Below are 53777 nucleotides of genomic sequence, written 5' to 3' on the forward strand. Positions count from 1 at the left end.
GGTCAAGCGCCTGCGGCGGGAAATCGAACCGGTCAGCCTGCAGGACTTCATGCGTTTCCTGTTCGACTGGCAGCACCTCTCCAGCGCCAGCCAGGCCCGCGGCAATGCCGCCCTGCCAGCGATCGTCAGCCAGCTCGAAGGTTATGCCGCAGCCGCCGGCGCCTGGGACAGCGAACTGCTCAATGCCCGCCTGAAGGATTATTCATCGAGCTGGCTGGATGAGTTGTGCCGCTCGGGCAAGCTGGTGTGGATGCGGCTCAACGCCCGCGGCAAGGGTGCGGCGATGACGCTGCGCAGCACCCCGGTCGTGTTGCTGCCGCGGCCCCAGGTGACGCGGTGGAGCAGCCTGGCGCAACAGACCGCGATCGAGGAGCTGTCACCGCGCACCCTCAAGGTCCATGCCGCACTGAGCCAGCACGGCGCGTTATTCTTCGACGAACTGCTGCACGAGGCCCATCTGCTGCCGACCGAACTGGAGGCCGCGCTGCAGGAACTGGTCGGCGCCGGGCTGGTGAACGCCGACAGCTTCGCCGGGCTGCGGGCGCTGATCACACCGGCCAGCAAACGCCAGGCTCGGGGCGCGCGGCGCGGGCGTGGTCCGCTGGTCGGCGGGATGGAGGACGCCGGACGCTGGGCCTTGTTGCGCCGCTCCCCGGCCGAGGCAACTGATCGCTTGCCGGAAGAAACCCTCGAGCATATCGCCAGGACCCTGCTGCGCCGCTATGGCGTGGTGTTCTGGCGGCTGCTGGAACGGGAAGCGGAATGGCTGCCGAGCTGGCGCGAGCTGCTGCGCACCCTCCATCGCCTGGAAGCCCGTGGCGAGATTCGGGGCGGGCGCTTCGTCAGTGGCCTGGCCGGAGAACAGTTCGCCTTGCCCGAGGCCATTCCCTTGTTGCGCGAGGTTCGTCGTCGACCCCTGGATGGCAGCCTGGTCGCGGTATGTGGCGCCGACCCGCTGAACCTGGCCGGCACCTTGTTGCCGGGCAGCAAGGTGCCGGCGTTGGCAGGTAATCGGCTGGTGTATCGCGATGGGATACCCGCAGCCGCCGAAATCGCCGGCAAACAGCTGTTCTGGCTGGAACTCGAGCAGCCGGCAGCGGATGAGGTCAAACAAAAGCTGATCCGGCATTAGAAAAGACTGAAGGGCCTCTTCGCGGATGAATCCGGCTCCCACAGTGTCAGCGTGGTTCGCAGGATTCATGCACGAGCGAGCACTTGTGGGGCCGGATTCATCTGCCAAAGGGCCAGGACAGGCACCCCGAATCACTGAGTCTGCACCCGTTCCCCAGGCAGCAGCACCGCCCCGCCTTCCGGTTTTGGCGCCACCTCTTCCTGCGGCGGTGTGCGGTTCGGCAACATCACCGTCTGTGGATAAGTCTGCGCGAAGTGCACCCAGGGGCTCTGATCCACCAGCTTCTTCAAGCGCTCGTTGAATGCCCGGCTCACCGCGTACTGCCCACCGGATACCGTGCGGAACTGTGCCGTCAGCACCACGCCATTCAAATCCATCCGGTCCACCCCGAATACCTCCAGCGGCCCCTGCAGGTTGAACTTGAGGAAGCTGTCCTCGCTGATCATCCGCCCGGCCTCGCGAATCAGCGCGGTGGCCTTGTCGACATCGGTGTCGTAGGTGAACTGCACCGAGAAGAAGGCAAAGGCGAATTGCCGCGACTGGTTGGTGACCGCCTTGATCTGGCCGAACGGCACCGAATGGACGAAACCCTTGCCGTCACGCAGGCGCAGGGTGCGGATGGTCAACCCCTCCACCGTGCCGGCGTGGCCGGAGTCGAGCACCACCCAGTCGCCGATCGACAGGGTGTCCTCGATGATGATGAACAGGCCGGTGATCACATCCTGCACCAGTTGCTGGGAACCGAAGCCGATCGCCAGCCCGACCACCCCGGCCCCCGCCAGCAGTGGCGCAACGTTGATCCCCAGGTTGGCCATGGTGGTGATGGTGCAGATCACCACGAGGATGATCTTCACCGCATTGCGCAGCAACGGCAGGATGGTTTTCACCCGCATGCTCGGCTGGCGCGAGGAGCGCGGGTTGATCGGCGGCTTCAGCGCTTCCTGGATCGCCGTGTCGAGCACCACCCACAGCAACCAGGTGGCCAGCAGGATCAGGCCGATGCGACTCAGAGCATCGCTGATCGCCCGCCCCACGGAGTTCTGGGCGGCGAACTCGTAGAGCGACAGCCCCCAGATCCGCCCGAGCAATTCGATGAAGGTCACCGCCAGGGCAATCCGCAACAGCGCATGCAACAGGCTCAGCAGACGCTCCTTGTACACGCTGCTGCGCTGGATCGCCTCGGCGCTGCGGCCCTTGAACAGGTGCTGGATGATGGTGCTGAGAAACACCGTGCCGATCAGCAGCACGGTGGTCAGCAAGGCACAGCGCAAGGCCTTCTGGCTGTCTTCGCCGGCACCGATCAGGTTCACCACCGAGACCAGCACCATCAGCAGGATCGGCCAGTACCACAGGCCGGAGAAGATCCGCAGCGACTCCTGCAGTGCCGGCTGGCGCAGGCGCTGGGCCAGGGGCCGATTGCGGATCAGGTGGGCCACCGGGCGACGCAGGCGGAACACCAGCACACCGAAACACAGCGAGGCGAACAGCCCGGTGAACACGGCGACGCTGCTGGTGATATTGCCGCCCAGTTGCCGGGCGATCTGCGGGCTGGTGAGCGCATCGCTGAGGGCCGCCAGGAAACCGATCAGGAACAGCGGGCGCGGGCTGTAGCTGCGGATGACCCGCACCGCCTGGCGCTTGTGGCCAAGATCGAACAGCACGCTCAGGCACAGCAACAGCCCGGTGGAGAACACCCCGCTGCTGGTGGCATAGGCCAGGCACAGCGCCAGGGCGCGGCCTACCGAGACCGGCAGCAGATGACTGGCATAGAGGGTCAGCGGCAGGCTGGCCAGGGCTGGCAACATGTAGGGCAGGAGGTAGCCCACCAGTGAGCGGCCGCGTTCGCGATTGAGCAACAGTGGCTGGCGGTTAAGCCGGCGGGCGGCGAACCGGCCGAGCAGACTCAGCCCGGCGAAACTGCCGATCCACACCAGCGACAGCAGCAGGAAGTCGGCGGCCACGCTCCAGGGCGAACGCTCGACGGTCTGGCTGACCAGCCGATCCATTTCATCAGCCGCCCGGTCGGCTCGCAGGCGCCAGGCGTCCAGCAGGTTGTCGTTGAGGTCGAGCTTGTCCTGGACCTCCTCGATACTGGAACTGAGGGCGCCCAGCAGGCCACCCTGCACCAGCGGCTCGGGCGGAGCCTGGGGCGTGGCGGCGGGAGCGGCGCCAACCCCGCAACTGACGGCTAGCAGGAAGGTCGACAAGACGATGGCCAGCTTGAATCCGGGCACGGCGCAATTCCTCTTCGGCGGTCACTGTAAGGAACTGAGTCCCGCAAGACCGGCAAAGTTCGCTTGGGGTTCACCCGAGCGTTCCACCTGCGCGGACTCCATGGTTTTGCGCAAGGCTTGAGGGCGTGTTCGCGGGCAAGCCACCCTCCTACAGGTAGGGGGATACCCTCGTTTTGCGTTCGGCGCGGCCCCTGTGGGAGACGAAAGATTGCGCCAGCGGGCCAGTCGCGGTATTTCACTAGCCATTCCCCCTTGGGTCCCGGGTGCCATCCAGCATGCGAAGACAATTCGACGACATCCTGCTCGGCAGTATCGAGCTGTTCTGCCTGGCCGCCGAAGCCGGCAGTTTCACCGGTGCGGCCGCGGTGGCCGGCGTCACGCCGGCGGCCGTGAGCCGGTCGATCTCGCGCATGGAGCAGCGCCTGGGCGTGCGCCTGTTTACCCGCACCACCCGCAGCATTCGCCTGACCGAAGGCGGTCGGGCCTACTTCGAGCAGTGTCGACAGGCGCTGACGCAACTGTCCGAGGCCCAGCGCGAGGTCATGGGCAAACAGCAGGAGCCGGCCGGCACCCTGCGCATCAGCATTCCCACCACCTACGCCCACCATCGCCTGCTGCCCCTGCTGCCGGCCTTTCGCGCGCGCTACCCGGCAGTACAGGTCGAGACGCATATCAGCAACCGCAACATCGATTTCGTCGAGGAAGGCTACGACCTGGCGATCCGGGTACGGGTGCTGCCCGACTCCGGGCTGATCGCCCGGCATCTGGAGGATGCGGCACTGGTGGTGGTCGCCAGCCCCGACTATCTGCGCCGGGCCGGGACGCCGCGACAGCTGGAGGACTTGCAGGACCATGAGTGCATCCAGTTCGAACTGCCCAGCAACGGGCGGCGCATCACCTGGCTGTTCAGGGAAGATGGCAAGGACCGCGAGGTGCTGGCCGACAGCGGCTACTGCTGTTCGGAAGACGTGCTGGGCGGTGTGACGCTGGCCCGACATGGTGCCGGCCTGTTCCAGACCTACCGCTTCATCGTCGAGAAGGAACTGGCCGAGGGTTCGCTGGTGGAGGTGCTGCAGCCTTTCGCCGGCCGCTCGCGCCCTTTCACCCTGCTCTATCCCCATGGCCGGCACGTGCCGCTGCGGCTCAGGGCGTTCGTCGATTTTCTGCTGGAGCAGCGGTTTGGCTGAGGCAACACCGGAACGAAGGTGTCAGCTCACTGCTAGCTGAGAGCCAGCTCAGAACGTTGTACAGTACCCGACTGGATATGCACGCGTCCTGATAGGAGGGCACAGTGCCTGAGCCCAGTATCTCCGCCAACTTCAATGACAGGTACGCCATGATCGTCAAAACCATTCATGTTGATGGTTTCAAGTCCATCCATTCGGAAACGGTTGAACTAGGTCGTGTCAACTGTTTCATTGGCGCCAACGGCGTGGGCAAAAGCAATATCCTGGAAGCGATAGGAGTGCTGGGCTCCGCTGCCAACGGGGTTGTCGATGATGAGGCATTGTTGCGTCGTGGCGTACGGGCAGGGGTACCACGGCTGTTCAAAAGTTCGTTTACCACCAAACGGACCCCGGCGCATATCGGTATCAGTGCAGAAGGCTGCTGCGAACAACTTTACCGTGTCTCTCTGCTCAATCCTCTGGAATCGCCGGAGCCGGCGTGGACCTACAAGACCGAAGTCCTGAAAGATGGGGTTCAGGACATTGTTTCCGACGGTGTACGCAACAAGAAGAACCTCAATCCGCAAGCTGGCCTGGCGGCGTTGCGACTGGTCGAGATAGAACAGGCAAACCCGGCAGCGCAGTTGATGAAGTGCCTGCAGGAATATGCGATCTACTGCCCGAATACTCCGACTCTGCGCGGGACGGTACCGGACATGCAGCCACGGGCACCGGTAGGCCTTAGTGGTGGTCAGTTGGCTGAGGGTTTTTCAGAGCTGAGCAAGCTGCTTGATGACAGCGAGGTACTGGATGAAGTTCTTGAGTTGATCGACTGGGTTTCAGACGTCCAGGCCACGACACGGGGTTCAGCATTACTCTCCCCCAAGGTTCCGCGAACCAAATGGATGCTGAAATTCACCGATCGCCATATGCACAAAAGCCGCAACGAGTTGACAGCCTATGACGCCAGTGAGGGTGCCCTCTATGTCATATTCTGCGCACTTCTTTGTCTATTGCCGTCTGCCCCCAGACTTTTTGCCATCGACAACCTGGATCAGGCGCTCAACCCAAGACTGGTCGCACGCCTGACAGCACGCCTGGCCGGCTGGCTGAAGCACAACGGGCCAGAACGGCAAATGCTCTTTACCGCACATAACCCAGCGGTGCTTGATGGGCTGGACTTGTCGGATCCTGATGTTCGGCTGTTTGTCGTGGAACGTAATAGCGAAGGACTGACCCGGGTACGCAGGCTGGAGCTGTCAGACAAACTTCGGGCAATGAATGAGGAGTACCCGTTATCGCGCCTTTGGTTGATGGGGCACCTGGGAGGTGTGCCGAATGTCTGAGCTGCACATCGCTCTGATTGCCGAAGGGCCAACGGACTATGAGCTGATCAGCGCAGCATTGCGGGCCATTCTTCCGGATCCATTCCAAATGACACTGCTTCAGCCCGAGCCGAAACCGGGCTTGCGAGGAAATGGTTGGCCGGGTGTACTTAAATGGTGCAAGGACGCTGGTGAAAGGCATTGCGGCCCCCTGAGTTCGGACCCGACGCTGGAAGGTTACGACCTGTTCATCATTCATCTGGATACCGACGTGGCGCTCAAACGCTATGCCGACTGTGGCCCGGCGATAGAAGAGATGGCACGTCAGAAAAACTGGCGGCCGTTACCCTGCAACCAGCCTTGCCCACCGGTCGCGGATACCTGTGCACAACTCGAAGCAATGATGAGGAGTTGGTTGTCGCCAACGACACCAGACGCCAAAACCCTCTGGTGCCTACCGGCACAATCGACAGGAAGTTGGCTGGCAACCGCCATACTTCCCGAGGAGCATCCGCTTTGCGCTGACGCAGAATGCAACCCTGCGTTGGAGGATGCGCTGGAGCGACTGCCGAAAGCGAACCGCATCAGGAAAAGCGTTCGAGCCTATAGGGAGAACGCCGATAGTGTCCGCACGAACTGGGCACAAGTAAAAACACTGTGCGGCCAGGCTGTTGTTTTTGAAAATTCTCTACGCGAATATCTGAATCGTCCTTGAATTTACTCAGCGGACAAGTCTGACTGTCGGGATGAAGCATTCAAACTACTGATCAGAAGAGGCATGGTCGCCACGAAACCGAGTGCTTCGGCGTCGCGGCGGATTGCCCGCAACGCCTGGGCACTGACCTGATCGGTGTGTTGCAGCCACTGTGCCGCCGCACCGATCAGCCGCACATGGTGACGCACCCAGGCACAGGACGCGGACTCGGGCAGCAGCGCCATCTGCTGCCCGTGCCCGACGGCCTGCTCGAAATCGCCCGCGAGCAGGCAGACCTCGGCCGCGCTCACCCGAAAGCGCAGGGTGTTATGGGCCAGGCACGCCTGGTCCAGTAACGCCTCTCCCCGCTGCAGGGCCTGGCGCTTGAGGGCTGCATCATCCAGCATCAGGGCCTGGCTGCCATAGACCCAGGGGCCGATGTAGCGCTGCAGGTCGAAGCGCTCGACCCGCTCCACCGCTGCCAGGATCAGTGCCTGGGCCTGTTCGCGCTCACCCTGGCACAGCGCCACCCGCGCCAGCCCCTCCAGCACAAGCACCTCGAAACGGCTGGCGCCCAGGTTGCGCGCCAACTCCAGGGCTTCGGACAGTTCCTGCTGCGCCCTCACCTCCTCACCCGACGCCAGCAGGACCCAGGCCGCCGTCAGCCGGGAGAACACTTCGGCGCGGTGGTTGCCGATCCGGCGGCTGCCGGCGACAGCCTGCATGGCGTCCTGCAGGGCCAGCTCCGGCTGTCCTAGATAAAAACGCGCCGAACCACGGGCACTGCGATTGGCCGCTTCCACCTGCACCAGCTCATGGCGCTCGCACAGGCGCACGCATTGGTCGAACACTTCGCAGGCCGTCTGCATGCTGCCTTGGGCATAGTAGGAATCGCCAATGCCGCTGAGGGCCTTGGCCTGGGTTTCCAGGTGCTTGCCGATCCGCGCAAAGGACAGCGACTCTTCGTGCAGGCGCCGACACTCGGCATAGTCGCCACGGGGGAAATAGATATTGCCGCGCAGGTGATACAGCCGGGCGAGCGCCGTGTGCGCCCGCAGGCTGTGCGCCACCGGCAGGATCTGTTCGATCAGGCGCTCTTCTTCCTCCAGGCAGTCGAGGGTGTTCAATACCGAGGCCAGCCCCAGTGCCGCCTCGATGCGCTCCTCCCCCCGGGCCGCCAGCATCAGCGCCTGTTGAAAGTGCGTGCGGGCCTGCAACGTCCGCCCCAGCCCCGAACACGCCTGGGCGCAACGGTGCACCAGGTCGAAGCTGGCCTCGCCGCGCTTGCCCAGGCCCACCGCCTGCTGGCCGAGGGCGAGGACCGATTCGTACTGGCAGTTCTGCAGTTTTTCCGCCATGGCCAGCAGCAGCGCGTCGAACGCCTCCGGTGCGTTGGCCCGCAGCAGATGCTGGGCACACAGCGCCTGGTCGCGCTGGCGGTAGAGCGAGGCCACCTCGCGGTGCAATTGGTCGCGCAATACCTGCGGCATCGCATCGTAGAGGCAGTGCATGACCAGATCGTGGACGAACCTGTAGCTGCCCGGCTCGACCTCCCGCAGCAGGCTCTGGCGCCATTGCGCCTCGGGCACGTAGTCGGGCTGGGCCAGCGCCTCGCGCCACAGCGCCAGCTCGAAACGGTTGCCGAACACCGCGGCGTAATGCAGGGCCCGGCGTTGCGACGGCGTGAAACGTTCCACCCGCGTCTGGATCAGGTGCCGCAGGCTGTCGGGAACAATCCGCTCCTGGCTCGACAACAACTGCGTCAGGTACAGCGGGTTGCCCTGGGCCCGCACCACGCAGTCGTCGCGATAGGCCGGGTCGACGTCGACGAACTGCTCGGCCAGTACCGTCGCCTCACGCGGGCGGATCGGCGCGAGTTCCAGAAGGCTCATGGGGCTGGCGCAACGCGGGCGCAGTTCGCTTTCCAGCGGGTCGCCTTCGGGGCGCGAGGTGAGCAGCCAGACAATCGGCGCTTCGCGGCTGGCATCGAGCAGCCGACCGAGCATCGCCAACAGGCCGCTGTCGCCCCAATGCAGGTCTTCGACGATGATCAGCAAAGGCTGCTGCACGGCGACACGCAACAGCAGTTGCAACAGCGCGTTGAACAATCCCTGCGAGCGCGCCTCGCCGCCCATCGCCGCGTACAGCGCCTGCTGTGCCTTGAACGCGCGATCGACGTACTGAACACCCGTGAGCATCTGCAGAAACATCAGCGACGGCTCGGCCAGTTTCAACCGGCTCACCGCCACCTCCAGGGCCTGTGCCTGAACCGGCTCCGCAGTCCCCAGGCCCAGCAGGCTGAGGGCCAGTTGGCCGAGGGGCCAGAGGCCATGGTCCATGCCGAAATCCAGCACATCGCCACGATGACAGACGAACCCGCCCTGCCGGGCCATTTCGCAGAACTCGCTGACCAGCCGGGTCTTGCCGATACCGGCCATGCCACGCAGGTAAACCACATGACCGTCCTGGCATTCCTCGGCGGCCTCGATCACGCCCTTGAACTGCAACAGCTCGATCGCCCGGCCCACCAACGGCAGCGGCGCATTGTCGTCGAGGCTGCGCAGGCGCAGGCATTTGCGATAGCTGGGCAACACCGGGTCGGCCGCGGCGAATTCGAAGCGCAGGGCCAGTTGTTCGATCAGGTCCTGCGCGACATGCACCGGCGCGTTGCCATACAGGGAGGGAAACACATGGTGGACCTGGGCCAGGACCTCGAGCGGCATCGCCTCGTGCTCGCGCACCAGCCGCAGCACGATCCCGTGCCCGACCCGGACAAACTGCTCGCGGCTCAACGCCAGGGCACACAGCAGGCCCCGCTCGCTGTCACTGCGGTAGGCCTGGGGCGAACCGAACCGGGCAATGACCAGGCCCTGGGCATTGCCGATGCAGACGCCACCAAACTGCTGGATCAACCGCTCGATGCCTTCGGTCAACGGCGCCGAACGCGCGCCTTCATCGGTGACAAAGCACAACTCCAGGACGTAGCGCGTCATCGCGTATTCCGGTGCCTGGAACAGACGCTCGTGCAGTTCGGCCATGGTGCTTTCGACTTCGGCCAAGGCCTCGGTGGCCGATTGCCCCAGCAGGGTGCTGACGTCGACATCGAAGGCTGTCGCCAGGTGGCGGGCCGTTCGATACAGCACCGGCTTGCCGGTTTCGGCCCGCTTGATGGAGGCGATGGAGACGCACAGATGACGATTGAGGCAGGCTTCGGCGAGGGTTTCCTGGCTCAGGCCATGCTGCTTGCGCAGGGCCTTGAGCAGGCCGCTGTCGAGCAGGACCCGACCATCGGAAAGGATCGGCTCGACCCTCGGCACGACGGAAAGCGGAAGATCTCTGGAGTCCATGTCGATAGCCCCGAGCGCCCCCTCACCCTGGGCGGGCTCGCCAATGAAAGCGCCGGGGATATCGGTGTAGGGCAATACCAAGTTGCTATCAGCCGGCTGTCGCGGGAGTGTACTCCAGCACCGCGACCACGTTAACCCACTGGTGCGGCAGTTTGGTCAGCTCGCTGATACCAAACTGATACTGCACTGAGACCGCTCTGGACTGTCTGGCATTGGCCCCTCTCCCGATACTGGGCCCTATCAATTGGCCCCAATTGATACAACCTGGACGAAAGGAGCCTGCAATGAGCAGCGAGTTGACAGACATCAGTGGTTCGCAGTTGTTGGGACTGGGCCTGAACAAACTGGACTGGGCCGGCGACAGCAAGGAATGCCAGAAGGTTGGCGATACCGAGTTCGGCAAGCACCCGATCAAATGCCTGGAGCGCACCTACAACATCGGCAAGCACGTCACCCTCGACCTGGTGACCCAGGAAGACTATTTCACCGAGAGCTTTTCCTCCCATGAGGAATATGAGCGGCACAGTCAATCGAGCGTCGAGGCCAAGGGCAGCTATGGCGCCTTCTCGGCCGGCTTCAAGGCCACCTTCGGCAGCGATATTTCACAACTCCAGGAACACGATGCCGCGCTCTACAGCCACACGGTACGTTTGTGGAGGCTGAGCCTGGCGGTCAACCCCGACAATGCCACCGATGTGTTCAAGAGCCGGGTCACGGAACTGCCCGAGGTCTTCGATCCGGCTGACGCCCGGAAATTCTTCAATTTCTTCGTCGACTTCGGCGTCGACATCGTCAAGGAAGTCGTGGTCGGCGGGTCGCTGAACTACGCCATGACCGCCTCCAAGAAATACCTGAGCAACAAGACCAGCCTCAAGGCGATGCTCGAAGCCGAATACGGGGCGTTTGTCAGCGCCACAGCCTCGACCGCAACCACCGAGGAGGTCAAAAGCCGCATCGCCAACCGTCAAAGCCGGCTGACCACCTGTGGGGGCACACACTCCATCGACTTCAGTTCGATCAACCCTCAGAACTATCAGCCGGAATTCATCAAGTGGCGCCATTCCCTGATCGATAGTCCACGGGTGGTGGAGCTCAAGCTCTCCCCGATCTATCTCTTCGTCAAGGATGGCCCGCGCCGCACGGCCCTGGAAGATGCCTACCAGTGGTATACCAGCTACAAGGCCGAGATCGATGCGACCTGGTCCGAGTCGGTGATTGTCATCGGCCGCGACAGTCGTCGCAGTTCGCCCAATGCGGCTGCCAACGGCCCGGCATTGCGTGCGGTGTTCATCGACAACAAGAGCAAGCAGACCAGCGAAGCCGTGCACTACCCACCGGCGGCCGATGCCGCGCCACAAGCCTTCGAGAAGTTCTGGGACGCCATGGCACTGCTGCTGAACGGGAAATCCGAGCACAAATTGCTGCTGACCACCGAACGCTGGCCGCGCGACAGCCGCTACTACCCGAACGCCGCCATGCGTGAAGCGCTGCTGGTCCACGGCGCCACGCAAGCCACCCTGACGCGCTGGGAGATCCTGGTCAGGAGCATGCAGCCCAACTTCCTGGCTGGCCTGACCTACGCGCTGGCCGGCAACAACCTGGAAGATGCCGGTGTGGACGGCGTGATTGCCGGCTTCGGCGACGCGGGAAAAGACCTCAGGCCACGAGTGAAGATCAGCGCACGGCTGTCCCACGATTCCTTCGGCCGGGTGAAACTGGTACAGACCGCCAAGGTGCTCGAAGACACGCAAACCGTCCTCTACCGGTTGCACAACAACACCGGTGACCATCCGGTACTGGTCGCCGACCCGCAGAACAAGAGCCGGATCGCCATGCAGAAAACGGATGCCAGCAATCCAGGGCAGCTCTGGTACATGAGGGAACTGGAGAAGCCCTACCCGGAGATCAACCATCCGATCCTGCTGATCAACTACGAGACCGGCAGCCTCCTGCAAGGCATGCAGGACCAGAGCGATTGCCGCCTGCACCCGATAAAACCGGGGCGCCAGGAGGACGACGTGATCTGGGACCGGCGTGGCGACGACATCTTCCACCTGCTGATGGTCTACCACCATGGGGCCGGCCTGTGCCTGACCCAGGTTGAAAAACGCGCAGCCGTTCGCCGCTGGCGCGAACCCCATGGCATGGACTGGTTCCGCGTGCAGCAACAGCCGCAACGTTAAAGAGGTAAGCTCACCGATCCGGCACGACCGCCGGATCGGTCCCTCGATCAACCGGCCTGTTCCCAGCCCCCGACCTGGATGGTCCCTGTCATGATGCAGTTCTTCAACAGCATTTCCTTCATCGAGGACGGCGCCCAGCAGCCGCTCGATACCAACAAGTTCCCGTTCCTGTACAACGATCAGGGCCTGGCAGTCCCCTGCAGCGAACCTCGTGGTCACCTGATCGAGCTGGCGCCGACCAGACCCGAGCTGGAGCTTGGCCATAAATACACAGGCATCGGCAGCAAGCCACGCCGGGTGCCTACGGCCTGCGGTTCCTATGAAATCACCGAGTTCGACTTCCATGCCAGGGAGGTCTGCTACAAACCGCTATGGGCCACGGAGGAAACGGCCCAGGCCTTTGGCATGACCCTACTGCGCAGGGGCGAATGCATCCGCTTCGAATACGAGCAACTGATGATCGCGCAGTACACCTACGGCAAGTGGGCAGGTCATCAATCGCCCTATCTCGGGCCGGAGCGCCAGCGCGAGTTGCTCAACTACAACCCGACCGACCTCGAGTACCACAACTTCGCCCACGTGTTCCTGGCCCGCTATACCCGGCTGCCGCTGGTCATCAGCGTGGCGCGCTGGCGGCCCTACGTGAACCAGATCGAACTGGCCGACCTGTGGGTCAAGCCGGGCGACGCGCTGGTGCTGCCGCCCAAGACGTTTCCTGCCCCGCCGCCGCCCGGGACGAACACGTACCTGAGCGTCGTCGACATGCACGGCAACCGCAACTCGGCCTTGGCCTGCTGGTTCCAGGGCAACGAGGATTGCCTGCCGACCGAAACCATCCTCGCCACCCCGGCACTGATGGATTCCGATACGGGCCGCCCGCACTACCACGAAGAGAAGACGCCGACGCGCCACGAATCGCTGCTGTAGACGTCCTGCAAGCCCGGGCCTGGGCTTGTGCGAAAGTTCAGGACGGGCATGTGGGCCGATCAATGGCTTTGCAGCCGGCAATAAAAAAGCGAAGCCAGGTTGCTGGCTTCGCTTTTCAGGTTCTCAGTGCTGGATAAGCAGCGGCTTAGAACGGAATATCGTCATCAAAGCTGTCGAAGTCCGGAGCCGGCTGCGGAGCGGCCTGCTGAGGGGCTGGACGCTGGGGTGCCTGCTGTGGACGCGGTGCCTGCTGGCGCGGAGCCTGCTGGCGTGGCGCGGACTGATCGTAGCCGCCCTGGTCGCCCTGTTGTGGACGGCCGCCCAGCAACTGCATGGTGCCCTGCATGTCGACGATGATCTCGGTGGTGTAGCGCTTGATCCCGTCCTTTTCCCACTCGCGGGTCTGCAGCTTGCCCTCGATGTAGACCTGCGAACCCTTGCGCAGGTATTCGCCGGCGATCTCGGCGACCTTGCCGAACATCGCCACACGGTGCCACTCGGTCTTCTCGACCTTCTGGCCGGTCTGCTTGTCGGTCCACTGCTCGCTGGTCGCCAGACTCAGGTTGGTCACGGCGTTGCCGTTGGGCAGGTAGCGAACTTCGGGATCCTGGCCGCAAGTGCCGACCAATATGACTTTGTTAACCCCACGGGCCATAACGTTCTCCTAGGCTTCGCACGCTTGCGAGGCCGGTTCATTGACCAGGCGCTCAAGGGTGGTGCGATCCAACAATTCGGTGTCCAGTTTGATGTAGATGGCGGCCTCTTCGGCGACGACGACTGCATCGGTTACCCCTACGACGGCTTTCAGGCGCTCGACCAGACCCGCTTCGCGGATCGCCTCGGGCGATAACGGCAAGCGCAGGCTCGTCACATAGGGAGGTTCACGCATGGTAACAGCAAAGGCCAGCCAGAGGGCAGCCAGTGCGGCGCATCCGAGGAAGACTGCCGACAGACCACCATGCTGAAACATCCAGCCGCCCAGAATACCGCCGAGAGCCGAGCCGAGGAACTGACTGGTGGAATACACCCCCATCGCCGTGCCCTTGCCTCCGGCCGGTGAAACCTTGCTGATCAGCGACGGCAGCGAGGCCTCCAGCAGGTTGAAGGCGGTGAAGAACACCACCGTACCGATCACCAGGGCCCGCAAACCATCACCGAACTCCCAGAAGAATAGCTCAGTGAGCATCAACGTCGTCACCGCGCCGAGCAAAACTCGTTTCATTTTGCGTTTCTTCTCGCCGTAGATGATGAACGGGATCATGGCGAAGAAGGAGATCAGCAAGGCGGTCAGGTACACCCACCAGTGCTGCTCCTTGGGCAGGTGGGCCTTTTCCACGAAGGCCAGCGGCAGGGCGACGAAGCTCGACATCAGCATCGCGTGCAACACGAAGATGCCCAGGTCCAGGCGCAGCAGGTCCGGGTGCCTGAGCGTCGGCAACAGGGCCTGGCGCGCCACGCCGGACTCGCGGTGCTGCAGCGGGCTGGTGGCCCTGGGCACCATCAGGGCGATGATCAGGATGCCGACCAGCGCCATGCCGCCCGTCGCCAGGAACAGCCCGGAAAGGCCGAAGGCCCGGGTCAGCAGCGGCCCGACCACCATCGCCACGGCGAACGACAGGCCGATGGTCATGCCGATCATGGCCATGGCCTTGGTACGGTGCTGTTCGCGGGTCAGGTCCGAGAGCAGCGCCATGACCGCCGCGGAAATCGCCCCGGCGCCCTGCAGGATGCGCCCGGCGATCACGCCCCAGATCGAGTCGGCGTTGGCCGCCAGCAGGCTGCCGAGGGCGAAGACCACCAGGCCCAGGTAGATCACCGGGCGGCGGCCGATACGGTCGGAAATGATCCCGAAGGGGATCTGGAACAGGGCCTGGGTCAGGCCGTAGGCACCGATGGCCAGGCCGATCAGCGCCGGTGTCGCGCCCGCCAGATCCATCCCGTAGGTCGCCAGGACCGGCAACACCATGAACATGCCAAGCATACGGAACGCGAACACCAGGGCCAGGCCGCTTGCCGCGCGGGTCTCGCCGCCACTCATGCGTTCGCTGTGGGGATCGTGCATGGAAAAACCTCGTGTGAACCGGCGGCGATTCTATCAGTCCCATCGTTTGAGCGGGTATAGGGTGACGCTTTGTCGCTCACTCGTTCAGCATCCTGTCATGCAAGGCTGCAATGCTGTGTCGCGATAGTGTGCATCCATCCAGTATTTAGCCTTATACTCCTGCCTTTACCGCCCGCCGTGCGAGGCCACTTTGGACAAGATCCTGATTCGTGGGGCTCGAACCCACAACCTGAAGAACATCGACCTGACCCTGCCCCGGGACAAGCTGATCGTCATCACCGGCCTGTCCGGGTCCGGCAAGTCGTCCCTGGCGTTCGACACGCTGTATGCCGAAGGCCAGCGCCGCTATGTCGAGTCGCTGTCCGCCTACGCCCGGCAGTTCCTGTCGATGATGGAAAAGCCCGATGTCGACACCATCGAAGGCCTGTCGCCGGCGATCTCCATCGAACAGAAATCGACCTCGCACAACCCGCGCTCGACGGTCGGCACCATTACCGAGATCTACGACTACCTGCGCCTGCTGTATGCCCGCGTGGGGACGCCGCGCTGTCCGGACCACGACATCCCGCTGGAAGCGCAGACCGTCAGCCAGATGGTCGACCTGGTGCTGGCCCAGCCCGAAGGCGCCAAGCTGATGCTGCTGGCACCGGTGATCCGCGAGCGCAAGGGCGAGCACCTGTCGGTGTTCGAGGAACTGCGGGCTCAAGGCTTCGTCCGCGCGCGGGTCGACGGCAAGCTGTACGAGCTGGACGAAGTGCCCAAACTCGACAAGCAGAAGAAACACACGATCGATGTGGTGGTCGACCGCTTCAAGGTCCGCGCCGACCTTCAGCAGCGCCTGGCCGAATCCTTCGAGACCGCCTTGAAGCTGGCCGACGGCATTGCCCTGGTCGCACCGATGGACGACGAGCCGGGCGAGGAAATGATCTTCTCCGCGCGTTTCGCCTGCCCGGTCTGCGGCCACGCCATCAGCGAGCTGGAACCCAAGCTGTTCTCCTTCAACAACCCGGCCGGTGCCTGCCCGACCTGTGACGGCCTGGGGGTGAAGCAGTTCTTCGACGTCAAGCGCCTGGTCAATGGCGAACTGACCTTGGCCGAGGGTGCGATACGCGGCTGGGACCGGCGCAACGTCTACTACTTCCAGATGCTCGGCTCGCTGGCCGCGCACTATGGTTTCAGCCTGGAAGTGCCGTTCAACAGCCTGCCGGCGGACCAGCAGAAGGTCATCCTCAACGGCAGCGGCAACCAGAACGTCGACTTCAGGTACCTCAACGACCGCGGCGATATCGTCAAGCGCTCGCACCCGTTCGAAGGCATCGTGCCCAACCTGGAGCGGCGCTACCGCGAGACCGAGTCGGCTACCGTGCGCGAGGAGCTGGCCAAGTTCCTCAGTACCCAACCCTGCCCGGATTGCCGCGGGACACGCCTGCGTCGCGAGGCCCGGCATGTGTGGGTCGGCGAGAAAACCCTGCCGGCGGTCACCAACCTGCCGATCGGCGATGCAGCCGGTTACTTCTCGGGGCTGAAGCTGACCGGGCGCCGCGGCGAGATCGCCGACAAGATCCTCAAGGAGATCTGCGAGCGCCTGCAGTTCCTGGTCAACGTCGGCCTCGACTACCTGACCCTGGACCGCAGCGCCGACACCCTGTCCGGCGGTGAAGCCCAGCGCATTCGCCTGGCCAGCCAGATCGGCGCCGGCCTGGTGGGCGTGATGTACATCCTCGACGAACCGTCCATCGGCCTGCACCAGCGCGATAACGACCGCCTGCTCGGCACCCTCAAGCACCTGCGGGACATCGGCAACACGGTGATCGTGGTCGAGCACGACGAGGACGCGATCCGCCTGGCCGACTATGTGGTGGATATCGGCCCCGGTGCCGGCGTGCATGGCGGCAGCATTGTCGCCCAGGGCACCGCGGCCGAGGTCATGGCGCACCCGGACTCGCTGACCGGCAAGTACCTGTCGGGGCGGGTGAAGATCGAGGTGCCGGCCAAGCGCACGCCGCGCAACAAGAAGCTGTCGCTGACCCTCAAGGGCGCCCGCGGCAACAACCTGCGCAATGTCGACCTTGAAATCCCGATCGGCCTGCTGACCTGCGTGACCGGTGTGTCCGGCTCGGGCAAGTCGACCCTGATCAACAACACCCTGTTCCCCCTCAGTGCGACCGCGCTCAACGGCGCCACGACCCTGGAAGCGGCGGCCCACGACAGCATCAACGGCCTGCAGCACCTGGACAAGGTGGTGGATATCGACCAGAGCCCGATCGGCCGTACCCCGCGTTCGAACCCGGCGACCTATACAGGCCTGTTCACGCCGATCCGTGAACTGTTCTCCGGTGTGCCGGAGGCCCGTTCCCGGGGCTATGGTCCGGGGCGCTTCTCGTTCAACGTGAAGGGCGGCCGTTGCGAAGCCTGCCAGGGCGATGGCCTGATCAAGGTGGAGATGCACTTCCTGCCGGATATCTATGTGCCGTGCGACGTGTGCAAGAGCAAGCGCTACAACCGCGAAACCCTGGAGATCAAGTACAAGGGCAAGAGCATCCACGAAGTGCTGGAGATGACCATCGAGGAAGCGCGGGAGTTCTTCGATGCCGTACCGGCACTGGCGCGCAAGCTGCAGACACTGATGGATGTGGGGCTTTCCTACATCAAGCTGGGGCAGTCGGCGACCACCCTGTCCGGTGGCGAGGCGCAACGGGTCAAGTTGTCCCGCGAGCTGTCCAAGCGCGATACCGGCAAGACCCTGTATATCCTCGACGAGCCGACTACCGGCCTGCACTTCGCGGATATCCAGCAGTTGCTGGACGTACTGCACCGCCTGCGTGACCACGGCAACACCGTGGTGGTGATCGAGCACAACCTGGATGTGATCAAGACCGCCGACTGGCTGGTGGACCTGGGACCCGAGGGCGGCTCCAAGGGCGGCCAGATCATCGCGGTGGGTACGCCGGAGCAGGTAGCCGAGATGCCGCAGTCGCATACCGGGCATTACCTGAAGCCGTTGCTGATTCGCGATCGGGCGTAATCAACGGGAATGAAAAGCCCCTGTCATCGTGTGATGGCAGGGGCTTTTTGGTGAGCGTTGAGGACGCTTTCGCCGGCAAGCCTGGCTCCTACAGGGGGCGGTGTATCCGATATCGCGGCACGACGCGATCCTGCAGGAGCCTGGCTGGCCGGCGAACCGCTGCATGGCACCGGCCATTCACCTCAGCACTGCGACTGCAGGTAATTCTCCAGGCCAATGGACTTGATCAACCCCAGCTGTTTCTCCAGCCAGTAGGTGTGATCTTCCTCGGTATCGGCCAGTTGCTGACGCAGGATATCGCGGGAGACGTAGTCCTTGTGCTGCTCGCAGAGCTCGATGCCCTTGCACAGCGCGGCACGCACCTTGTACTCCAGGCGCAGGTCGGCCTCGAACATCTCGGGCACAGTGGTACCAATGTCGAGATCATCCGGCCGCATGCGCGGTGTGCCTTCGAGCATCAGGATCCGGCGGATCAGTGCATCGGCGTGCTGAGCCTCTTCCTCACTTTCGTGATTCATGCGCTCGTAGAGCTTGCTGAAGCCCCAGTCCTCATACATCCGCGAATGGATCAGATATTGGTCACGGGCTGCCAGTTCGCCGGTCAGCAACGTGTTGAGGTAATCGATTACGTCCGGGTGACCTTGCATCGCCCTACATCTCCCTGCCTGAAAGTCTGTATTTTGAACCAAGCTGACCGGAAGGTCACGGCAAAAACAGCAGAAAAGTGAGAAATAGCAGAGAAAAACCATCGATTTGAAGCGAAAAACCGCCCAATTGAGGGCGGTTCTGCTTCTCGTTTAGACTTACTTCAGCACTACTCCCAACGCTTTCGCGACACCTTCACCATAAGCCGGGTCGGCCTTGAAGAAATACTGCAGTTGGCGCTGCACCACGTCATCGGACACACCGGCCATCGCACCGGCGATGTTGCTGATCAACAGCGCCTTCTGTTCGTCGTTCATCAACCGGAACAGCGCACCGGCATGGCTGAAGTAGTCGGTATCTTCGCGATGATCGTAGCGATCTGCGGCACCACTCAGGGCCAGTGCCGGCTCAGCGTAGCGAGGAGCCTGTTTCGGCGCATCGGCGTAGCTGTTGGGCTCGTAGTTCGGCGCGGCACCGCCGTTGCTGCCAAAGGCCATGGCACCGTCGCGCTGGTAGCTGTTGACCGGACTGCGTGGCGCGTTCACCGGCAGTTGCTGGTGGTTGGTACCGACGCGATAGCGGTGGGCATCGGCGTAGGCGAATACGCGGCCTTGCAGCATGCGGTCTGGCGACAGGCCGACACCCGGGACCATATTGCTTGGACCGAAGGCCGCCTGCTCGACTTCAGCGAAGTAGTTCAGCGGGTTGCGGTTCAGTTCCAGCTCACCGACTTCGATCAACGGGAACTCCTTCTGCGACCAGGTCTTGGTCACGTCGAACGGGTTCTCGTAGTGTGCCGCCGCCTGGGCCTCGGTCATGACCTGGATGCACACGCGCCATTTCGGGAAATCGCCACGCTCGATGGCGTTGAACAGGTCACGCTGGGCATAATCCGGATCGGTACCTGCCAGGCGTGCCGCCTCGGCCGGCGCCAGGTTCTTGATGCCCTGCTTGGTCTTGTAGTGCCATTTCACCCAGTGACGCTCGCCCTTGGCGTTGATCAGGCTGTAGGTGTGGCTGCCAAAACCGTGCATGTGGCGGTAGCCATCCGGAATCCCGCGATCGGAGAACAGGATGGTGATCTGGTGCAATGCCTCAGGCGAGTGCGACCAGAAGTCCCACATCATCTGCGCGCTTTTCAGGTTGCTTTGCGGCAGGCGTTTCTGGGTGTGGATGAAATCTGGAAACTTCAGCGGGTCGCGAATGAAGAACACCGGCGTGTTGTTGCCGACGATGTCCCAGTTGCCTTCCTCGGTGTAGAACTTCAGGGCGAAACCCCGTGGATCGCGCTCGGTATCGGCCGAGCCACGCTCGCCACCGACGGTGGAGAAACGCAGGAAGGTCTCGGTCTTCTTGCCGATCGCCTCGAACAGCTTGGCGCTGGTGTACTGGGTGATGTCCCTGGTAACGGTGAAGGTACCGTAGGCACCCGAACCCTTGGCGTGTACGCGACGCTCAGGGATGTTCTCACGGTTGAAGTGGGCAAGCTTCTCGATCAGGTGAAAGTCGTCGAGCAGCAGCGGGCCACGCGGGCCGGCGGAACGGGAATTCTGGTTATCTGCGACGGGAGCGCCGCTGGCGGTCGTCAGCGTTTTGTTCTGGCTCATACTCATCCTTCCTCTCTGGGTCTTGGTGCTGCCGGCTAATCGGCTGAGGGGAAGTATTGACCATGAAGGTTACAGGAACAAATGCATTAATCCATCAAAGGCAATAGTTAACAACTATTAACAACCTGTGCCTTTATAGCAGGCACAAAAAACCGGGCACTGGGCCCGGTTTTCTGTTTCAGACTGACGTCTTACTCGGCAGATACAGCATCGCCAGCAGTAGCACGATCAACCAACTCGACGTACGCCATAGGAGCGTTGTCGCCAGCGCGGAAACCGCACTTCAGGATGCGCAGGTAGCCACCCTGACGGGTAGCGTAACGCTTGCCCAGGTCGTTGAAGAGCTTACCAACGATAGCTTTCGAACGAGTACGGTCGAAAGCCAGACGGCGGTTAGCAACGCTGTCTACTTTAGCCAGGGTGATCAGCGGCTCGGCAACGCGGCGCAGTTCCTTGGCTTTTGGCAGAGTGGTTTTGATCAGCTCGTGCTCGAACAGCGACACAGCCATGTTTTGGAACATGGCTTTGCGGTGCGAGCTGGTGCGGCTCAGGTGACGTCCACTTTTACGATGACGCATGGTTCATTCCTTACCAAACACTACGTTCGGTGATTACGACGATCAGGCAGTCGCCTTGTCGTCCTTCTTAAGACTTGCAGGCGGCCAGTTATCGAGGCGCATGCCGAGGGACAGACCGCGGGAGGCCAGAACATCCTTGATTTCGGTCAAGGATTTCTTGCCCAGGTTCGGAGTCTTCAACAGCTCTACTTCGGTACGCTGAATCAGGTCGCCGATGTAGTAGATGTTTTCCGCCTTAAGGCAGTTAGCCGAACGTACAGTCAGTTCCAGATCGTCAACCGGGCGAAGCAGGATCGGATCGATCTCGTCTTCCTGCTCGACAACCACTGGCTCACTGTCACCCTTGAGGTCGACGAACGCAGCCAACTGCTGTTGCAGGATGGTTGCAGCACGACGGATAGCCTCTTCAGGATCCAGGGTACCGTTGGTTTCCAGATCAATAACCAGTTTGTCCAGGTTGGTACGCTGTTCGACACGGGCGTTTTCCACCACGTAGGCGATACGGCGAACCGGGCTGAACGAAGAGTCGAGCTGCAAGCGACCGATGCTGCGGCTTTCGTCTTCATCGCTCTGACGCGAGTCTGCTGGTTCATAGCCACGGCCACGAGCTACGGTGAGCTTCATGTTCAAGGCGCCATTGGACGCCAGGTTGGCGATTACGTGATCGGGGTTAACGATCTCGACATCATGATCCAGCTGAATATCGGCAGCGGTAACCACCCCCGAACCCTTCTTCGACAAGGTCAGCGTAACTTCGTCACGGCCGTGCAGCTTGATAGCCAGACCTTTAAGGTTCAACAGGATTTCAATGACATCTTCCTGTACACCTTCGATGGCGCTGTACTCGTGGAGCACACCGTCAATCTCGGCCTCGACTACTGCACAGCCTGGCATTGAGGACAACAGGATGCGGCGCAGCGCGTTGCCCAGGGTGTGGCCAAAACCACGCTCGAGAGGCTCGAGAGTGATCTTAGCGCGGGTTGGACTGACAACCTGCACGTCGATGTGACGGGGTGTCAGGAACTCATTTACCGAAATCTGCATGGATGCACCTATTTTCTAGCCCTTACTTGGAGTAGAGCTCGACAATCAGGCTTTCGTTGATGTCGGCGGAGAGGTCACTGCGAGCAGGAACGCTTTTGAAAACGCCCGACTTCTTGTCAGTGTCCACATCTACCCATTCTACGCGGCCACGCTGAGCACACAGTTCCAGGGCCTGGACGATACGCAGTTGGTTCTTCGCCTTTTCGCGAACAGCAACCACGTCACCAGCACGAACCTGGTAGGACGGAACGTTTACGGTCTTGCCGTTAACGCTGATGGACTTGTGCGATACCAGCTGACGCGATTCGGCACGAGTCGAGCCGAAGCCCATGCGGTATACGACGTTGTCCAGACGGCACTCGAGCAGTTGCAGCAGGTTTTCACCGGTTGCACCTTTCTTGCCAGCAGCTTGCTTATAGTAGCCGCTGAACTGACGCTCGAGTACGCCGTAGATACGACGAACTTTTTGCTTCTCACGCAGCTGGGTGCCGTAGTCGGACTGACGACCGCGACGCTGGCCGTGGATACCAGGAGCTGCTTCGATGTTGCACTTGGATTCGATAGCGCGCACGCCGCTCTTCAGGAAGAGGTCGGTGCCTTCGCGACGAGCCAATTTGCATTTTGGACCAATGTAACGAGCCATTCTTTACAATCTCCTGGATTACACGCGGCGCTTCTTCGGCGGACGGCACCCGTTGTGCGGGATTGGCGTCACGTCGGTGATGCTGGCGATCTTATAGCCACAGCCGTTCAGAGCACGGACAGCGGACTCACGACCTGGACCTGGGCCCTTGACGTTGACGTCGAGGTTCTTCAGGCCATATTCCAGCGCAGCTTGGCCAGCACGTTCAGCGGCAACCTGGGCAGCGAACGGGGTGGACTTACGGGAACCGCGGAAACCCGAACCGCCGGAGGTAGCCCAGGACAGAGCATTACCTTGACGATCGGTGATGGTCACGATGGTGTTGTTGAAAGACGCGTGGATGTGGGCGATGCCATCAACCACTGTCTTTTTAATTTTCTTACGAGGACGAGCAGCAGGTTTTGCCATGACTAAATTCCTGTCGATTCGCTGGTGCGATTACTTGCGGATCGGCTTACGCGGACCTTTGCGAGTACGCGCGTTGGTCTTGGTACGCTGACCGCGCACTGGCAGACCTTTACGATGACGCAGACCGCGGTAGCAGCCCAGGTCCATCAAGCGCTTGATTTTCATGTTGATTTCGCGACGCAGGTCACCTTCAGTGGTGAACTTCGCCACTTCGCCACGCAGCTGTTCAATCTGCTCGTCGCTCAGATCCTTGATCTTCGCGGCTGGGTTGACCCCAGTCACTGCACAGATCTGCTGTGCAGTAGTGCGACCAACACCATAGATGTAGGTCAGCGAGATAACAGTGTGCTTGTTATCTGGAATGTTAACGCCTGCAATACGGGCCATTCAGTGGGACTCCAATTGACAGCTACCTACGCCCCGGAAGCCAAGAAATAGGGCGCGAGATAATATCGCTGTAATAACAAATAATCAACCCAGCAGCGCACTAGCTGCTGGGCTTCAAGCAGATCACACTCAGCCTTGGCGCTGTTTGTGACGCGGTTCCGCGCTGCAAATTACTCGAACCACACCTTCGCGGCGAATAATCTTGCAGTTACGGCACAGCTTTTTCACCGATGCACGAACTTTCATCACCAACTCCTCGAACCTTATGGGTGCTTCAGCGCAGCATGCCGCTGCCGTAGCCCTTCAGGTTGGCTTTCTTCATCAGGGATTCGTACTGGTGCGAAACGAGGTGAGATTGCACTTGGGACATGAAGTCCATCACAACCACGACCACGATCAGCAACGAGGTCCCGCCAAGGTAGAACGGAACGTTTGCTGCAACCACCAGAAACTGGGGCAACAGGCACACGGCCGTCATATATAGAGCACCGAACATGGTCAAACGGGTCAGAACGCCATCAATGTAGCGTGCCGACTGCTCGCCTGGACGGATACCCGGAATAAAGGCACCGGACTTCTTCAGGTTTTCCGCTACGTCTTTCGGATTGAACATCAACGCCGTATAGAAGAAGCAGAAGAAAATAATCCCTGCACTAAACAGCAGAATATTCAACGGCTGACCAGGAGCGATCGACTGCGAGATGTCCTGCAACCAGCCCATACCTTCAGACTGACCGAACCAGGCACCCAACGAAGCCGGAAACAGCAAGATGCTGCTCGCGAAGATAGCTGGAATCACACCGGCCATATTCACTTTCAGCGGCAAGTGGCTGGTCTGCGCAGCGAAGACCTTGCGGCCCTGCTGACGCTTGGCGTAGTGAACAGCAATACGACGCTGGCCACGCTCAATGAACACCACGAAACCGATAATCGCTACTGCCAGCAAACCGATGGCAACCAGGGCGAAAATGTTGATATCACCCTGACGCGCAGACTCGAAAGACTGCCCGATCGCTCTCGGAAGACCGGCGACGATACCCGAAAAAATCAGCATCGAGATACCGTTGCCAACACCGCGCTCCGTAATCTGCTCACCCAGCCACATCATGAACATCGCGCCAGCCACGAACGTGGACACCGCGACGAAATGGAAGCCGAAATCAGCAGAAAAAGCTACGCCCTGACCAGCCAGGCCAATGGACATGCCAATGGCTTGAACAAGGGCCAGGACGACGGTGCCATAGCGGGTGTACTGGCTGATCTTGCGACGACCAGCCTCACCTTCCTTCTTCAACTGCTCCAGCTGCGGGCTGATAGCGGTCATCAGTTGCATGATGATCGATGCCGAAATGTACGGCATGATCCCCAGTGCAAAGATACTCATCCGCTCCAGCGCGCCGCCGGAAAACATGTTGAACAAGCTAAGAATGGTCCCCTCATTCTGTCGAAACAGGTCCGCCAGCCGGTCCGGGTTGATACCTGGAACTGGGATGTGCGCACCTATCCGGTAGACGATAATCGCCAGGAACAGGAAACGCAGACGAGCCCAGAGCTCGGATAACCCGCCTTTGCTGAGCGCTGAGAGAGCACCTTGCTTAGCCATTTATTCCTCGAACTTGCCGCCAGCTGCTTCGATAGCCGCACGCGCACCCTTGGTGGCGGCGATACCCTTGATAGTTACAGCGCGAGTCACTTCGCCCGACAGCATGATTTTCACACGCTGTACGTTCTGGTTGATCACGTTGGCATCTTTCAGGGACTGCACGGTTACGACGTCGCCTTCCACCTTGGCCAGCTCGGACAGACGCACTTCTGCGCGGTCCATGGCTTTCAGGGAAACGAAGCCGAACTTCGGCAGGCGACGATGCAGCGGCTGCTGACCGCCTTCAAAGCCTGGAGCGATGGTGCCACCGGAACGGGAGGTCTGACCTTTGTGGCCACGGCCACCAGTCTTACCCAAACCGCTACCGATACCACGGCCCGGACGATGCTTTTCGCGACGGGAACCCGGCGCTGGACTCAGATCATTGAGTTTCATCGATTAACCCTCGACACGCAGCATGTAGTAAGCCTTGTTGATCATCCCGCGGTTCTCGGGAGTATCCTGGACTTCTACAGTGTGACCGATGCGACGCAGACCCAGACCCTTCACGCACAGTTTGTGGCTAGGGATGCGGCCGTTGGTGCTTTTGATCAGCGTTACTTTTACGGTTGCCATGATCACAGGATCTCCGCTGCAGTTTTGCCGCGCTTGGCAGCAATGGACTCAGGGGACTGCATGGCTTTCAGACCTTTGAAAGTGGCGTGAACCACGTTTACCGGGTTGGTCGAGCCGTAGCACTTGGCCAGAACGTTCTGAACGCCAGCAACTTCGAGGACAGCACGCATAGCGCCGCCAGCGATGATACCGGTACCTTCAGATGCAGGCTGCATGTAGACCTTCGAAGCGCCGTGGGCGGACTTCGTGGCGTACTGCAGAGTGGTGCCGTTCAGGTCCACCTGGATCATGTTGCGGCGAGCCGCTTCCATGGCCTTCTGGATCGCAGCAGGCACTTCACGGGACTTGCCACGGCCGAAGCCTACACGGCCCTTACCATCACCTACCACGGTCAACGCGGTGAAAGTAAAGATACGGCCACCTTTTACGGTTTTGGCTACGCGGTTAACTTGAACCAGCTTCTCGATGTAGCCTTCGTCGCGCTTTTGGTCGTTATTGGACATAACTTAGAACTCCAGCCCAGCTTCACGAGCAGCCTCAGCCAGCGCCTTGACGCGGCCGTGGTACTTGAAGCCAGAGCGGTCGAAAGCCACCTGCGAGACGCCTGCGGCTTTAGCACGCGAAGCGACCAGCTGGCCAACCTTAGTGGCCGCGTCGATGTTGCCGGTGGCACCATCACGCAGTTCTTTATCCAAAGTCGAGGCGCTGGCCAGGACCTTGTTGCCGTCGGCCGAAATGACCTGGGCGTAGATGTGCTGCGAAGAGCGGAACACGCAGAGACGCACGACTTCGAGTTCGTGCATTTTCAGGCGTGCTTTGCGAGCGCGACGCAGTCGAGTAACTTTTTTGTCGGTCATTTGCTATGCCCTACTTCTTCTTGGCTTCTTTACGACGGACGACTTCGTCCGCGTAGCGCACACCTTTACCTTTGTAAGGCTCTGGTGGACGGAAGTCGCGGATCTCGGCGGCCACCTGACCTACCAGTTGCTTGTCGATACCCTTGATCAGGATGTCGGTCTGGCTAGGCGTTTCAGCGGTGATGCCTTCCGGCAGTTCGTAATCCACTGGGTGCGAGAAGCCAAGGGCCAGGTTCAGGACCGAACCTTTTGCTTGTGCCTTGTAACCAACACCGACCAGCTGGAGCTTGCGCTCGAAGCCTTGGCTAACGCCCTGGACCATGTTGTTGACCAACGCACGCGTGGTACCAGCCATTGCGCGAGTCTGCTGGTCGCCGTTGCGAGCGGCGAAACGCAGCTCACCAGCTTCCTGGACGATCTCGACGGACGAATGGACATTCAGTTCGAGAGTGCCCTTGGCACCCTTCACCGAAAGCTGTTGGCCGGCGAATTTGACTTCGACACCAGCTGGCAGCTTAACGGGGTTCTTAGCGACGCGAGACATGCTTATCCCCCCTTAGAACACTGTGCAAAGAACTTCGCCGCCGACACCGGCAGCGCGCGCAGCACGATCAGTCATCACACCCTTGTTGGTGGAGACGATAGACACGCCCAGACCGCCACGTACTTTCGGCAGTTCTTCGACGGACTTGTACTGACGCAGGCCTGGACGGCTAACGCGCTTCACTTCCTCGATGACCGGACGGCCTTCGAAGTACTTCAGCTCGATGGACAGCGACGGCTTGGCGTCGGTGGTTACCTGAAAACCCGCAATGTAACCTTCGTCCTTCAGGACTTTTGCTACAGCCACCTTCAGCGTGGAAGACGGCATGCTTACGACGGACTTTTCAGCCATCTGGGCATTACGGATTCGAGTTAGCATGTCCGCTAACGGGTCCTGCATACTCATGGGCTAGATGCTCCTGATACAAAAAAAATGAGCCTTGCGGCTGCAACTGTCGCCGAGCTGCTCCACACGTAAAAAGTGCAGGCTCAGGCGAGCCGGTCATTCTAGACATACGCCAGAAATGAATCAAGCCCCAAAAGGGGCTTGATTCAGACTCCAGGTCACCACCGGTCAGGATCTTGCGAGCCCGACCAGGGCGACTGAGGAAGTGCGGCTTACCAGCTGGCTTTGACCAGACCTGGTACGTCACCACGCATGGCGGCTTCACGCAGCTTGTTACGGCCCAGGCCGAACTTGCGGTAAACGCCGTGCGGACGACCAGTCAGGCGGCAGCGGTTACGCAGGCGCGAGGCGCTGGCGTCACGTGGCTGCTTCTGCAGGGCGATCGAAGCTTCCCAACGTGCTTCTGGACTTGCGTTCAGGTCGACGATGATAGCTTTGAGCGCTGCACGCTTGGTGGCGTACTTGGCAACGGTGAGCTGACGCTTCAGCTCACGGTTCTTCATGCTCTTCTTGGCCATTTTCCTACTCCAATCAGTTGCGGAACGGGAATTTGAAAGCACGCAGCAGGGCGCGACCTTCTTCATCCGTCTTGGCAGTGGTGGTCAGGGTAATGTCCAGACCGCGGAGAGCATCGATCTTGTCGTAGTCGATTTCCGGGAAGATGATCTGCTCTTTCACGCCCATGCTGTAGTTGCCACGACCGTCGAAGGACTTGGCATTCAGGCCGCGGAAGTCGCGAACCCGAGGCAGGGAGATCGACAGCAGACGATCCAGGAACTCATACATACGATCGCGACGCAGGGTCACCTTGACACCGATCGGCCAACCTTCGCGGACTTTGAAGCCTGCGATGGATTTGCGAGCGTGAGTCACGACGACCTTCTGGCCGGTGATCTTTTCCAGGTCAGCAACAGCGTGCTCGATGACTTTCTTGTCGCCGATCGCTTCGCCCAGACCCATGTTCAGGGTGATTTTGGTAATGCGCGGGACTTCCATCACGTTCACCAGCTTAAGTTCTTCCTTAAGCTTGGGAGCGATTTCGTTCCGGTAAATCTCTTTCAGTCGTGCCATGGTCTTCTACCTAGCAGTGTTCAAGCATCAACCGCTTTTTGGGTCGACTTGAAGACACGAATTTTTTTGCCGTCTTCTACTTTGAAACCAACGCGGTCAGCCTTGTTGGTTTCGCTGTTGAAAATGGCGACGTTGGAAGCGTGCAGTGGCGCTTCTTTCTCGACGATACCGCCCTGTACGCCCGACATCGGGTTAGGCTTGGTATGACGCTTGACCAGGTTCAGGCCACCGACGACCAGACGGTCGTCAGCCAGAACCTTAAGCACCTTACCGCGCTTGCCTTTGTCTTTGCCGGCGATCACGATGATCTCGTCGTCACGACGAATCTTTTGCATGTCGGATCTCCTTACAGCACTTCTGGGGCGAGCGAGACGATCTTCATGAACTTCTCAGAGCGAAGTTCACGGGTCACTGGCCCAAAGATACGGGTGCCGATCGGCTCTTGCTTGTTGTTCAGCAGAACAGCAGCGTTGCCATCAAAGCGGATAATCGAGCCATCAGCACGGCGAACGCCGTGACGGGTGCGGACTACAACAGCAGTCATCACCTGGCCTTTTTTCACCTTACCGCGAGGAATTGCTTCCTTCACGGTAACTTTGATGATGTCACCGATAGCTGCGTAACGACGATGGGAGCCACCAAGCACCTTGATGCACATAACGCGACGAGCGCCGCTGTTATCGGCCACATCGAGCATGGATTGAGTCTGAATCATATAATTTCTCCGACCCCTAGCCCTTAGACTTCCACAGCGCGTTCGATAACCTCGACCAGCGCCCAAGACTTAGTCTTGGCCAGCGGACGGGTCTCACGGATGGAGACCTTGTCGCCGATGTGGCACTGGTTGGTTTCGTCGTGCGCGTGCAGCTTAGTCGAACGCTTAACGTATTTACCGTAGATCGGGTGCTTGACGCGACGCTCGATCAGAACGGTGATGGTCTTGTCCATTTTGTCGCTGACAACACGGCCAGTCAGCGTACGGACGGTCTTTTCGGCTTCAGCCATGATCACTTACCTGCCTGCTGGTTGAGCACAGTTTTCACACGAGCGATATCGCGCTTAACTTGCGAGAGCAGGTGAGACTGCCCCAACTGGCCAGTTGCTTTCTGCATGCGCAGATTGAACTGGTCGCGCAGCAGGCCGAGCAGTTGCTCGTTCAGCTGCTGTGCGGATTTTTCACGAAGTTCATTCGCTTTCATCACATCACCGTCCGTTTAACAAAGGAGGTGGCGAGAGGCAGCTTTGCAGCAGCCAGGGCGAAAGCCTCACGCGCCAGCTCTTCAGAAACACCCTCGATTTCATACAGGACCTTGCCTGGCTGAATCTGGGCAACCCAGTACTCGACGTTACCCTTACCTTTACCCATACGAACTTCGAGGGGCTTCTTGGAGATAGGCTTGTCCGGGAATACACGGATCCAGATCTTGCCGCCACGTTTTACGTGACGGGTCAGGGCACGACGTGCCGACTCGATCTGACGGGCGGTGAGACGACCGCGAGCAACAGACTTCAGCGCGAACTCGCCGAAGCTGACTTTGCTACCGCGCAGTGCCAGACCACGGTTGTGGCCGGTCATCTGCTTGCGGAACTTCGTACGCTTTGGTTGCAACATTTGGCGTACCCCTTACTTGGCAGCTTTTTTACGAGGCGCTGGTGCTTGCGGCTTCAGCTCTTCCTGGCGACCACCAATTACTTCGCCCTTGAAGATCCAAACCTTGACACCGATCACACCGTAGGTGGTGTGAGCTTCGTAGGTGGCATAGTCGATATCGGCACGCAGGGTGTGCAGTGGCACACGACCTTCGCGATACCATTCAGTACGTGCGATCTCAGCACCGCCGAGACGACCGCTCACCTGGATCTTGATGCCCTTGGCACCAATGCGCATGGCGTTCTGTACGGCGCGCTTCATGGCACGACGGAACATGACGCGACGCTCCAGCTGCTGAGCTACGCTCTGCGCAACCAGCATACCGTCGAGCTCCGGCTTGCGGATCTCTTCGATATTGATGTGCACAGGCACACCCATTTGCTTGGTCAGGTCCTGACGCAGTTTTTCAACATCTTCACCTTTCTTCCCGATAACGATACCTGGACGAGCGGTGTGGATGGTGATGCGTGCGGTTTGGGCCGGACGATGGATATCGATACGGCTTACGGACGCGCTTTTTAGTTTGTCCTGGAGGTACTCACGCACGTTCAGATCTGCAAGCAGATAGTCCGCGTAAGTGCGACCGTCTGCGTACCAGACGGAGGTGTGCTCCTTGACGATTCCCAGGCGAATGCCAATGGGATGTACTTTCTGACCCATCTCTTCGACTCCGTTACTTGTCAGCAACCTTGACAGTGATATGGCAAGACCGCTTGACGATGCGATCAGCACGGCCCTTGGCACGTGGCATGATGCGCTTCAGCGAACGCCCTTCGTTGACGAAAACGGTGCTGACCTTCAGGTCATCAACGTCAGCGCCTTCGTTATGCTCGGCGTTGGCTACGGCCGACTCCAGCACTTTTTTCATGATCTCGGCGGCTTTCTTACTGCTGAAAGCCAGCAGGTTGAGCGCATCGCCCACCTTCTTCCCGCGGATCTGGTCGGCGACCAAGCGGGCTTTCTGGGCGGAGATTCGAGCGCCCGACAACTTAGCGGCTACTTCCATTTCCTAACCCCTTAACGCTTGGCTTTCTTGTCGGCCACGTGACCACGATAGGTACGGGTGCCGGCAAATTCGCCCAGTTTGTGACCGACCATGTCTTCGTTCACCAGAACTGGGACATGCTGACGACCGTTATGCACAGCGATGGTCAGACCGACCATTTGTGGCAGGATCATGGAACGGCGCGACCAGGTCTTAACTGGTTTGCGATCGTTCTTCTCCGCCGCCACTTCGATCTTCTTCAGTAGGTGAAGATCGATAAAAGGACCTTTTTTCAGAGAACGTGGCACTGTCGTATCCCTCTATTTACTTGCGACGACGGACGATCATGTTGTCGGTACGCTTATTACCACGAGTCTTCGCGCCCTTAGTCGGGAAGCCCCATGGCGATACCGGATGACGACCACCGGAGGTACGACCTTCACCACCACCATGTGGGTGGTCAACCGGGTTCATGGCAACACCACGAACGGTTGGGCGAACGCCACGCCAGCGTTTGGCACCGGCTTTACCCAGGGAACGCAGGCTGTGCTCGGAGTTCGAGACTTCGCCCAGCGTTGCACGGCATTCCGACAGCACTTTACGCATTTCGCCGGAACGCAGACGCAGGGTAACGTACACGCCTTCACGAGCGATCAGCTGAGCCGAAGCACCAGCGGAACGAGCGATCTGTGCACCCTTGCCTGGTTTCAGTTCGATACCGTGTACGGTCGAACCCACTGGGATGTTGCGCAGCTGCAGGGTGTTGCCCGGCTTGATTGGAGCCAGAGCGCCTGCGATCAGCTGGTCGCCAGCACTCACGCCTTTAGGGGCGATGATGTAGCGACGCTCGCCGTCTGCGTACAGCAGCAGAGCGATGTGAGCAGTACGGTTTGGATCGTATTCGATACGCTCGACAGTGGCAGCGATGCCATCTTTGTCGTTACGACGGAAGTCGACCAGACGGTAATGCTGCTTATGACCACCACCTACGTGACGAGTAGTGATGCGGCCATTGTTGTTACGACCACCAGACTTCGATTTTTTCTCGAGCAGCGGTGCGTGAGGAGCGCCTTTGTGCAGCTCCTGGTTGACCACCTTGACCACAAAACGGCGGCCAGGGGAAGTCGGTTTGCATTTAACGATTGCCATGATGCACCCCTTCCTTACTCAGCACTGCTGCTGAAATCGAGATCTTGGCCTGGCTGAAGGGAGATAACTGCCTTCTTCCAGTCATTACGCTTGCCCAGACCGCGAGCGGTACGCTTGCTCTTACCCAGAACGTTCAGGGTAGTCACGCGCTCTACTTTCACGCTGAACAGGCTTTCGACGGCCTTCTTGATTTCCAGCTTGGTTGCGTCGGTCGCAACCTTGAAAACGAACTGGCCTTTCTTGTCTGCCAGAACCGTAGCCTTCTCGGAAACGTGCGGGCCAAGCAGAACTTTAAATACGCGTTCCTGGTTCATCCCAGCAGCTCCTCGAATTTCTTCACGGCCGACACGGTGATCAACACCTTGTCGTATGCGATCAGACTGACCGGATCGGAACCCTGCACGTCACGAACGTCGACGTGTGGCAGGTTGCGAGCAGCCAGGTACAGGTTCTGGTCAACAGCGTCAGACACGATCAGAACGTCGGTCAGGCTCAGGCCAGTCAGTTTGCTCAGCAGGTCTTTGGTTTTCGGGGTTTCAACAGCGAAATCCTGAACAACGACCAGACGATCAGTACGCACCAGCTCAGCAAGGATGGAGCGCAGGGCTGCGCGATACATCTTCTTGTTCAGCTTCTGGGAGTGATCCTGAGGACGAGCTGCGAAAGTGGTACCACCGCCACGCCAGATTGGGCTACGGATAGTACCGGCACGAGCACGGCCAGTACCTTTCTGACGCCATGGGCGCTTGCCGCCACCGGAAACGTCGGAACGGGTCTTCTGCTGCTTGCTACCTTGACGGCCGCCAGCCATGTAGGCCACGACTGCTTGGTGAACCAGCGTCTCGTTGAATTCGCCGCCAAATGTCAGTTCGGAAACTTCGATCGCTTGAGCGCCATTTACATTTAATTGCATGTCAGCTTCCCCTTAACCGCGAGCCTTGGCTGCTGGACGTACAACCACGTTGCCGCCAGTAGCGCCAGGAACAGCGCCCTTGACCAACAACAGATTGCGTTCAGCGTCCACGCGCACTACTTCCAGGGACTGCACGGTCACGCGCTCAGCGCCCATGTGACCGGACATTTTCTTGCCCTTGAATACACGACCAGGAGTCTGGCACTGGCCGATAGAGCCTGGAACGCGGTGGGATACGGAGTTACCGTGGGTGTTATCTTGCCCGCGGAAATTCCAACGCTTGATCGTACCGGCGAAGCCTTTACCCTTGGACTGACCGGTTACATCAACCAGTTGGCCAGCGGCGAAGATTTCAGCATTGATCAGATCGCCAGCCTTGTATTCGCCTTCTTCAAGACGGAATTCCAGGACGGTGCGACCAGCGGCTACGTTCGCCTTGGCGAAGTGGCCCGCTTGAGCTGCTGTAACACGCGAAGCGCGACGCTCGCCGACAGTGACTTGCACTGCACGGTAGCCATCGGTTTCTTCAGTTTTGAACTGGGTGACGCGATTCGGCTCGATCTCGATGACCGTGACCGGAATGGAGACACCTTCTTCGGTGAAAATACGGGTCATACCGCATTTACGACCGACTACACCAATAGTCATGTTGTAAACCTCATGAGTGTACGGGGCTTTCACCCGCTATGGCCGCCCATTTCAGAGCGTTACACGACCAAGACCTGAGTCTTAGCCGAGGCTGATCTGCACTTCCACGCCTGCCGCAAGATCGAGCTTCATAAGAGCGTCAACGGTTTTATCCGTTGGCTGGACGATGTCCAGGACGCGCTTGTGAGTACGGATCTCGTACTGGTCACGCGCGTCTTTGTTGACGTGCGGGGAGACCAGAACGGTGAACCGCTCTTTACGAGTAGGCAGTGGAATTGGACCACGCACTTGAGCACCAGTACGTTTCGCGGTTTCCACGATTTCCTGGGTGGATTGGTCGATCAGGCGATGGTCAAAAGCCTTCAACCTGATACGGATTTGCTGATTTTGCATTGGATTTCAGACTCCGGCTGCTATTCCCACCGGGCGCAATACGCCCGTTAAAAGGAGGCGCAATTCTATAGACGCCCCCATAAGGTGTCAACCCAATAAAAAAGCCCCCGCTGAGCGGGGGCTTTTTCAAAGCATCGAAGCTATCTCAAAAGAGAAGCTTACTCGATGATTTTGGCTACAACGCCAGCACCAACGGTACGGCCGCCTTCGCGGATTGCGAAACGCAGACCGTCTTCCATTGCGATGGTTTTGATCAGAGTGACAGTCATCTGGATGTTGTCACCTGGCATTACCATTTCAACGCCTTCTGGCAGTTCGCAGTTACCGGTCACGTCAGTAGTACGGAAGTAGAACTGTGGACGGTAGCCTTTGAAGAACGGAGTGTGACGACCGCCTTCTTCCTTGCTCAGAACGTAAACTTCTGCGGTGAACTTGGTGTGCGGCTTGACCGAACCTGGCTTGACCAGAACCTGGCCACGCTCAACGTCGTCACGCTTGGTACCACGCAGCAGAACGCCGCAGTTCTCGCCAGCACGACCTTCGTCGAGCAGTTTGCGGAACATTTCAACACCGGTGCAGGTGGTGGTGGTGGTGTCACGCAGACCAACGATTTCCAGTGGGTCCTGAACCTTGACGATACCACGCTCGATACGACCGGTAACTACGGTACCGCGACCGGAGATCGAGAACACGTCTTCGATTGGCATCAGGAATGGCTGGTCGATAGCACGAACTGGCTCAGGGATGTAGGCATCCAGAGTTTCTACCAGCTTCTTGACAGCGGTAGTACCCATTTCGTTGTCGTCTTTGCCTTCCAGCGCCATACGAGCCGAACCGATGATGATCGGAGTGTCATCACCTGGGAAGTCGTAGGTGCTCAGCAGGTCGCGAACTTCCATCTCGACCAGTTCCAGCAGCTCAGCGTCGTCAACCAGGTCAGCCTTGTTCAGGAAGACCACGATGTACGGAACGCCTACCTGACGGGACAGCAGGATGTGCTCACGAGTTTGTGGCATCGGACCATCGGCAGCCGAGCAAACCAGGATCGCGCCGTCCATTTGGGCAGCACCGGTGATCATGTTCTTCACGTAGTCAGCGTGACCTGGGCAGTCAACGTGAGCGTAGTGACGAATGTTCGAGTTGTACTCAACGTGCGCGGTGTTGATGGTGATACCGCGAGCTTTCTCTTCTGGAGCGCTGTCGATCTTGTCGAATTCAACGACTGCGGAACCGAAAACTTCGGAGCAAACGCGAGTCAGAGCAGCGGTCAGAGTGGTTTTACCGTGGTCAACGTGACCGATGGTGCCAACGTTGACGTGAGGTAGGGAACGATCAAATTTTTCTTTAGCCACGACAATTAACTCCTTGCCTAAAGGGCTGGATTAGCCTTGTTTTTTAACGAGAGCTTCGACGATGTTCGACGGAGCTTCGGCGTACTTGGAAAACTCCATGGAGTAGCTCGCGCGACCCTGGGACATGGAGCGAACATCGGTCGCATAACCGAACATTTCACCCAGCGGCACTTCAGCGCGGATGACCTTGCCGGAGACCGAGTCTTCCATACCCTGGATCAGACCACGACGACGGTTCAGGTCACCCATCACGTCACCCATGTAGTCTTCAGGGGTTACTACTTCAACCTTCATGATCGGCTCAAGCACGACGCCCTTGCCCTTCTCACGCAGCTGCTTGGTCGCCATGGAGGCAGCCACCTTGAACGCCATCTCGTTAGAGTCGACGTCATGGTAGGAACCATCGAACACGGTAGCCTTCAGGCCGATCAGCGGATAGCCGGCAACAACGCCGTTCTTCATCTGCTCTTCGATACCCTTCTGGATAGCCGGGATGTATTCCTTAGGAACCACACCACCGACGACCTCGTTGGCAAACACCAGACCTTCAGTGATATTGCCTTTTTCATCCACTTCAGCCGGAGCGAAGCGAATCCAGCAATGGCCGAACTGGCCACGGCCACCGGACTGACGAACGAACTTGCCTTCGATCTCGCAGCCAACGGTGATCTTCTCGCGGTACGAAACCTGCGGCTTGCCGATGTTGGCCTCGACGTTGAACTCGCGCTTCATGCGGTCAACGAGGATGTCCAGGTGCAGCTCACCCATACCGGAGATAATGGTCTGGCCGGTTTCTTCGTCGGTCTTGACGCGGAACGACGGGTCTTCCTGGGCCAGCTTGCCCAGTGCGATACCCATCTTCTCCTGGTCAGCCTTGGTTTTCGGCTCTACAGCAACCGAAATTACCGGCTCAGGGAAGTCCATACGCTCGAGGATGATCGGCTTGTCGATATCGCACAGGGTGTCACCGGTGGTGACGTCCTTCATACCGATCAGAGCAGCGATGTCGCCCGCACGTACTTCCTTGATTTCGTCACGCTGGTTGGCGTGCATCTGCACCATACGACCAACGCGTTCTTTCTTGCCTTTTACCGAGTTGATGACGGAGTCACCGGAGCTCAGGAAGCCGGAGTAGACGCGAACGAAGGTCAGAGTACCCACGAATGGGTCGGTAGCGATCTTGAACGCCAGAGCCGAGAACGGCTCGTTGTCGTCCGCATGACGCTCGTCGACGATTTCGTTGTCGTCAGTGCTGTCCGGATGAACGCCCTTGATCGCAGGGATCTCGGTCGGAGCCGGCAGATAGTCGATAACGGCGTCGAGAACCAGCGGAACGCCCTTGTTCTTGAACGAGGAGCCGCAGACCGCAGGAACGATCTCGCTCGCCAGGGTACGGGCGCGCAGACCAGCCTTGATCTCTTCGACGGTCAAGTCACCTTCTTCAAGGTACTTGTTCATCAGCTCTTCGTTGGCCTCGGCAGCTGCCTCGACCATGTTGTTGCGCCACTCGTTGGCCAGCTCGACCATATCGGCAGGAATCTCTTCCTCGCGATAGGTGGTGCCCTTGTCGTCATCGTTCCAGTAGATGGCTTTCATCTTGATCAGGTCGACCTGACCCTGGAAGTTCTCTTCAGAACCGATCGCCAGCTGAACAGGAACCGGGGTGTGACCCAGGCGGTTCTTGATCTGACCGACAACGCGCAGGAAGTTGGCACCGGCACGGTCCATCTTGTTCACGTAGACAACACGTGGAACACCGTACTTGTTGGCCTGACGCCATACGGTTTCGGACTGAGGCTCAACACCGGAAGTACCGCAGAACACAACGACAGCGCCGTCGAGTACGCGCAGCGAACGCTCTACTTCGATGGTGAAGTCTACGTGGCCGGGGGTGTCGATCACGTTCACACGATAGTTATCGTACTGACCGCGCGAGCCTTTCCAGAAAGTGGTTACGGCAGCGGAGGTAATGGTAATACCCCGCTCCTGCTCCTGCACCATCCAGTCGGTGGTCGCAGCGCCGTCATGAACCTCACCCATCTTGTGGCTGAGGCCTGTGTAGAACAGGATCCGCTCGGTAGTGGTGGTCTTGCCCGCGTCAACGTGGGCACAGATACCAATGTTACGGTAGCGGTTGATTGCAGTAGTACGAGCCATAAAGCCCTCGCAAAATTAGTGACGCTAAAATTAGAAGCGGTAGTGCGAGAAAGCCTTGTTGGCTTCAGCCATACGGTGCACGTCTTCACGCTTCTTAACTGCAGCACCTTTACCTTCGGCAGCGTCCAGCAGTTCGCCAGCCAAACGCAGAGCCATGGACTTCTCGCCGCGCTTGCGGGCGAAGTCTACCAACCAACGCATTGCCAGAGCATTACGGCGCGAAGGACGAACTTCTACCGGAACCTGGTAAGTAGCACCACCAACGCGGCGCGACTTCACTTCGACCAGCGGAGCGATGGCGTCGAGTGCTTTTTCGAAGAGTTCCAGGGGATCGGTACCGGCCTTGCGTGCCTTCACGGTATCCAGAGCACCGTAAACGATACGCTCGGCAACGGCCTTCTTGCCGCTTTCCATTACGTGGTTCATGAACTTGGCGAGAATCTGCGATCCGTACTTAGGATCGTCGAGAATCTCACGTTTGGCTGCTACGCGACGTCTTGGCATGATAAGCCCTCAAACGGTCTTCAGGTTAGCTCGGGACAACGCACCCAAAGGTGCTCATGCCCGACCTTACTCTTATCGACTCAATAAAATTAGAAACTGCAAACGACCAATTACTTCGGACGCTTGGTACCGTACTTCGAACGACCCTGGTTACGGCCTTTAACGCCGGAGGTATCCAGAGAGCCGCGAACGGTGTGGTAACGAACACCTGGCAAGTCTTTTACACGACCGCCACGGATCAGAACCACGCTGTGCTCTTGCAGGTTGTGGCCTTCACCACCGATGTACGAGGAAACCTCGAAACCGTTGGTCAGACGCACACGGCATACTTTACGCAGTGCCGAGTTAGGTTTTTTCGGCGTAGTGGTGTACACACGGGTGCACACGCCACGACGTTGCGGGCAGTTCTGCAGCGCAGGAACGTCGGATTTCTCGACGATACGCTTACGCGGCTGACGTACCAGCTGGTTGATAGTTGCCATCTACTAGCTCCACTGTTGTCTTGCGACGCTATTGTCGACAAGAAAGCAAAATGACAGGAACGGATCCCCGCCAAATTTAGGGGTACAAGAGTCTAAAGAGGATCTTGTCCCCAGTCAAGACGAGGCCCCGGCCTCCTCTCCCCGCTCATCGTGACGAAAAACGTCACGCCAGGCGGGAAGAGGCTACCAGGGCCTCACTCTGTTACTACCGCAGAACTCAGTTACCGCTCGAGTTCAGCGCTTCGGTCAGTGCAGCTTCCACTTCACTGGCGCTTACGCGCAGCGGTTTGTCCAGATCACGGCGACGCTTGCGCTCGCTGTGGTAGGCCAGACCGGTACCGGCCGGGATCAGACGACCCACGACCACGTTTTCCTTCAGGCCGCGCAGGTAGTCGCGCTTGCCGGTAACGGCCGCTTCGGTCAGTACGCGGGTAGTCTCCTGGAAGGAGGCCGCGGAGATGAACGACTCGGTCGACAACGACGCCTTGGTGATACCCAGCAACACACGAGTGAACTTGGAAATGAACTTGTCTTCCGTGGCCAGGCGCTCGTTTTCCACGAGTACCTGGGTCAGTTCCATCTGGTCACCCTTGATGAAGCTGGAGTCGCCCGATTCGGTGATCTCAACCTTGCGCAGCATCTGACGCAGAATCGTCTCGATGTGCTTGTCGTTGATCTTCACGCCTTGCAGGCGGTAAACGTCCTGGATCTCGTTGACGATGTACTTGGCCAGCGCGCTCACACCCAGCAGACGCAGGATGTCGTGCGGATCGCTAGGACCGTCGGAGATAACTTCGCCGCGGTTGACCTGTTCACCTTCGAAGACGTTCAGGTGACGCCACTTCGGAATCAGCTCTTCGTACGGATCGCTACCGTCGTTCGGAGTGATGACCAGACGACGCTTGCCCTTGGTCTCTTTACCGAACGCGATGGTGCCGCTGACTTCAGCCAGGATCGACGCCTCTTTCGGACGACGGGCTTCGAACAGGTCGGCAACACGCGGCAGACCACCGGTGATGTCACGGGTCTTCGAAGTTTCCTGCGGAATACGAGCGATAACGTCACCGATCGCGATCCGCGCACCGTCCGCCACACCGACCAGGGCGTTGGCTGGCAGGAAGTACTGAGCGATAACGTCAGTACCTGGCAGCAACAGGTCCTTGCCGTTGTCGTCGACCATCTTCACCGCAGGACGCATGTCCTTACCGGCTGCAGGACGATCCTTGACGTCGAGTACTTCAATGTTGGTCATACCGGTCAATTCGTCGGTCTGACGCTTGATCGTGATGCCTTCTTCCATGCCCACGTAGGTCACGGTACCTTTCATTTCGGTAACGATCGGGTGAGTGTGCGGGTCCCACTTGGCCACGATGGCACCAGCGTCGACCTTGTCGCCTTCCTTCACCGAAATCACCGCACCGTACGGCAGCTTGTAGCGCTCGCGCTCACGACCGAAGTCGTCGGCAATCGCCAGCTCACCGGAACGGGATACCGCCACCAGGTGACCGTCGACACGCTCCACGTGCTTCAGGTTGTGCAGACGAACGGTACCGCCGTTCTTCACCTGGACGCTGTCGGCAGCCGAGGTCCGGCTCGCCGCACCACCGATGTGGAACGTACGCATGGTCAGCTGGGTACCCGGCTCACCGATGGACTGGGCAGCGATAACGCCGACCGCTTCACCGATGTTCACCAGGTGGCCACGAGCCAGGTCGCGACCGTAGCACTTGGCGCAGATGCCGTAGCGGGTTTCGCAGCTGATCGGCGACCGCACGACCACTTCGTCGATGCTGTTCAGCTCGATGAACTCGACCCACTTCTCGTCAACCAGGGTTCCGGCTGGGACGATGACGTCCTCGGTGCCCGGCTTGAATACGTCACGGGCGATCACTCGACCCAGAACGCGTTCACCCAACGGCTCGACCACGTCACCGCCTTCAATGTGCGGCGTCATGACCAGGCCCTGCTCGGTGCCACAGTCAACCTCGGTCACGACCAGGTCCTGTGCCACGTCAACCAGACGACGAGTCAGGTAACCGGAGTTCGCGGTTTTCAACGCGGTATCCGCCAGACCCTTACGAGCACCGTGAGTCGAGATGAAGTACTGGAGTACGCTCAGACCTTCACGGAAGTTCGCCGTGATCGGCGTTTCGATGATGGAACCGTCCGGCTTGGCCATCAGGCCACGCATACCGGCCAGCTGACGGATCTGTGCTGCGGAACCCCGCGCACCCGAGTCAGCCATCATGTACATCGAGTTGAAGGATTCCTGGTCGACGGTTTCACCGTGACGGTCGACAACCTTTTCTTTCGAGAGGTTGGCCATCATCGCCTTGGAAACTTCGTCGTTCGCCTTGGACCACAAGTCGATGACCTTGTTGTACTTCTCGCCCTGGGTTACCAGGCCGGAGGCGTACTGGCTCTCGATCTCCTTCACTTCGTCGGTGGCAGCACCGATGATGCGGGCTTTCTCATCCGGGATAACGAAGTCGTTAACACCGATGGAAACACCAGAGATGGTCGAGTAGGCAAAACCGGTGTACATCAGCTGGTCAGCGAAGATCACGGTCTCTTTCAGACCCACCACGCGATAGCACTGGTTGATCAGCTTGGAGATCGCCTTTTTCTTCATCGGCAGGTTGACGACGTCGAACGACAGGCCTTTCGGAACCACCTGGAACAGCAGCGCACGGCCGACAGTGGTGTCGACGATACGGGTGTTCTGGACGCTGTTGCCGTCACGGTCGTTCACGGTTTCGGTGATACGGACCTTGATCTTGGCGTGCAGCGCGGCTTCGCCGGCGCGGAATACGCGGTCGACTTCCTGCAGGTCGGCGAACACGCGACCTTCACCCTTGGCGTTGATCGCTTCACGGGTCATGTAGTACAGACCCAGTACCACGTCCTGCGACGGAACGATGATCGGCTCACCGTTGGCTGGCGACAGAATGTTGTTGGTCGACATCATCAGCGCGCGCGCTTCCAGCTGGGCTTCCAGCGTCAGCGGCACGTGCACGGCCATCTGGTCACCGTCGAAGTCGGCGTTGTACGCAGCACAGACCAGAGGGTGCAGCTGGATAGCCTTACCTTCGATCAGTACCGGTTCAAAGGCTTGGATACCCAGACGGTGAAGGGTCGGTGCACGGTTGAGCAGTACGGGGTGTTCGCGAATCACTTCGGCGAGAACGTCCCAGACCTCTGGCAGTTCGCGCTCGACCATCTTCTTGGCAGCCTTGATGGTGGTCGCCAGACCACGCATTTCCAGCTTGCCGAAAATGAACGGTTTGAACAGTTCGAGGGCCATCTTCTTCGGCAGACCGCACTGGTGCAGACGCAGGGTCGGACCTACGGTAATTACCGAACGGCCGGAGTAGTCAACGCGCTTGCCGAGCAGGTTCTGACGGAAACGACCCTGTTTACCCTTGATCATGTCGGCCAGGGATTTCAGAGGACGCTTGTTCGAACCGGTGATAGCGCGACCGCGACGACCGTTGTCCAGCAGGGCGTCAACGGCTTCCTGCAGCATGCGCTTTTCGTTGCGCACGATGATGTCAGGCGCGGACAGATCCAGCAGGCGCTTGAGACGGTTGTTACGGTTGATCACCCGACGATACAGATCGTTGAGGTCGGAAGTCGCGAAGCGACCGCCATCCAGTGGCACCAGTGGACGCAGGTCTGGCGGCAGAACCGGCAGAACGGTCAACACCATCCACTCTGGCAGGTTGCCGGAGCCCTGGAAGGCCTCCATCAACTTCAGACGCTTGGACAGCTTCTTGATCTTGGTTTCCGAGTTGGTTTGCGGAATCTCTTCGCGCAGACGGCCAATCTCGTGCTCCAGGTCGATCGCGTGCAGCAGCTCGCGGACAGCCTCGGCACCCATGCGGGCGTCGAAGTCGTCACCGAACTCTTCGAGGGCTTCGAAGTACTGCTCGTCGTTCAGCAGTTGGCCTTTTTCCAGGGTGGTCATGCCCGGGTCGATAACGACATAGCTCTCGAAATAGAGAACGCGCTCGATATCACGCAGGGTCATGTCCATCAGCAGGCCGATACGGGACGGCAGGGACTTCAGGAACCAGATGTGGGCAACCGGCGAAGCCAGTTCGATGTGCGCCATGCGCTCACGACGAACCTTGGCCAGAGCGACTTCCACGCCGCACTTCTCGCAGATCACGCCACGATGTTTCAAGCGCTTGTACTTACCGCACAGACACTCGTAATCCTTGACCGGGCCAAAGATCTTGGCGCAGAACAGGCCGTCACGCTCAGGTTTGAACGTACGGTAGTTGATGGTTTCCGGCTTTTTAACTTCACCGAACGACCACGAACGGATCATCTCAGGCGAGGCCAATCCGATACGGATGGCGTCGAACTCTTCGACTTGACCCTGGTTTTTCAGCAAATTCAGTAGGTCTTTCAAGGCCTTTCCTCCTGGCGGAGCAGAGAGCGGGCTGATACAGCCCCGCTCTCGATCGCGTCACGTGTTATTCGGTTTCCAGATCGATATCGATGCCGAGGGAACGAATCTCCTTGATCAACACGTTGAAGGACTCGGGCATGCCCGGCTCCATACGGTGATCGCCGTCCACGATGTTCTTGTACATCTTGGTCCGACCGTTCACATCGTCCGACTTCACTGTGAGCATTTCCTGCAGAGTGTAGGCAGCACCGTATGCTTCCAGTGCCCAGACCTCCATCTCCCCGAAACGCTGACCACCGAACTGCGCCTTACCACCCAGCGGCTGCTGGGTAACCAGGCTGTACGAACCGGTAGAACGAGCGTGCATCTTGTCGTCTACCAAGTGGTTCAGTTTGAGCATGTACATGTAGCCAACGGTAACCGGACGCTCGAACTTGTTGCCGGTACGGCCGTCGAACAGCTGCATCTGGCCGCTTTCTGGCAGGTCAGCCAGTTTCAGCATGGCCTTGATTTCAACTTCCTTGGCACCGTCGAACACCGGGGTGGCCATAGGTACGCCGCCCTTGAGGTTCTTCGCCAGGTCCAGGATTTCCTGGTCGGAGAAGCTGTCCAGCTCTTCGTTGCGACCGCCGATCTCGTTGTAGATCTCGTGCAGGAACTTGCGCAGGTCAGCGACCTTGCGCTGCTCTTCGAGCATGCGGTTGATCTTCTCGCCCAGGCCCTTGGCCGCGAGGCCCAGGTGGGTTTCGAGGATCTGACCGACGTTCATACGCGAAGGTACGCCCAGCGGGTTGAGAACCACGTCGACCGGAGTACCGTTGGCGTCGTGCGGCATGTCTTCGACCGGCATGATCACGGAGACCACACCCTTGTTACCGTGACGACCGGCCATCTTGTCGCCCGGCTGGATGCGACGACGGATTGCCAGGTAGACCTTGACGATCTTCAGTACGCCCGGAGCCAGGTCATCGCCCTGCTGCAGCTTGCGCTTCTTGTCTTCGAACTTGTCGTCCAGCAGACGGCGGCGATCGACGATGTAGGCCTGAGCCTTTTCGAGCTGCTCGTTCAGAGCGTCTTCGGTCATGCGCAGCTTGAACCACTGGCCGTGCTCGAGACCGTCGAGAACCTCGTTGGTGATCTCCTGGCCTTTCTTCAGGCCAGCGCCGCCTTCGACGGTGTGACCGACCAGAGCGGAACGCAGACGTTCGAAGGTCGCGCCTTCAACGATACGGAACTCCTCGTTGAGGTCCTTGCGGATCTCGTCGAGCTGGCTCTTCTCGATGGACAGGGCACGGCTGTCACGCTCGACGCCATCACGGGTGAAGACCTGTACGTCGATGACGGTACCCTTGGTGCCGGTCGGCACGCGCAGGGAGGTGTCCTTAACGTCGCTGGCCTTCTCACCGAAGATCGCGCGCAGCAGTTTTTCTTCCGGAGTCAGCTGGGTCTCGCCTTTCGGAGTGACCTTGCCCACCAGAATGTCGCCCGGGCCGACTTCGGCGCCGACGTAGACGATACCGGCCTCGTCCAGCTTGTTCAGCGCAGCCTCACCCACGTTCGGGATGTCCGCGGTGATTTCTTCTGGGCCGAGCTTGGTGTCACGGGCCACACAGGTCAGTTCCTGGATGTGGATCGTGGTGAAGCGGTCTTCCTGAACAACGCGTTCCGACAGGCAGATGGAGTCTTCGAAGTTGAAGCCGTTCCACGCCATGAAGGCGATGCGCATGTTCTGGCCCAGGGCCAGTTCACCCATGTCGGTGGACGGACCGTCGGCCATGATGTCGCTGCGCTGAACGCGATCACCCTTGCTCACCAGCGGACGCTGGTTGATGCAGGTGTTCTGGTTCGAGCGGGTGTATTTGGTCAGGTTGTAGATGTCGACACCGGCTTCGCCTGGTTCGACTTCGTCATCGGCAACACGAACCACGATACGGCTGGCATCGACGGAGTCGATCACGCCGCCACGACGAGCCACGACGCACACGCCGGAGTCACGGGCCACGTTGCGCTCCATGCCGGTACCGACCAGCGGCTTGTCGGCACGCAGGGTAGGTACGGCCTGACGCTGCATGTTCGAACCCATCAACGCACGGTTGGCGTCGTCGTGCTCGAGGAACGGAATCAGCGACGCAGCGACCGAAACGACCTGCTTCGGCGAAACGTCCATCAGGGTGACGTCTTCCGGCGCCTTGACGGTGAATTCGTTCAGGTGACGAACGGCTACCAGCTCATCGACCAGCACTTTCTGCTCGTTCATGGTCGCCGAAGCCTGCGCGATCACGTGATCGGCTTCCTCGATGGCGGACAGGAACACGATGTCGTCGGTGACCACACCCTCTTTCACCACGCGGTACGGGCTTTCCAGGAAGCCGTACTGGTTGGTGCGGGCATAGGCCGCCAGGGAGTTGATCAGACCGATGTTCGGACCTTCAGGGGTTTCGATCGGGCATACGCGACCGTAGTGGGTCGGGTGTACGTCACGAACTTCGAAGCCCGCGCGCTCACGGGTCAGACCACCTGGGCCGAGTGCGGAAACACGGCGCTTGTGGGTGATCTCGGAGAGCGGGTTGTTCTGGTCCATGAACTGCGACAGCTGGCTGGAACCGAAGAACTCCTTCACCGCCGCTGCCACTGGCTTGGCGTTGATCAGGTCCTGCGGCATCAGGCCTTCGCTTTCGGCCATCGACAGGCGTTCCTTGACCGCGCGCTCTACACGCACCAGGCCAACGCGGAACTGGTTCTCGGCCATCTCGCCGACGCAGCGGACGCGACGGTTACCCAGGTGGTCGATGTCGTCGACGATGCCCTTGCCGTTACGGATGTCGACGAGGGTCTTGAGAACCTCGACGATATCTTCCTTGCACAGCACGCCCGAACCTTCGATCTCGGTACGACCGATACGACGGTTGAACTTCATGCGGCCGACGGCGGACAGGTCGTAACGCTCGGCGCTGAAGAACAGGTTGTTGAACAGGGTCTCGGCGGCATCCTTGGTTGGCGGCTCGCCAGGACGCATCATGCGATAAATCTCGACCAGCGCTTCCAGTTGGTTGCTGGTGGAGTCGATCTTCAGGGTATCGGAGATGAACGGGCCGCAGTCGATATCGTTGGTGTACAACGTTTCGATGCGAACGACCTGGGCCTTGGCCATCTTGGCCAGCAGCTCGGTGCTCAGCTCGGTGTTGCATTCAGCCAGGATTTCACCGGTGGCCGGGTGCACGATAGCCTTGGCGGTAGTACGGCCGATGACGTAGTCCAGCGGTACTTCCAGCTCTTTGACACCGGCTTTTTCCAGCTGGTTGATGTGACGAGCGGTGATACGACGGCCCTGCTCGACAATAACCTTGCCGTTGCCATCCTGGATGTCGAGGACAGCGATCTCACCACGCAGGCGCTGAGGCACCAGTTCCAGGCTCAGGCTCTCGCCCTTAACGTGGAATACGTTGGTGGTGTAGAAGGCGTCGAGGACTTCTTCGGTGCTGTAGCCCAGCGCGCGCAGCAGCACGGAAGCTGGCAGCTTGCGACGACGGTCGATACGGACGAACACGCAGTCTTTCGGGTCGAACTCGAAGTCCAGCCACGAACCGCGGTAAGGAATGATACGAGCCGAGTACAGCAGTTTGCCGGAGCTGTGCGTCTTGCCGCGGTCGTGGTCGAAGAACACGCCCGGGGAACGGTGCAGCTGGGAAACGATTACGCGCTCGGTACCGTTGATAACGAAGGTACCGTTCTCAGTCATCAGGGGGATTTCACCCATGTAGACTTCTTGCTCTTTGATGTCCTTGATCGCTTTGTTCGACGATTCTTTGTCGAAAATGATCAGGCGCACTTTCACCCGCAGCGGAACCGCGTAGGTCACACCGCGCAATACGCATTCCTTGACGTCAAAGGCCGGTTCGCCCAAACGATAGCCAACGTACTCCAGAGCAGCGTTGCCGGAGTAGCTGATGATCGGGAAAACGGATTTGAAGGCCGCATGCAGACCGACGTCACGGAACTGGTCCTTGGTCGCGCCCGCCTGCAAGAATTCGCGATACGAATCCAGCTGGATAGCCAGGAGGTACGGTACGTCCATGACGTCCGGCAACTTGCTAAAGTCCTTGCGGATACGTTTTTTCTCAGTATATGAGTAAGCCATCAGCGTTCCCCAGCTTGGTCACCTGCTTGTTTGGCCTCTCCCGACGGGAGCAGCCAGAAAATCTTGCAGACCCCTTGGTCTGCGCCACCGCCTCGGGTGGGTGAAGCACGTTAGAGGCGCCGGCCGAGCCGGCCGCCAATAACGGAAAAAGGCCGGTGGCAAAAGCCACCAGCCATCAGCCTTTCGCTTAACGCTTGGGCCGGAGACGCAAGGTCTGAGCTTACTTGAGCTCGACTTTGGCGCCTGCTTCTTCCAGCTTCTTCTTGGCGTCTTCAGCAGCTTCTTTCGAAACGCCTTCAGCAACGACCTGAGGAGCGCCGTCAACTTTCTCTTTGGCTTCTTTCAGGCCCAGACCGGTCAGTTCACGAACAGCCTTGATGACGTTGACTTTCTTGTCGCCAGCTTCAACCAGGACAACGTTGAACTCGGTTTGCTCTTCAGCAGCAGCGGCAGCAACAGCTGGGCCAGCGGCAACAGCGGCAGCAGCGGTAACGCCGAAGGTTTCTTCCATCGCTTTGATCAGCTCAACGATTTCCACTACGGATTTCTGGCCGATCGCTTCGATGATTTGTTCGTTAGTCAGAGACATGACTCAATTCCTGAATTGGGGGACAGCCTGCAAGGCCATCGAAATAAACAAAAATACGCGAGAGATGAAACGCTCAGCCTCAGGCTGCAGCAGCTTCCTTCTGGTCGCGAATTGCCGCCAGAGTACGAGCCAGCTTGCTGGTAGCGCCTTGGATCACGCTCATCAGCTGTGCGATTGCTTCGTCGCGGGTCGGCAGAGTTGCCAGTACGTCGATCTGATTGGCTGCGAGGAACTTGCCCTCGAACGCAGCTGCCTTGATCTCGAACTTGTCCTGACCCTTGGCGAACTCTTTGAAGATACGGGCAGCAGCGCCCGGATGTTCGTTGGAGAACGCGATCAGGGTCGGGCCGGTGAACACGTCGTTGAGGACACTGTATTGAGTGTCGGCAACGGCGCGCTTGAGCAGGGTGTTACGTACGACACGTACGTATACGCCAGCTTCACGAGCCTCTTTACGGAGTCCGGTCATTGCGCCTACTGTTACGCCACGGGCATCAGCCACGACAGCGGACAGAGCGACTTTGGCAGCCTCGTTGACTTCAGCGACGATGGCCTTCTTGTCTTCGAGATTAATTGCCACGGGTTTAACTCCTGCTTGTTACCGTTTCACCAGACCAGAGCCTGATGTCGTTTTGGTGTCTGATTCGGTAAGGAACCGGGAGCACCATCTGCGTAGGCTTGAGGTTTAAGGCTTGCGCCGCCTACGGTCTTGGATAGCCCCCGCCAGGCAGGGACCCCAATTTTTCAATGGGTGCAATCGCTTGCACCCACGCGTGTCTTACGCGTCGAGCGAGCTTTGGTCGATGACCAGACCTGGGCCCATGGTGGTGCTCAGGGTAACGCGCTTGACGTAGATACCTTTCGCGGAAGCCGGCTTGATACGCTTCAGGTCAGCGATCAGGGCTTCAACGTTTTCCTTCAGCTTGACGGCGTCGAAGCCGATCTTGCCAACGGAAGTGTGAATGATACCGTTCTTGTCGGTGCGGTAGCGAACCTGACCGGCCTTGGCGTTCTTGACGGCGGAAGCGACGTCAGGAGTTACGGTACCGACTTTCGGGTTAGGCATCAGGCCACGTGGACCCAGAACCTGACCCAGTTGACCTACAACGCGCATTGCATCCGGGGAAGCAATGACTACGTCGTAGTTCAGGTCGCCGCCTTTCATTTCGGCAGCCAGGTCGTCCATACCAACGCGGTCGGCGCCGGCAGCCAGAGCAGCTTCAGCAGCTGGGCCCTGGGTGAACACGGCAACGCGAACGGTTTTGCCAGTGCCGTGTGGCAGCACGGTAGCGCTACGTACGACCTGGTCGGATTTACGTGGGTCAACGCCCAGGTTTACAGCAACGTCAAAGGACTCGCTGAACTTGACAGTCGACAGCTCGGTCAGCAGAGCAGCGGCGTCTACAAAGCTGTAGGCCTTGCCTGCTTCGATTTTGCCGGCAATAGCCTTTTGGCGCTTGGTCAGCTTAGCCATTACACACCCTCCACGTTAAGGCCCATGCTACGAGCAGAACCGGCGATGGTACGCACGGCTGCATCCAGGTCAGCTGCAGTCAGATCAGCGTTTTTGGTTTTCGCGATCTCTTCCAGCTGAGCACGGGTAACGGTGCCAACCTTAACGGTGTTCGGACGAGCGGAACCGCTGGTCAGGCCGGCGGCCTTTTTCAGCAGAACCGAAGCCGGGGTGGACTTGGTTTCGAAAGTGAAGCTGCGGTCACTGTAGACAGTGATGATCACTGGAGTCGGCAGACCCGCTTCCTGACCCTGGGTACGGGCGTTGAAAGCCTTGCAGAATTCCATGATGTTCACACCGTGTTGACCCAGTGCTGGACCAACGGGTGGGCTTGGGTTGGCCTGGCCGGCCTTAACTTGCAGCTTGATGTAAGCCTGAATCTTCTTAGCCATGAGCTACTCCAAAATCGGGTACGAACGCCAGTTGGCTCCCCGGATGACTTGCGTTTTATCCCAGTGACGACAAAACCCCACAGCCTAAGACTGTGGGGTTGGGATGCTTGCCCAGCTAGACCTTCTCGACCTGGCTGAACTCCAGCTCCACCGGAGTAGAGCGACCGAAAATGAGCACTGCGACCTGGATCCGGCTCTTTTCGTAGTTGACCTCTTCGACCGTACCGTTGAAATCTGCGAACGGACCGTCGGTAACACGTACCACTTCGCCCGGCTCGAACAGAGTCTTCGGTTTCGGCTTGTCGCTGCCGTCAGCGACACGACGCAGAATGGCCTCGGCCTCTTTGTCGGTGATCGGCGCAGGCTTGTCGGCGGTACCGCCGATGAAACCCATTACCCTAGGAGTATCCTTGACCAAGTGCCAAGTACCCTCGTTCATGTCCATCTGTACCAGGACGTAGCCAGGGAAGAACTTGCGCTCGCTCTTGCGCTTCTGGCCATTACGCATTTCCACTACTTCTTCAGTAGGGACCAGAATTTCGCCGAAGCCATCTTCCATGCCTGCCAGCTTTACTCGCTCGATCAACGAGCGCATGACATGCTTCTCGTAACCGGAGTAAGCATGCACAACGTACCAACGCTTAGCCACGGGACACCCTTAGCCAACAATCAAGGAAACAATCCAGCCGAGCAGGGAGTCGAGACCCCACAGCAACAGCGCCATAACCAGAACAACAGCCACTACAATCAGAGTGGTCTGAGTGGTTTCCTGGCGAGTCGGCCATACGACTTTACGGATCTCGGTGCGGGCTTCCTTGACCAGTACGAAGAACGACTTGCCCTTGGCGGTCTGCAGGCCCACATAGGCAGCAACAGCAGCAATGACAAGCAGAGCGAGTACACGGTACAGGACCGGCGAACCAGCATAGTACTGATTGCCGACAACCCCAACCACCACCAGAGCGACTACGACGAGCCACTTGAGAAGATCTAAGCGAGAGCCTTGGGCTTCAGTGTTGGAGGTCATCTACAGGATCCTGTGAAAAGAAAGCCAGACACATCGAGTGAATCTGGCAGGTCAGGAGGGAATCGAACCCCCAACCTACGGTTTTGGAGACCGTCGCTCTGCCAATTGAGCTACTGACCTAAAACTTGAATCAGGCCGACCATTATGCCGACCAGACAGAGACATTGCAACAACTACAACCACTTAAAACAAAGGCGGATATTTGCATATCCGCCTTGTCTGTATGGAGCTCTTGAGCGGATTTGAACCGCTGACCTCACCCTTACCAAGGGTGTGCTCTACCAACTGAGCTACAAGAGCGAAACACTTTGCAAAACCAGCAAAACTTGGAGCGGGTAGCGGGAATCGAACCCGCATCATCAGCTTGGAAGGCTGAGGTTCTACCACTAAACTATACCCGCGGAGCCTGCTGCTTCCGCTGAAATTATGGTGGAGGGAGAAGGATTCGAACCTTCGAAGTCTGAGACGTCAGATTTACAGTCTGATCCCTTTGGCCGCTCGGGAACCCCTCCAATGTGAGGCGCATTCTACATCATGCTGAACCTCTGTCAAGCAATTTCTCATTTAAAATTATGAGGTTAGTTGCATTGACGCTGCTTCGTGGCTAATCCCTCAAGAGGTCTTCGCTGCGGAGCGGGCGCCATTCTATGCAAACTATTCGACACCTGCAATACCCTCGCACAACATTATTTTATGTTTTAACTCATTGAATTCCTTAGCAAGATTCTGCAGCTGCGCATCATCCAGCAAACGCCGGCTCTCGGGCGCGACACGGACCCAGTATCCAGAGGAATCGGGAACATTCACGCGCTGCACGCGCGCCTTGATATCCATGCCTTGCAGACGCTGCAGAATCGACTGGGCGACCTCCTGGCGCTGCACGCCACCCAGGTACAGACATTCGGACTCGTTTTCCTGATCTCTTGCCGCTGTTTTACGAGCGCCCGCGTTATCCGACTCGCTCAGCAGCTGGATGTCCTGGTGGGCACTGCGGTAGAGCGACAGAGGGGCTACCTCCTTCGCCTTCAGGGGAGCCTCCTGCTGGTGCCAGACGTAATAGACACCATTGAGCACCAACAACAGCAGAAACAACCAACGCATAGAGACCTCAACTCAACGGGCAGGCTATCGCCAGGCCGACAAATACCAGGTCCGGAACCCAACGGGCGCCAGGCACCATCTCGCGAATCAGGGCCGCGTCACCGCCCGTGAGGAACACCTTGAATTCCTCCCCCCAGTACTCCCGAGCCTGCTGCAACTGAGTCAGGATAAATCCGCGCAACATCAGCAGACAGCCACGCTCGACCGCCTCGACGGTCTCCCGCCCGGGAACCAGACTGGTCAGCGCACGTTCGGCCGCCACATCGTCGTAGCGAATCCGTCGAGTATGAGTACGCAGCTGGTTGCGCATCAACTGCATTCCGGGACAAATGAAGCCTCCGAGATGCGAACCATCCGCGGCAATGAAATCGGCCGTGACCGCAGTACCGAGATCCAGCACCAGGCATGGCCCGCCGGCCAGCCGGAAGGCACCCAGCATCGCCAGCCAGCGATCGAGACCCAGCCGCTCGTGCTCTCTGTAACCATTGCGCACCCCCGCCATCTCTTCGGCAGGTCGTGCGCACGCCACTTCGACATCGAAGGCATCGGCAAGCGCCGCAACCAGGCGCCGGGTCTCCTCTTCGGTACGCACGCTGACCAGGCGACACCAGGCCAGGGTCAACCCGGGCTCTTCGCGCAGGCACTGCAGCAACGCCAGGTCGGAGTCGACAACACCGCCGGCCACTACGTCCCGGCAACTCGTCCGGATAATGCGCCACTTGATGAAGCTGTTACCGCAATCGAGCTCAAGAATCATCACGCAACCTCAGGCTGAGCTCGCCACCACTGAAGACCTTCTCGACCCCATCAACCCTCAGGCGTAGCGCACCCTGCTGGTCAATCCCCAGCACGATGCCATTGATGCTGTTGACGCCGGCGACCAGGGAGACCTCCCGCCCCTGCCAGAGGTGATTGCGCTCCCACTCCGCCTGTATGGCGGCAAAACCCGCCTCACGATGCAGCTCCAGGTATTCCTGGAGCTTTTTACTCAGGGAAGACACCAGTTGATTGCGATCCAACGTGCGCCCCATCTCAGCACGCACGGACGTCCATGGCTGATCGATCGACTCGGCGACCTGCATATTGACGTTGATACCGATACCCAGCACCACGTGGCAGACATCCGCCGGATCACCGACCAACTCCAACAGGATACCGGCAATCTTCTTGCGCCCAACCAGGACGTCGTTTGGCCACTTCAGCCCTACTTCCGCAAGCCCGTGCTCACGCAGGGCGTGCAGGACTGCCAGCCCCACCACAAGACTCAGGCCTTCCAGCTGGCGCATGCCGCCATCGATCCGGAGCAGCAGGCTGTAATAGATGTTCTCCGCGAATGGACTGACCCATTGGCGCCCGCGGCGACCGCGACCGGAGGTCTGCCGCTCGGCGACAACGATGAACGGCGCAGGAACACCCTGCTCGACCAGCCGTAGCGCCTCGGCATTGGTCGAATCAATGGAATCGTAGAGGCGTACAGGCCAGAGGGAAGAAGACCCGGCGGCGACGATCGCCTGCTCATCAAGCAGGATCAGGGGAGAAGCCAACTGGTAGCCGCGGCCACGAACCTTGTGGATCGACAGCCCGAGCTCGGCCTCCAGTTGCTGAAGCTGCTTCCAGACGGCACTGCGACTGACGCCCAACGCGGCCCCAAGTGCCTCCCCGGAATGAAACCGGCCGTCTTTCAGGAGTTTTAACAAGGTCAGCATGCAGATCTCGCCTCACAATGAGGCACGCATGATAGCCATGAGCTGGTTCATTGCATAGAAAACATGGGCATCAGGACAGATACGACAACAAGAGAAAGAGGAAAATAGGGGCAGGCTGGCGAAGCGATTCAGGGCGCAGAAAAGACAAAACCCCTACC

General features: G+C 59.4%; 56 protein-coding genes and 4 tRNA genes (1 of these 60 cut by a window edge). 7 read left to right on the forward strand and 53 right to left on the reverse strand.

Annotated features, from left to right (window positions below):
* Window positions 1-1132, forward strand: partial view of a DEAD/DEAH box helicase gene (locus tag PF66_RS09460; protein ID WP_054062542.1) — the final stretch only. Its footprint begins 3164 nt before the window's first position; only the last 1132 of its 4296 coding nucleotides appear in the window; its start codon lies off the left edge, out of view; its stop codon occupies window positions 1130-1132.
* A 131-nt stretch (window positions 1133-1263) separates the two neighbouring features.
* Here PF66_RS09460 and PF66_RS09465 read toward each other — a convergent pair whose 3' ends face one another.
* Window positions 1264-3366 (reverse strand): mechanosensitive ion channel family protein, encoded by a 2103-nt coding sequence (locus tag PF66_RS09465; protein WP_054062543.1) that lies wholly within the window; start codon window positions 3364-3366, stop codon window positions 1264-1266.
* Between the two features lie 275 nt (window positions 3367-3641).
* On the opposite strand from PF66_RS09465, the gene PF66_RS09470 reads away from it, so the two are divergent.
* The 3 genes from PF66_RS09470 to PF66_RS31900 all read left to right on the forward strand — a co-directional run bounded on the left by PF66_RS09470 (window position 3642) and on the right by PF66_RS31900 (window position 6572).
* The gene (locus tag PF66_RS09470) at window positions 3642-4553 is read left to right on the forward strand and encodes a LysR family transcriptional regulator (protein ID WP_054062544.1); all 912 of its coding nucleotides are present in this window, start codon (window positions 3642-3644) and stop codon (window positions 4551-4553) included.
* A 149-nt stretch (window positions 4554-4702) separates the two neighbouring features.
* Window positions 4703-5878, forward strand: coding sequence for an AAA family ATPase (locus PF66_RS09475; protein ID WP_206542424.1), 1176 nt, complete (start codon window positions 4703-4705; stop codon window positions 5876-5878).
* Window positions 5871-6572 (forward strand): hypothetical protein, encoded by a 702-nt coding sequence (locus PF66_RS31900; RefSeq protein WP_081009827.1) that lies wholly within the window; start codon window positions 5871-5873, stop codon window positions 6570-6572. Before PF66_RS09475 ends, PF66_RS31900 begins: the two co-directional genes overlap by 8 nt.
* Window positions 6573-6574: 2 nt before the next feature.
* Here PF66_RS31900 and PF66_RS09480 read toward each other — a convergent pair whose 3' ends face one another.
* Entirely contained in the window at window positions 6575-9898 is a 3324-nt protein-coding gene (locus PF66_RS09480) for an ATP-binding protein (protein WP_054062554.1), read from the reverse strand.
* 284 nt (window positions 9899-10182) lie between these two features.
* Here PF66_RS09480 and PF66_RS09485 point away from each other — a divergent pair, with 284 nt between their 5' ends.
* Both PF66_RS09485 and PF66_RS09490 read left to right on the forward strand, forming a co-directional pair.
* A complete protein-coding gene (locus tag PF66_RS09485; protein WP_054062545.1) occupies window positions 10183-12081 on the forward strand; it encodes an MAC/perforin domain-containing protein in 1899 nt (632 codons plus the stop codon).
* A 90-nt stretch (window positions 12082-12171) separates the two neighbouring features.
* Window positions 12172-13008 carry a hypothetical protein gene (locus PF66_RS09490; RefSeq protein ID WP_241494309.1) on the forward strand — a complete coding sequence of 279 codons (837 nt, stop codon included), beginning with the start codon at window positions 12172-12174 and terminating at the stop codon, window positions 13006-13008.
* A gap of 145 nt (window positions 13009-13153) precedes the next feature.
* Here the strand turns inward: PF66_RS09490 and PF66_RS09495 are convergent, their stop codons facing one another.
* Complete coding sequence (locus PF66_RS09495; RefSeq protein ID WP_054059477.1) at window positions 13154-13663, reverse strand: single-stranded DNA-binding protein; 510 nt, start codon at window positions 13661-13663, stop codon at window positions 13154-13156.
* Between the two features lie 9 nt (window positions 13664-13672).
* Window positions 13673-15070: an MFS transporter gene (locus PF66_RS09500; RefSeq protein WP_054059478.1), complete on the reverse strand. Its 1398-nt coding sequence runs from the start codon at window positions 15068-15070 to the stop codon at window positions 13673-13675.
* Between the two features lie 190 nt (window positions 15071-15260).
* On the opposite strand from PF66_RS09500, the gene uvrA reads away from it, so the two are divergent.
* On the forward strand, window positions 15261-18095 hold the full coding sequence (gene uvrA / locus PF66_RS09505) for an excinuclease ABC subunit UvrA (RefSeq protein WP_054059479.1): 2835 nt from the start codon (window positions 15261-15263) through the stop codon (window positions 18093-18095).
* Window positions 18096-18277: 182 nt separating this feature from the next.
* On the opposite strand, the gene bfr is transcribed toward uvrA, so the two are convergent.
* The 49 genes from bfr to birA all read right to left on the reverse strand — a co-directional run bounded on the left by bfr (window position 18278) and on the right by birA (window position 53619).
* Window positions 18278-18742 (reverse strand): bacterioferritin, encoded by a 465-nt coding sequence (gene bfr / locus PF66_RS09510; RefSeq protein ID WP_054062546.1) that lies wholly within the window; start codon window positions 18740-18742, stop codon window positions 18278-18280.
* Between the two features lie 156 nt (window positions 18743-18898).
* Window positions 18899-20347 carry a catalase gene (locus PF66_RS09515; protein ID WP_054059481.1) on the reverse strand — a complete coding sequence of 483 codons (1449 nt, stop codon included), beginning with the start codon at window positions 20345-20347 and terminating at the stop codon, window positions 18899-18901.
* A gap of 191 nt (window positions 20348-20538) precedes the next feature.
* Entirely contained in the window at window positions 20539-20925 is a 387-nt protein-coding gene (gene rplQ, locus PF66_RS09520; RefSeq protein WP_017901545.1) for a 50S ribosomal protein L17, read from the reverse strand.
* Window positions 20926-20967: 42 nt separating this feature from the next.
* Entirely contained in the window at window positions 20968-21969 is a 1002-nt protein-coding gene (locus PF66_RS09525) for a DNA-directed RNA polymerase subunit alpha (protein WP_003186012.1), read from the reverse strand.
* 22 nt (window positions 21970-21991) lie between these two features.
* Window positions 21992-22612, reverse strand: a complete 621-nt coding sequence (gene rpsD / locus PF66_RS09530) for a 30S ribosomal protein S4 (RefSeq protein WP_017901543.1) — start codon at window positions 22610-22612, stop codon at window positions 21992-21994.
* A gap of 18 nt (window positions 22613-22630) precedes the next feature.
* Window positions 22631-23020 (reverse strand): 30S ribosomal protein S11, encoded by a 390-nt coding sequence (rpsK, locus tag PF66_RS09535; protein ID WP_007924177.1) that lies wholly within the window; start codon window positions 23018-23020, stop codon window positions 22631-22633.
* A 30-nt stretch (window positions 23021-23050) separates the two neighbouring features.
* Entirely contained in the window at window positions 23051-23407 is a 357-nt protein-coding gene (gene rpsM, locus PF66_RS09540) for a 30S ribosomal protein S13 (RefSeq protein ID WP_017901542.1), read from the reverse strand.
* A gap of 129 nt (window positions 23408-23536) precedes the next feature.
* Window positions 23537-23653, reverse strand: a complete 117-nt coding sequence (rpmJ, locus tag PF66_RS31905; protein WP_002555468.1) for a 50S ribosomal protein L36 — start codon at window positions 23651-23653, stop codon at window positions 23537-23539.
* A 28-nt stretch (window positions 23654-23681) separates the two neighbouring features.
* A complete protein-coding gene (secY, locus tag PF66_RS09545) occupies window positions 23682-25010 on the reverse strand; it encodes a preprotein translocase subunit SecY (protein ID WP_010443917.1) in 1329 nt (442 codons plus the stop codon).
* Window positions 25011-25445 (reverse strand): 50S ribosomal protein L15, encoded by a 435-nt coding sequence (gene rplO / locus PF66_RS09550; protein ID WP_010220318.1) that lies wholly within the window; start codon window positions 25443-25445, stop codon window positions 25011-25013.
* 3 nt (window positions 25446-25448) lie between these two features.
* Complete coding sequence (rpmD, locus tag PF66_RS09555) at window positions 25449-25625, reverse strand: 50S ribosomal protein L30 (RefSeq protein WP_054059482.1); 177 nt, start codon at window positions 25623-25625, stop codon at window positions 25449-25451.
* Window positions 25626-25627: 2 nt separating this feature from the next.
* The gene (gene rpsE, locus PF66_RS09560; protein ID WP_017901539.1) at window positions 25628-26128 is read right to left on the reverse strand and encodes a 30S ribosomal protein S5; all 501 of its coding nucleotides are present in this window, start codon (window positions 26126-26128) and stop codon (window positions 25628-25630) included.
* A 3-nt stretch (window positions 26129-26131) separates the two neighbouring features.
* A complete protein-coding gene (gene rplR, locus PF66_RS09565) occupies window positions 26132-26482 on the reverse strand; it encodes a 50S ribosomal protein L18 (RefSeq protein ID WP_017901538.1) in 351 nt (116 codons plus the stop codon).
* A gap of 10 nt (window positions 26483-26492) precedes the next feature.
* Entirely contained in the window at window positions 26493-27026 is a 534-nt protein-coding gene (rplF, locus tag PF66_RS09570) for a 50S ribosomal protein L6 (protein WP_017901537.1), read from the reverse strand.
* 12 nt (window positions 27027-27038) lie between these two features.
* On the reverse strand, window positions 27039-27431 hold the full coding sequence (gene rpsH / locus PF66_RS09575) for a 30S ribosomal protein S8 (RefSeq protein WP_017901536.1): 393 nt from the start codon (window positions 27429-27431) through the stop codon (window positions 27039-27041).
* A gap of 212 nt (window positions 27432-27643) precedes the next feature.
* On the reverse strand, window positions 27644-27949 hold the full coding sequence (gene rpsN / locus PF66_RS09580; protein ID WP_017901535.1) for a 30S ribosomal protein S14: 306 nt from the start codon (window positions 27947-27949) through the stop codon (window positions 27644-27646).
* A 13-nt stretch (window positions 27950-27962) separates the two neighbouring features.
* Window positions 27963-28502, reverse strand: coding sequence for a 50S ribosomal protein L5 (rplE, locus tag PF66_RS09585; protein WP_054059483.1), 540 nt, complete (start codon window positions 28500-28502; stop codon window positions 27963-27965).
* A gap of 20 nt (window positions 28503-28522) precedes the next feature.
* Window positions 28523-28837, reverse strand: a complete 315-nt coding sequence (gene rplX, locus PF66_RS09590) for a 50S ribosomal protein L24 (RefSeq protein WP_010443924.1) — start codon at window positions 28835-28837, stop codon at window positions 28523-28525.
* Between the two features lie 11 nt (window positions 28838-28848).
* Window positions 28849-29217: a 50S ribosomal protein L14 gene (rplN, locus tag PF66_RS09595; RefSeq protein WP_009397502.1), complete on the reverse strand. Its 369-nt coding sequence runs from the start codon at window positions 29215-29217 to the stop codon at window positions 28849-28851.
* Window positions 29218-29240: 23 nt separating this feature from the next.
* Window positions 29241-29507, reverse strand: coding sequence for a 30S ribosomal protein S17 (gene rpsQ, locus PF66_RS09600; RefSeq protein WP_026144794.1), 267 nt, complete (start codon window positions 29505-29507; stop codon window positions 29241-29243).
* Between the two features lie 2 nt (window positions 29508-29509).
* The gene (gene rpmC, locus PF66_RS09605; protein ID WP_002555481.1) at window positions 29510-29701 is read right to left on the reverse strand and encodes a 50S ribosomal protein L29; all 192 of its coding nucleotides are present in this window, start codon (window positions 29699-29701) and stop codon (window positions 29510-29512) included.
* Entirely contained in the window at window positions 29701-30114 is a 414-nt protein-coding gene (rplP, locus tag PF66_RS09610) for a 50S ribosomal protein L16 (protein WP_003228729.1), read from the reverse strand. Before rplP ends, rpmC begins: the two co-directional genes overlap by 1 nt.
* Window positions 30115-30126: 12 nt before the next feature.
* Window positions 30127-30813 carry a 30S ribosomal protein S3 gene (gene rpsC / locus PF66_RS09615; RefSeq protein ID WP_007924192.1) on the reverse strand — a complete coding sequence of 229 codons (687 nt, stop codon included), beginning with the start codon at window positions 30811-30813 and terminating at the stop codon, window positions 30127-30129.
* A 13-nt stretch (window positions 30814-30826) separates the two neighbouring features.
* Complete coding sequence (gene rplV / locus PF66_RS09620; RefSeq protein WP_003304070.1) at window positions 30827-31159, reverse strand: 50S ribosomal protein L22; 333 nt, start codon at window positions 31157-31159, stop codon at window positions 30827-30829.
* A gap of 11 nt (window positions 31160-31170) precedes the next feature.
* Entirely contained in the window at window positions 31171-31446 is a 276-nt protein-coding gene (gene rpsS, locus PF66_RS09625; RefSeq protein WP_002555486.1) for a 30S ribosomal protein S19, read from the reverse strand.
* A 16-nt stretch (window positions 31447-31462) separates the two neighbouring features.
* Window positions 31463-32287, reverse strand: coding sequence for a 50S ribosomal protein L2 (gene rplB, locus PF66_RS31910; protein ID WP_017901532.1), 825 nt, complete (start codon window positions 32285-32287; stop codon window positions 31463-31465).
* 14 nt (window positions 32288-32301) lie between these two features.
* A complete protein-coding gene (rplW, locus tag PF66_RS09635) occupies window positions 32302-32601 on the reverse strand; it encodes a 50S ribosomal protein L23 (RefSeq protein WP_002555488.1) in 300 nt (99 codons plus the stop codon).
* On the reverse strand, window positions 32598-33200 hold the full coding sequence (rplD, locus tag PF66_RS09640; protein WP_017901531.1) for a 50S ribosomal protein L4: 603 nt from the start codon (window positions 33198-33200) through the stop codon (window positions 32598-32600). Before rplD ends, rplW begins: the two co-directional genes overlap by 4 nt.
* Window positions 33201-33212: 12 nt before the next feature.
* Window positions 33213-33848 carry a 50S ribosomal protein L3 gene (gene rplC / locus PF66_RS09645; protein ID WP_010443950.1) on the reverse strand — a complete coding sequence of 212 codons (636 nt, stop codon included), beginning with the start codon at window positions 33846-33848 and terminating at the stop codon, window positions 33213-33215.
* A gap of 81 nt (window positions 33849-33929) precedes the next feature.
* Entirely contained in the window at window positions 33930-34241 is a 312-nt protein-coding gene (rpsJ, locus tag PF66_RS09650; RefSeq protein ID WP_003186070.1) for a 30S ribosomal protein S10, read from the reverse strand.
* Between the two features lie 158 nt (window positions 34242-34399).
* The gene (gene tuf, locus PF66_RS09655; RefSeq protein ID WP_026144793.1) at window positions 34400-35593 is read right to left on the reverse strand and encodes an elongation factor Tu; all 1194 of its coding nucleotides are present in this window, start codon (window positions 35591-35593) and stop codon (window positions 34400-34402) included.
* A gap of 30 nt (window positions 35594-35623) precedes the next feature.
* Window positions 35624-37750, reverse strand: coding sequence for an elongation factor G (gene fusA, locus PF66_RS09660; RefSeq protein ID WP_054062548.1), 2127 nt, complete (start codon window positions 37748-37750; stop codon window positions 35624-35626).
* 30 nt (window positions 37751-37780) lie between these two features.
* Window positions 37781-38254: a 30S ribosomal protein S7 gene (gene rpsG / locus PF66_RS09665; protein ID WP_007970418.1), complete on the reverse strand. Its 474-nt coding sequence runs from the start codon at window positions 38252-38254 to the stop codon at window positions 37781-37783.
* A 110-nt stretch (window positions 38255-38364) separates the two neighbouring features.
* Window positions 38365-38736 carry a 30S ribosomal protein S12 gene (gene rpsL, locus PF66_RS09670; RefSeq protein WP_003186084.1) on the reverse strand — a complete coding sequence of 124 codons (372 nt, stop codon included), beginning with the start codon at window positions 38734-38736 and terminating at the stop codon, window positions 38365-38367.
* Between the two features lie 217 nt (window positions 38737-38953).
* Window positions 38954-43153, reverse strand: coding sequence for a DNA-directed RNA polymerase subunit beta' (gene rpoC, locus PF66_RS09675; protein WP_054059486.1), 4200 nt, complete (start codon window positions 43151-43153; stop codon window positions 38954-38956).
* Window positions 43154-43217: 64 nt separating this feature from the next.
* A complete protein-coding gene (rpoB, locus tag PF66_RS09680; RefSeq protein ID WP_026144791.1) occupies window positions 43218-47291 on the reverse strand; it encodes a DNA-directed RNA polymerase subunit beta in 4074 nt (1357 codons plus the stop codon).
* Between the two features lie 220 nt (window positions 47292-47511).
* Window positions 47512-47880 (reverse strand): 50S ribosomal protein L7/L12, encoded by a 369-nt coding sequence (rplL, locus tag PF66_RS09685; protein WP_017901526.1) that lies wholly within the window; start codon window positions 47878-47880, stop codon window positions 47512-47514.
* A 79-nt stretch (window positions 47881-47959) separates the two neighbouring features.
* Window positions 47960-48460 carry a 50S ribosomal protein L10 gene (gene rplJ, locus PF66_RS09690; RefSeq protein WP_017901525.1) on the reverse strand — a complete coding sequence of 167 codons (501 nt, stop codon included), beginning with the start codon at window positions 48458-48460 and terminating at the stop codon, window positions 47960-47962.
* Between the two features lie 198 nt (window positions 48461-48658).
* Window positions 48659-49354, reverse strand: coding sequence for a 50S ribosomal protein L1 (gene rplA, locus PF66_RS09695; protein WP_017901524.1), 696 nt, complete (start codon window positions 49352-49354; stop codon window positions 48659-48661).
* Complete coding sequence (rplK, locus tag PF66_RS09700) at window positions 49354-49785, reverse strand: 50S ribosomal protein L11 (RefSeq protein ID WP_017901523.1); 432 nt, start codon at window positions 49783-49785, stop codon at window positions 49354-49356. The genes rplA and rplK overlap by 1 nt, the downstream gene beginning before the upstream one ends.
* A gap of 115 nt (window positions 49786-49900) precedes the next feature.
* Window positions 49901-50434: a transcription termination/antitermination protein NusG gene (gene nusG / locus PF66_RS09705; protein ID WP_010443972.1), complete on the reverse strand. Its 534-nt coding sequence runs from the start codon at window positions 50432-50434 to the stop codon at window positions 49901-49903.
* A gap of 9 nt (window positions 50435-50443) precedes the next feature.
* Window positions 50444-50812 (reverse strand): preprotein translocase subunit SecE, encoded by a 369-nt coding sequence (secE, locus tag PF66_RS09710; protein ID WP_054059487.1) that lies wholly within the window; start codon window positions 50810-50812, stop codon window positions 50444-50446.
* A gap of 44 nt (window positions 50813-50856) precedes the next feature.
* A tRNA-Trp gene (locus PF66_RS09715) sits at window positions 50857-50932 on the reverse strand.
* A gap of 104 nt (window positions 50933-51036) precedes the next feature.
* Window positions 51037-51112, reverse strand: a tRNA-Thr gene (locus PF66_RS09720).
* Window positions 51113-51139: 27 nt separating this feature from the next.
* Window positions 51140-51213 (reverse strand) — tRNA-Gly (locus tag PF66_RS09725).
* Window positions 51214-51239: 26 nt separating this feature from the next.
* A tRNA-Tyr gene (locus PF66_RS09730) sits at window positions 51240-51324 on the reverse strand.
* Window positions 51325-51466: 142 nt separating this feature from the next.
* On the reverse strand, window positions 51467-51913 hold the full coding sequence (locus PF66_RS09735; RefSeq protein WP_054059488.1) for an SPOR domain-containing protein: 447 nt from the start codon (window positions 51911-51913) through the stop codon (window positions 51467-51469).
* A 7-nt stretch (window positions 51914-51920) separates the two neighbouring features.
* Window positions 51921-52670, reverse strand: coding sequence for a pantothenate kinase (locus PF66_RS09740; RefSeq protein ID WP_054062549.1), 750 nt, complete (start codon window positions 52668-52670; stop codon window positions 51921-51923).
* The gene (gene birA, locus PF66_RS09745) at window positions 52660-53619 is read right to left on the reverse strand and encodes a bifunctional biotin--[acetyl-CoA-carboxylase] ligase/biotin operon repressor BirA (protein WP_054059490.1); all 960 of its coding nucleotides are present in this window, start codon (window positions 53617-53619) and stop codon (window positions 52660-52662) included. The genes PF66_RS09740 and birA overlap by 11 nt, the downstream gene beginning before the upstream one ends.
* Between the last annotated feature and the right edge of the window lie 158 nt (window positions 53620-53777).

Origin of the sequence: Pseudomonas asplenii (assembly GCF_001293465.1) — a bacterium.
Lineage (GTDB): Bacteria > Pseudomonadota > Gammaproteobacteria > Pseudomonadales > Pseudomonadaceae > Aquipseudomonas > Aquipseudomonas fuscovaginae_B.

What these genes read in the sequence shown, in the direction of transcription:
- PF66_RS09475 (WP_206542424.1), top strand. Translation starts at nt 4,703, where the DNA reads ATGATCGTCAAAACCATTCATGTTGATGGTTTCAAGTCCATCCATTCG.
- rplN (WP_009397502.1), bottom strand. Translation starts at nt 29,217, where the DNA reads ATGATTCAGACTCAATCCATGCTCGATGTGGCCGATAACAGCGGCGCT.
- rplD (WP_017901531.1), bottom strand. Translation starts at nt 33,200, where the DNA reads ATGCAATTAAATGTAAATGGCGCTCAAGCGATCGAAGTTTCCGAACTG.
- rplK (WP_017901523.1), bottom strand. Translation starts at nt 49,785, where the DNA reads ATGGCTAAGAAGATTCAGGCTTACATCAAGCTGCAAGTTAAGGCCGGC.
- rplV (WP_003304070.1), bottom strand. Translation starts at nt 31,159, where the DNA reads ATGGAAGTAGCCGCTAAGTTGTCGGGCGCTCGAATCTCCGCCCAGAAA.
- secE (WP_054059487.1), bottom strand. Translation starts at nt 50,812, where the DNA reads ATGACCTCCAACACTGAAGCCCAAGGCTCTCGCTTAGATCTTCTCAAG.
- rpsD (WP_017901543.1), bottom strand. Translation starts at nt 22,612, where the DNA reads ATGGCTCGTTACATTGGTCCAAAATGCAAATTGGCTCGTCGCGAAGGC.
- PF66_RS09500 (WP_054059478.1), bottom strand. Translation starts at nt 15,070, where the DNA reads ATGCACGATCCCCACAGCGAACGCATGAGTGGCGGCGAGACCCGCGCG.
- rpsK (WP_007924177.1), bottom strand. Translation starts at nt 23,020, where the DNA reads ATGGCAAAACCTGCTGCTCGTCCTCGTAAGAAAATTAAAAAGACAGTG.
- PF66_RS09525 (WP_003186012.1), bottom strand. Translation starts at nt 21,969, where the DNA reads ATGCAGATTTCGGTAAATGAGTTCCTGACACCCCGTCACATCGACGTG.
- bfr (WP_054062546.1), bottom strand. Translation starts at nt 18,742, where the DNA reads ATGCAAGGTCACCCGGACGTAATCGATTACCTCAACACGTTGCTGACC.
- rpmC (WP_002555481.1), bottom strand. Translation starts at nt 29,701, where the DNA reads ATGAAAGCGAATGAACTTCGTGAAAAATCCGCACAGCAGCTGAACGAG.
- rpsL (WP_003186084.1), bottom strand. Translation starts at nt 38,736, where the DNA reads ATGGCAACTATCAACCAGCTGGTACGTCAGCCGCGTAAGCGTATCGTC.
- rplP (WP_003228729.1), bottom strand. Translation starts at nt 30,114, where the DNA reads ATGTTGCAACCAAAGCGTACGAAGTTCCGCAAGCAGATGACCGGCCAC.
- rpmD (WP_054059482.1), bottom strand. Translation starts at nt 25,625, where the DNA reads ATGGCAACCGTAAAAGTAACGCTGATCAAAAGCACCAACGGCCGCATC.
- rplC (WP_010443950.1), bottom strand. Translation starts at nt 33,848, where the DNA reads ATGACTATTGGTGTAGTCGGTCGTAAATGCGGTATGACCCGTATTTTC.
- PF66_RS09485 (WP_054062545.1), top strand. Translation starts at nt 10,183, where the DNA reads ATGAGCAGCGAGTTGACAGACATCAGTGGTTCGCAGTTGTTGGGACTG.
- PF66_RS09480 (WP_054062554.1), bottom strand. Translation starts at nt 9,898, where the DNA reads ATGGACTCCAGAGATCTTCCGCTTTCCGTCGTGCCGAGGGTCGAGCCG.
- birA (WP_054059490.1), bottom strand. Translation starts at nt 53,619, where the DNA reads ATGCTGACCTTGTTAAAACTCCTGAAAGACGGCCGGTTTCATTCCGGG.
- rplR (WP_017901538.1), bottom strand. Translation starts at nt 26,482, where the DNA reads ATGACCGACAAAAAAGTTACTCGACTGCGTCGCGCTCGCAAAGCACGC.
- PF66_RS31900 (WP_081009827.1), top strand. Translation starts at nt 5,871, where the DNA reads ATGTCTGAGCTGCACATCGCTCTGATTGCCGAAGGGCCAACGGACTAT.
- rplF (WP_017901537.1), bottom strand. Translation starts at nt 27,026, where the DNA reads ATGTCTCGCGTCGCTAAGAACCCCGTTAAGCTGCCAGCTGGTGTCGAA.
- PF66_RS09470 (WP_054062544.1), top strand. Translation starts at nt 3,642, where the DNA reads ATGCGAAGACAATTCGACGACATCCTGCTCGGCAGTATCGAGCTGTTC.
- rpsQ (WP_026144794.1), bottom strand. Translation starts at nt 29,507, where the DNA reads ATGGCTGAAGCCGAAAAGACCGTCCGTACGCTGACTGGCCGTGTTGTC.
- rplE (WP_054059483.1), bottom strand. Translation starts at nt 28,502, where the DNA reads ATGGCACGACTGAAAGAGATTTACCGGAACGAAATCGCTCCCAAGCTT.
- rplX (WP_010443924.1), bottom strand. Translation starts at nt 28,837, where the DNA reads ATGCAAAAGATTCGTCGTGACGACGAGATCATCGTGATCGCCGGCAAA.
- rplQ (WP_017901545.1), bottom strand. Translation starts at nt 20,925, where the DNA reads ATGCGTCATCGTAAAAGTGGACGTCACCTGAGCCGCACCAGCTCGCAC.
- secY (WP_010443917.1), bottom strand. Translation starts at nt 25,010, where the DNA reads ATGGCTAAGCAAGGTGCTCTCTCAGCGCTCAGCAAAGGCGGGTTATCC.
- rplA (WP_017901524.1), bottom strand. Translation starts at nt 49,354, where the DNA reads ATGGCTAAGCTGACCAAGCGCCAAAAGGCTATTGCCGGCAAAATCGAA.
- rpmJ (WP_002555468.1), bottom strand. Translation starts at nt 23,653, where the DNA reads ATGAAAGTTCGTGCATCGGTGAAAAAGCTGTGCCGTAACTGCAAGATT.
- rplO (WP_010220318.1), bottom strand. Translation starts at nt 25,445, where the DNA reads ATGAAACTCAATGATCTGAGTCCAGCGCCGGGTTCCCGTCGCGAAAAG.
- PF66_RS09490 (WP_241494309.1), top strand. Translation starts at nt 12,172, where the DNA reads ATGATGCAGTTCTTCAACAGCATTTCCTTCATCGAGGACGGCGCCCAG.
- fusA (WP_054062548.1), bottom strand. Translation starts at nt 37,750, where the DNA reads ATGGCTCGTACTACTGCAATCAACCGCTACCGTAACATTGGTATCTGT.
- rplW (WP_002555488.1), bottom strand. Translation starts at nt 32,601, where the DNA reads ATGAACCAGGAACGCGTATTTAAAGTTCTGCTTGGCCCGCACGTTTCC.
- rplB (WP_017901532.1), bottom strand. Translation starts at nt 32,287, where the DNA reads ATGGCAATCGTTAAATGCAAACCGACTTCCCCTGGCCGCCGTTTTGTG.
- rpsG (WP_007970418.1), bottom strand. Translation starts at nt 38,254, where the DNA reads ATGCCAAGACGTCGCGTAGCAGCCAAACGTGAGATTCTCGACGATCCT.
- PF66_RS09740 (WP_054062549.1), bottom strand. Translation starts at nt 52,670, where the DNA reads ATGATTCTTGAGCTCGATTGCGGTAACAGCTTCATCAAGTGGCGCATT.
- rplL (WP_017901526.1), bottom strand. Translation starts at nt 47,880, where the DNA reads ATGTCTCTGACTAACGAACAAATCATCGAAGCGATCGGCCAGAAATCC.
- PF66_RS09515 (WP_054059481.1), bottom strand. Translation starts at nt 20,347, where the DNA reads ATGAGCCAGAACAAAACGCTGACGACCGCCAGCGGCGCTCCCGTCGCA.
- rpsM (WP_017901542.1), bottom strand. Translation starts at nt 23,407, where the DNA reads ATGGCCCGTATTGCAGGCGTTAACATTCCAGATAACAAGCACACTGTT.
- rpsE (WP_017901539.1), bottom strand. Translation starts at nt 26,128, where the DNA reads ATGTCCAATAACGACCAAAAGCGCGACGAAGGCTACATCGAGAAGCTG.
- rpsH (WP_017901536.1), bottom strand. Translation starts at nt 27,431, where the DNA reads ATGAGTATGCAGGACCCGTTAGCGGACATGCTAACTCGAATCCGTAAT.
- PF66_RS09735 (WP_054059488.1), bottom strand. Translation starts at nt 51,913, where the DNA reads ATGCGTTGGTTGTTTCTGCTGTTGTTGGTGCTCAATGGTGTCTATTAC.
- rpsJ (WP_003186070.1), bottom strand. Translation starts at nt 34,241, where the DNA reads ATGCAAAATCAGCAAATCCGTATCAGGTTGAAGGCTTTTGACCATCGC.
- rpsN (WP_017901535.1), bottom strand. Translation starts at nt 27,949, where the DNA reads ATGGCCAAGAAGAGCATGAAGAACCGTGAGCTGAAGCGTCAGCTCACC.
- rpoB (WP_026144791.1), bottom strand. Translation starts at nt 47,291, where the DNA reads ATGGCTTACTCATATACTGAGAAAAAACGTATCCGCAAGGACTTTAGC.
- PF66_RS09495 (WP_054059477.1), bottom strand. Translation starts at nt 13,663, where the DNA reads ATGGCCCGTGGGGTTAACAAAGTCATATTGGTCGGCACTTGCGGCCAG.
- rpsC (WP_007924192.1), bottom strand. Translation starts at nt 30,813, where the DNA reads ATGGGTCAGAAAGTACATCCCATTGGCATTCGCCTGGGAATCGTCAAG.